The sequence below is a fragment of the Flavobacterium terrisoli genome (assembly GCF_030167905.1).
Lineage (GTDB): Bacteria > Bacteroidota > Bacteroidia > Flavobacteriales > Flavobacteriaceae > Flavobacterium > Flavobacterium terrisoli.
In genome coordinates this window covers 251545-296023 of sequence record NZ_JARGNA010000007.1, presented here as the reverse complement: position 1 = coordinate 296023, position 44479 = coordinate 251545, and the positions used below count along the sequence as shown (strand labels likewise).

At 35.1% G+C, this 44479-nt stretch carries 42 protein-coding genes and 1 pseudogene (1 of these 43 cut by a window edge); 9 read left to right on the top strand and 34 right to left on the bottom strand.

Annotation, left to right across the window (positions count from 1 at the left end; all coding sequences use genetic code 11):
- From P1K33_RS11875 to P1K33_RS11770, 22 genes and pseudogenes are all read right to left on the bottom strand, one after another.
- Positions 1-1513, bottom strand: a 1513-nt coding sequence (locus P1K33_RS11875) for an HAD-IC family P-type ATPase (protein ID WP_284653190.1), incomplete at its 3' end; no start/stop codon positions are given.
- A 79-nt stretch (positions 1514-1592) separates the two neighbouring features.
- Entirely contained in the window at positions 1593-2153 is a 561-nt protein-coding gene (locus P1K33_RS11870; protein ID WP_026726771.1) for a helix-turn-helix domain-containing protein, read from the bottom strand.
- Positions 2154-2163: 10 nt separating this feature from the next.
- Positions 2164-3408 carry a type II restriction enzyme NmeDI-related protein gene (locus P1K33_RS11865; protein WP_026726772.1) on the bottom strand — a complete coding sequence of 415 codons (1245 nt, stop codon included), beginning with the start codon at positions 3406-3408 and terminating at the stop codon, positions 2164-2166.
- 14 nt (positions 3409-3422) lie between these two features.
- A complete protein-coding gene (locus P1K33_RS11860) occupies positions 3423-4670 on the bottom strand; it encodes an efflux RND transporter periplasmic adaptor subunit (RefSeq protein WP_284653189.1) in 1248 nt (415 codons plus the stop codon).
- A 2-nt stretch (positions 4671-4672) separates the two neighbouring features.
- Positions 4673-5920, bottom strand: coding sequence for a heavy metal-binding domain-containing protein (locus tag P1K33_RS11855; RefSeq protein WP_026704795.1), 1248 nt, complete (start codon positions 5918-5920; stop codon positions 4673-4675).
- 2 nt (positions 5921-5922) lie between these two features.
- The gene (locus tag P1K33_RS11850; protein WP_188601431.1) at positions 5923-7176 is read right to left on the bottom strand and encodes a TolC family protein; all 1254 of its coding nucleotides are present in this window, start codon (positions 7174-7176) and stop codon (positions 5923-5925) included.
- Positions 7163-10390 (bottom strand): annotated as a pseudogene (locus tag P1K33_RS11845) (efflux RND transporter permease subunit). Before P1K33_RS11845 ends, P1K33_RS11850 begins: the two are co-directional and overlap by 14 nt.
- Before the next feature lie 95 nt (positions 10391-10485).
- On the bottom strand, positions 10486-10959 hold the full coding sequence (locus P1K33_RS11840; protein WP_284653188.1) for a heme-binding domain-containing protein: 474 nt from the start codon (positions 10957-10959) through the stop codon (positions 10486-10488).
- 1 nt (position 10960) lies between these two features.
- Positions 10961-11674 (bottom strand): DUF3347 domain-containing protein, encoded by a 714-nt coding sequence (locus P1K33_RS11835; protein ID WP_350028976.1) that lies wholly within the window; start codon positions 11672-11674, stop codon positions 10961-10963.
- 35 nt (positions 11675-11709) lie between these two features.
- Positions 11710-12180 carry a hypothetical protein gene (locus P1K33_RS11830; protein WP_284653187.1) on the bottom strand — a complete coding sequence of 157 codons (471 nt, stop codon included), beginning with the start codon at positions 12178-12180 and terminating at the stop codon, positions 11710-11712.
- A gap of 42 nt (positions 12181-12222) precedes the next feature.
- Positions 12223-12879: a class I SAM-dependent methyltransferase gene (locus P1K33_RS11825; RefSeq protein WP_284653186.1), complete on the bottom strand. Its 657-nt coding sequence runs from the start codon at positions 12877-12879 to the stop codon at positions 12223-12225.
- Between the two features lie 7 nt (positions 12880-12886).
- Complete coding sequence (locus tag P1K33_RS11820; protein ID WP_284651629.1) at positions 12887-13696, bottom strand: hypothetical protein; 810 nt, start codon at positions 13694-13696, stop codon at positions 12887-12889.
- Entirely contained in the window at positions 13696-14193 is a 498-nt protein-coding gene (locus P1K33_RS11815; RefSeq protein ID WP_284653185.1) for a heavy-metal-associated domain-containing protein, read from the bottom strand. The genes P1K33_RS11820 and P1K33_RS11815 overlap by 1 nt, the downstream gene beginning before the upstream one ends.
- Before the next feature lie 86 nt (positions 14194-14279).
- Complete coding sequence (locus P1K33_RS11810) at positions 14280-14762, bottom strand: TlpA family protein disulfide reductase (RefSeq protein ID WP_284653184.1); 483 nt, start codon at positions 14760-14762, stop codon at positions 14280-14282.
- A 65-nt stretch (positions 14763-14827) separates the two neighbouring features.
- Positions 14828-15883, bottom strand: a complete 1056-nt coding sequence (locus P1K33_RS11805; protein ID WP_284653183.1) for a YncE family protein — start codon at positions 15881-15883, stop codon at positions 14828-14830.
- Between the two features lie 15 nt (positions 15884-15898).
- The gene (locus tag P1K33_RS11800; protein WP_284653182.1) at positions 15899-16771 is read right to left on the bottom strand and encodes a DUF3347 domain-containing protein; all 873 of its coding nucleotides are present in this window, start codon (positions 16769-16771) and stop codon (positions 15899-15901) included.
- 192 nt (positions 16772-16963) lie between these two features.
- Positions 16964-17341 carry a hypothetical protein gene (locus P1K33_RS11795; RefSeq protein ID WP_284653181.1) on the bottom strand — a complete coding sequence of 126 codons (378 nt, stop codon included), beginning with the start codon at positions 17339-17341 and terminating at the stop codon, positions 16964-16966.
- A 107-nt stretch (positions 17342-17448) separates the two neighbouring features.
- Complete coding sequence (locus P1K33_RS11790; RefSeq protein ID WP_284653180.1) at positions 17449-18087, bottom strand: hypothetical protein; 639 nt, start codon at positions 18085-18087, stop codon at positions 17449-17451.
- An 11-nt stretch (positions 18088-18098) separates the two neighbouring features.
- Positions 18099-18524: an ATP-binding protein gene (locus P1K33_RS11785; RefSeq protein ID WP_284653179.1), complete on the bottom strand. Its 426-nt coding sequence runs from the start codon at positions 18522-18524 to the stop codon at positions 18099-18101.
- A 194-nt stretch (positions 18525-18718) separates the two neighbouring features.
- Entirely contained in the window at positions 18719-19525 is an 807-nt protein-coding gene (locus P1K33_RS11780) for a transcriptional regulator (protein ID WP_284653178.1), read from the bottom strand.
- 7 nt (positions 19526-19532) lie between these two features.
- Entirely contained in the window at positions 19533-19826 is a 294-nt protein-coding gene (locus P1K33_RS11775) for a helix-turn-helix domain-containing protein (protein ID WP_284653177.1), read from the bottom strand.
- 256 nt (positions 19827-20082) lie between these two features.
- Positions 20083-21822, bottom strand: a complete 1740-nt coding sequence (locus P1K33_RS11770; RefSeq protein WP_284653176.1) for an AraC family transcriptional regulator — start codon at positions 21820-21822, stop codon at positions 20083-20085.
- Positions 21823-22188: 366 nt separating this feature from the next.
- Here P1K33_RS11770 and P1K33_RS11765 point away from each other — a divergent pair, with 366 nt between their 5' ends.
- Positions 22189-22908 (top strand): hypothetical protein, encoded by a 720-nt coding sequence (locus tag P1K33_RS11765; RefSeq protein ID WP_284653175.1) that lies wholly within the window; start codon positions 22189-22191, stop codon positions 22906-22908.
- Positions 22909-23016: 108 nt separating this feature from the next.
- On the opposite strand, the gene P1K33_RS11760 is transcribed toward P1K33_RS11765, so the two are convergent.
- A complete protein-coding gene (locus P1K33_RS11760) occupies positions 23017-23862 on the bottom strand; it encodes an RteC domain-containing protein (RefSeq protein ID WP_284653174.1) in 846 nt (281 codons plus the stop codon).
- 234 nt (positions 23863-24096) lie between these two features.
- Between P1K33_RS11760 and P1K33_RS11755 the strand changes: the two genes are divergently transcribed.
- Entirely contained in the window at positions 24097-24351 is a 255-nt protein-coding gene (locus P1K33_RS11755) for a hypothetical protein (protein WP_284653173.1), read from the top strand.
- Between the two features lie 41 nt (positions 24352-24392).
- On the opposite strand, the gene P1K33_RS11750 is transcribed toward P1K33_RS11755, so the two are convergent.
- The 8 genes from P1K33_RS11750 to P1K33_RS11715 all read right to left on the bottom strand — a co-directional run bounded on the left by P1K33_RS11750 (position 24393) and on the right by P1K33_RS11715 (position 30210).
- Positions 24393-25340 (bottom strand): HipA domain-containing protein, encoded by a 948-nt coding sequence (locus tag P1K33_RS11750; RefSeq protein ID WP_284653172.1) that lies wholly within the window; start codon positions 25338-25340, stop codon positions 24393-24395.
- Positions 25333-25665, bottom strand: a complete 333-nt coding sequence (locus P1K33_RS11745; protein ID WP_284653171.1) for a HipA N-terminal domain-containing protein — start codon at positions 25663-25665, stop codon at positions 25333-25335. Before P1K33_RS11745 ends, P1K33_RS11750 begins: the two co-directional genes overlap by 8 nt.
- Positions 25662-25883 (bottom strand): helix-turn-helix domain-containing protein, encoded by a 222-nt coding sequence (locus P1K33_RS11740; protein WP_284653170.1) that lies wholly within the window; start codon positions 25881-25883, stop codon positions 25662-25664. The genes P1K33_RS11745 and P1K33_RS11740 overlap by 4 nt, the downstream gene beginning before the upstream one ends.
- 662 nt (positions 25884-26545) lie before the next feature.
- The gene (locus tag P1K33_RS11735; protein ID WP_284653169.1) at positions 26546-27625 is read right to left on the bottom strand and encodes a nucleotidyltransferase family protein; all 1080 of its coding nucleotides are present in this window, start codon (positions 27623-27625) and stop codon (positions 26546-26548) included.
- An 11-nt stretch (positions 27626-27636) separates the two neighbouring features.
- Positions 27637-28050, bottom strand: a complete 414-nt coding sequence (locus tag P1K33_RS11730; RefSeq protein WP_284653168.1) for a type II CBASS E2 protein — start codon at positions 28048-28050, stop codon at positions 27637-27639.
- On the bottom strand, positions 28040-29179 hold the full coding sequence (locus tag P1K33_RS11725) for a nucleotidyltransferase domain-containing protein (RefSeq protein ID WP_284653167.1): 1140 nt from the start codon (positions 29177-29179) through the stop codon (positions 28040-28042). Before P1K33_RS11725 ends, P1K33_RS11730 begins: the two co-directional genes overlap by 11 nt.
- Positions 29176-29982 (bottom strand): SMODS-associated NUDIX domain-containing protein, encoded by an 807-nt coding sequence (locus P1K33_RS11720; protein WP_284653166.1) that lies wholly within the window; start codon positions 29980-29982, stop codon positions 29176-29178. Before P1K33_RS11720 ends, P1K33_RS11725 begins: the two co-directional genes overlap by 4 nt.
- A 3-nt stretch (positions 29983-29985) precedes the next feature.
- The gene (locus tag P1K33_RS11715) at positions 29986-30210 is read right to left on the bottom strand and encodes a DUF2188 domain-containing protein (RefSeq protein ID WP_284653165.1); all 225 of its coding nucleotides are present in this window, start codon (positions 30208-30210) and stop codon (positions 29986-29988) included.
- A 135-nt stretch (positions 30211-30345) separates the two neighbouring features.
- Here P1K33_RS11715 and P1K33_RS11710 point away from each other — a divergent pair, with 135 nt between their 5' ends.
- The 6 genes from P1K33_RS11710 (at position 30346) to P1K33_RS11685 (ending at position 39157) form a co-directional block, all read left to right on the top strand.
- Positions 30346-30681: a helix-turn-helix domain-containing protein gene (locus tag P1K33_RS11710; protein WP_284653164.1), complete on the top strand. Its 336-nt coding sequence runs from the start codon at positions 30346-30348 to the stop codon at positions 30679-30681.
- An 8-nt stretch (positions 30682-30689) separates the two neighbouring features.
- Positions 30690-31283 carry an ImmA/IrrE family metallo-endopeptidase gene (locus P1K33_RS11705; RefSeq protein WP_284653163.1) on the top strand — a complete coding sequence of 198 codons (594 nt, stop codon included), beginning with the start codon at positions 30690-30692 and terminating at the stop codon, positions 31281-31283.
- 88 nt (positions 31284-31371) lie between these two features.
- Positions 31372-32349, top strand: coding sequence for a hypothetical protein (locus P1K33_RS11700; protein WP_284653162.1), 978 nt, complete (start codon positions 31372-31374; stop codon positions 32347-32349).
- On the top strand, positions 32339-34336 hold the full coding sequence (locus P1K33_RS11695) for a RecQ family ATP-dependent DNA helicase (protein ID WP_284653160.1): 1998 nt from the start codon (positions 32339-32341) through the stop codon (positions 34334-34336). Before P1K33_RS11700 ends, P1K33_RS11695 begins: the two co-directional genes overlap by 11 nt.
- Before the next feature lie 85 nt (positions 34337-34421).
- Positions 34422-36569, top strand: a complete 2148-nt coding sequence (locus tag P1K33_RS11690) for a DNA methyltransferase (RefSeq protein ID WP_284653159.1) — start codon at positions 34422-34424, stop codon at positions 36567-36569.
- Positions 36566-39157, top strand: coding sequence for a DEAD/DEAH box helicase family protein (locus P1K33_RS11685; protein ID WP_284653158.1), 2592 nt, complete (start codon positions 36566-36568; stop codon positions 39155-39157). Before P1K33_RS11690 ends, P1K33_RS11685 begins: the two co-directional genes overlap by 4 nt.
- On the opposite strand, the gene P1K33_RS11680 is transcribed toward P1K33_RS11685, so the two are convergent.
- The 3 genes from P1K33_RS11680 to P1K33_RS11670 all read right to left on the bottom strand — a co-directional run bounded on the left by P1K33_RS11680 (position 39154) and on the right by P1K33_RS11670 (position 40840).
- The gene (locus tag P1K33_RS11680) at positions 39154-39870 is read right to left on the bottom strand and encodes a hypothetical protein (protein ID WP_284653157.1); all 717 of its coding nucleotides are present in this window, start codon (positions 39868-39870) and stop codon (positions 39154-39156) included. The genes P1K33_RS11685 and P1K33_RS11680 overlap by 4 nt on opposite strands.
- A gap of 44 nt (positions 39871-39914) precedes the next feature.
- On the bottom strand, positions 39915-40478 hold the full coding sequence (locus P1K33_RS11675) for a hypothetical protein (RefSeq protein ID WP_284653156.1): 564 nt from the start codon (positions 40476-40478) through the stop codon (positions 39915-39917).
- A 128-nt stretch (positions 40479-40606) separates the two neighbouring features.
- Positions 40607-40840 (bottom strand): helix-turn-helix domain-containing protein, encoded by a 234-nt coding sequence (locus tag P1K33_RS11670; RefSeq protein ID WP_284653155.1) that lies wholly within the window; start codon positions 40838-40840, stop codon positions 40607-40609.
- A 633-nt stretch (positions 40841-41473) separates the two neighbouring features.
- On the opposite strand from P1K33_RS11670, the gene P1K33_RS11665 reads away from it, so the two are divergent.
- Positions 41474-44479, top strand: the 5' portion of a protein-coding gene (locus P1K33_RS11665) for a SusC/RagA family TonB-linked outer membrane protein (protein WP_284653154.1). The gene runs 180 nt beyond the window's last position; only the first 3006 of its 3186 coding nucleotides appear in the window; it begins with the start codon at positions 41474-41476; its stop codon lies off the right edge, out of view.

Sequence of the window (44479 nt, the reverse complement as noted above, 5' to 3'; positions counted from 1 at the left end):
CAACCATTACTGACATGGGAGTTGCCAGACCCAGAGCACAAGGACAGGCTATGATTAATACAGCAATTGCATTTATAAAACCATAGACTAAGGCCGGTTCGGGACCAAATTTTGTCCAAACAAAAAATGTTATTACTGATATGATAACCACAATTGGCACAAAGTACTTGGAGATACTATCTGCTAATTTCTGAATTGGAGCTCGTGAACGACTGGCATCATTTACCATTTGCACGATTTGAGATAGCAAGGTTTCGGAACCTACTTTTTCGGCTATCATCACAAATGATTTGTTTCCGTTTATTGTTCCGGAAATTACGTTATCGCCTTTCTTTTTATCAACCGGTATTGGCTCACCAGTAATCATGGCTTCATCTATACTGCTTTCCCCATCGGTTATTTTACCGTCAACAGGAATTTTATCTCCGGGTTTTACTCTCAATAAATCGCCTTTTTTGATGTCGTGGATTGATATTACTTTATCACCGCCATCAATAACCAAAGTAGCTTCAGTTGGCGCAAGTTTTAATAATTCTTTGATAGCTCCGCTGGTTTGGCTGTGTGCCCTTGCTTCGAGTAATTGTCCTAACAAAACTAAAGTCAGAATAACTGTTGTTGCTTCAAAGTATAATAATACAGTTCCGTGTTCTGTTTTGAATTCACTTGGAAAAATATCCGGAAAAAACATTCCGACTAAACTAAATAAAAATGCCACTCCCGTTCCAATTCCGATGAGTGTGAACATATTCAGATTCCAAGTAATAATTGATTTCCAGGCGCGGACAAAAAATACCCAACAGGCATAAAAAACAACAGGAAGAGATAAAATAAGCTGTACCCAGTTCCATTTGTCCGCATCCATTAGTTGCAATAAAGGATTATTGTGTGCCATTTCAATCATGGCAATGGCGAAAATGGGAACTGTAAACACAACTGCTATTTTCATTTTCTTAACCAAATCTTTATAAGTCCTTTGGTCTCCGCTTTCGCTTGGTTCCATTGGTACTAAATCCATACCGCATATAGGACAGGAACCCGGAGTTTCACTAATTACTTCGGGATGCATTGGACAAGTATATAGTGTCTTGTTTACGGTTAGTTCAGGTGCTTTGACTAGATCCATTCCACACACAGGACAATCGCCCGCTTTGTCATAGACTTTTTCGCCTTCGCAATGCATTGGGCAATAATATTTACCAGCGGCGTTGGTTGGTATAACAGCCTCTTTTTTATAATTATGCTCATGAGTAGAACAACATGACTTTGCAGCGGATTCATTAGTTGTAGTATCTTCTGTAGTTTTATCATTGCTCATTTCTATGGTGTATTTTCCAACAGTCGTCAGTGCTTCCTGCAACTTTGATGTTGGAATGTGTTTGTCCATAGTAATTATGGCCACTGGTGGGCTTAATGAAACTTTTGCTTCAATACCATCAATAGTATTCAATGCTTTCTCGACTTTAGAGCGACAACCATCGCAAGTCATTCCGGTAATGCTGTAAGTATGTATCATTTTTTTATATTATTTTAATACAAATTTCTATCATAACTGCTTTTTGTATTTGCAAAATTTTGGGTTTGATTTGCAAGATTTATAAGTCTTCGATTTGCTTTCGTTTAATGGTTTTTATATTCTTAAAGTGTGTTGGTGAAAAGCCGGTTACTTTTTTGAATTGATTACTTAAATGTGAAACGCTACTATAGTTTAAAGAGTAAGCTATTTGGCTTAGGGATAATTCATCATAGATGATCAACTCTTTTACTTTCTCAATTTTCAGATTAATGAAGTATTTTTCAATTGTTGTGTTTTCTACTTCGGAAAAGAGGTTGCTCAAGGTATTATAGTCTTGGTGTAGCTCTTGGAATAGAAACTCGGATAGATTTGTTTTTAAATGATTGTTTTTATTTTGAACCAAATCAATAATCAATGTTTTAATCTTATCGATAGTTTTGCTTTTCCTATCATCAATCAAATCAAAGCCTACAGCATGAAGCTTTTTTAATAATTCGTTTTTTTGGATTTCCTGAATGTCATTTTTCAATTCAACTTCACCTAAATCAACTGAAACAGGATTGATGCCCATATTTTCAAATACAGATTTTACTACTATCTTGCAGCGGCTGCATACCATATTTTTAATGTGTAGCTTCATCATTGAGTTATTAAATTGTTTTTGCTATTTTATCCATGATCGAATGGTCTGTACCGAATTTGCAAATTGCATCACAATTGGTTCTTAGTTCTGAAAAGAGAATGTATTTAATATTCATTTTTGAATTTTTTATAACAGGTCTATTGAGTTGCTGAATGACATCTTTTTCGCGACTGTCAGGGATTATGATATAAAATACTTCATCACCATCAGAAATACTGAAATAAAGATCTGAAAGACGCAAAATCCCAGAGTAAATACTAGTGCTTTTTTCTACTTCAAATGCTCCGATAATGTTGTCAGTTCCTTTTTCAAACCATAAAACATCTATGAGTTTGATGGTGTTCTGAGTGTCTTTGTCACAAGGTAATTCAGGGAATTTATTTATAGAGATAAAAGAAAAATTTTGTCCGTTGAAAGCTTTGCTTTTATCATTACTTGCCGGTGTAACATCGAATCCTAATGATGCCCCAATTTTCAATAGATGGTATTGCATTTCACTATGCAGATTATCTTCTTTTTTTTCTTCGATAATTTCTTTTTGGCGTTTTACTATGTTTTTTTCGAATTTATGACGCTCTTCTTCACTCAGATAATCATCATTTCCTATTAGCATTTTTTGAGTCCCAATTTCAAAACACAATCCTGCGATTGCACCTAAATCATTGGATAGTTCCGATTTGAATTTTGAATTTGTTTCCAGTAGTGTCTCTCTAATTTTTAAGTATTCACTCCAGCTCCCCAATTTTTTTTTATCCTTGAATAAAAAATTAAAACCATTTACAATTGCCGTGTTGAAAGGAGGAAACCACGTTGGGTGCAAAAAATACAAAATACTGGCAACGGCCGGCCCCAATCCTTTGATGCGTAATTCGTCCAGTTTAACAATTTCTTTAAGTACCTGTTCTTCATTTTTTGCGTTAATACAATTTTCTAAGAATTGGCCAAAAGCAATTTTATTGGTTTGATTTTCATAGATATCAGGAATTCGGAGTTTTGGTTTCCAATAAAAAGGATGTGAAACCCCAACAAATACCTGTTTTTGCTCGGCAATGCAATTCAGTACAAATTCTAAGCTGCTATTTTTAAAATCGTTTGGGAATGATTTGTTTTTGATATCTTCAACAACCTGAATAATTCCGCGGCGGATAGTTCTGAATGCCTTTAACCGTTGGTCATTGTCAACAAACCAAGTATTATAAACACTCTCTGTATCGTTTTTGTATTGCTGTATTATTTGATTAAAATTGTTCATCCTTACTGTTTAAATTACATTTTCATGCCTTCCATCGGGTCGCTGCCTTTGCGGAATTTATATTCGCTATTGATGGCATAGGCTCCTGTTATCACTACTTTTTGACCATTGGCAATTTTTGTTTTGATTTCTATCAGTCCATTGGTTTCAATTCCTGTTTCTACCATTAGATTTTCATAAACTCCCGGTTTTTTTTCTACCCAGATGTAGGATGCGTTTTCTTCTCTAATTACTGCATCGGTAGGAATGTAGATTCCTTTACCGCCGGAAATCATCAATTTTGCAATGGCCTGCATTCCCGGTTTTAAAATTAGATTTTGATTTGGTATTTCAAACCGAATCAAAAGTAAACGGGTTTCCGGGTTTATTTCAGGATTGATAAATGAGATTTTAGCGCTTATTGATTTATCAGGGAAATCGACAAATGTTATTGTAGCAATTTGGCCTATTTTGAGGCTTTTGAAGTAGTTGATATTAACTTGTGTTTCAAGCCAGAGTTTATTCAAATCAGTTACTTTGATGATTGGTTCGCCTTCCATGATATAGCTTCCTTCAGCAGTACTTATTTCTGAAACTGTGCCGCTGACAGTGCTATAAAATGTGGTATATGGGGAAACATCTTTATTACTTTTAATATTCTCAATTTGAGTATTGGACAAACCATAGAATAAGAGTTTTTGTTTGGCGGCATTCATTATATTTTTTGCGTTTTTTCCAAAATTACCGGGCATTTCCAATTGTTTAAAGGCAGTATAATAGTCTTGTTTTGCTATTGCAATATCCTCACTGTATAATTGAAAGACAGGCTGGTTTTTGGATAGGTAATCACCAGTGGATTTGAAATATAATTTTTCAATTCTACCCATTGCTTTTGAAGAAAAGGTTTTAGATTTTTCTTGATTGAATGTTAAAACACCTGTGTAGTTTTGTTCTAAATTGTTTTGTGTTTGTCCTATAACTTGAGTTGTGATATTACCAAGTTGAATTTGTTGTTTACTTAAACTTATTTGGTTAACCTCACTATCATCCTGTTTTATGGGTGTTAACTCCATGTGGCAAATAGGACACTTGCCGGGTTTATCTTCTTTTACTTGAGGATCCATAGAACATGTATAAAAAGTAGTTTCTTTATTTTTATCATGTTGAGAGTGGTCTTCTTTTTTATTCTCATGCTGAGAATGGTCTTCTTTTTTAGAAGAATTACAAGCTGTAAATATTAGGGAAAGCAATAAAAAGATGCCTATTTGATTTAAATTTTTCATACTTACTCCGTTTTAATAAAGCTTTCGCTATCGATTAAATATTGTGCATTTTTTGCAATAGTATCACTAACAGAAATACCTTTAATGATTTGAATATAACCGTTCAGTTCAAACCCTGTTTTTACCGGTGTTGCTTTAAAACCATTGTGAGATTTAACAAAAACAATTTTTTTATTACCTGTACTTACCAATGCGTTTTTTTGTATCCAAAGACCGCTAATTGACCGTGTTTTTATAATACCTTGCAATCTCAAACCTATCGGCAATTTGAGTGTATTGTTGTTTAAATAAACCCTAATTCTATTGGTTTTGTCGGTAGCATTAAATTGTGTTTCAATAAAATTTATTTTCGCTTCTATTGATTCTTCAGCATTGAGTTCAGAAGTTATTTTAATGGCTTGATTGACTTCAATAAAACTGCTGCTTTCCTGAGTAATGTTGAATACTCCCCAAACTTTATCAGTATTTACTAATTTAAACACAACTTCTCCTTTTTTGACATAGTTTCCTTCTTTTAACTCAAGTTTTTCAGTACTGTTATTCATACTTTGCATTGCAGAATTTGATGGAGTAACCATTGTTTCTGACCCTATGACAATTCCATTAGAAGGACTGTAAATGGCTATTTTAGGATTGGCTTTTTTTGAATTAGCTAAAGCACTTATTTGATTTTGAGTCATACCGTAAAGCAACAACTTTTGTTTTGATGCCTCAATAATTGAGCTGTTATCAATATCATTTGAAAGTAAATAAATAAAGTTTTCTTGCTCAGTTAAAAGTTCAGGGCTATATAAATCAAATAATTTTTGTCCTTTATTAATTCGTTGGTATTTAAAATTCACATATATTTTTTCAATTCGGCCACTTATTTTTGCTGCAATATTTACCGCTGAATTTGGGTCATAAGCGACAGTGCCAGGAAGATTGATTTCACCACTTAAAGTTGAATCTATTGCTGTTATAGTTTGAAATTTACCCACTACAAAGTTATCTGTTGGCTTGATGACATTTTCAATATTATAATCTTCAATAGCATGATTGTCAATTACTTTTTTTACTAAAGTCATTCCGCAAATAGGGCAGTTTCCAGGTTTATCTCTAATAATTTGCGGATGCATTGAACAGGTATAGACAACGTTTTGATGAGAGCTTGCGTCATGTACTTCAGGTTTTATGACATAGAAATAAATAGCAGAACCGATTATTGCTATTATACCTAGAATCAAACCATATTTTATATACTTATTCATAGTTACTTAATTTCGAGTTGTTTTTCGATTTCGACCTGAGTGTTTAGTATGGACTGCAATTTGTCGAGAGCGTCCATTTGGGCCATGTTCAAAGCTTCCCATGCGTCTAAGACAATGAACAAATCACCAGTGTTATTTTGCCAAGCCAAAACGGCGGTATCATAATTTTTGCGCAATGAAGGGATGATGCTTTTTTCGGAGATATTGTATTGTTTATTGAGGTTAGAAAGCTCTGTATTCATGCCCGAAATCATTCCAACTGTTTCATTTAAAATCATTTGTTTTTGCCAATTGAGACTTTCATTTTTAATTTGAAAGCTACTGATATTGGCTTTGTTCATTTTTGTTGACCAAGGCATGGGGATAGTCATCATGCCCATTAGTGAGAATTGCTGTGGCTGTTGTCCAAAAGCAAACATGTGGTCATATTTAACTCCAAATTCGGGTAGAAATTTTGATTTTTCTGCATCAATTTTCAGTTGGTTTACTTCCATGGTTCTTTTGATGGCATTTATATCACTTCTGTTTTTGGAAATTGATGAGGTGTCCAATAGTTGTGAATTGTATTCCTTTAGTTCGAATGCTTCTTCAATTTCAAACACCATATTTTTATCTCTTGACATTAGAGTGTTGAGCATAATTCTTTTTTGTGAAATATCATTCTGAAGCATTATAATCATACTTTCTAACTCATTATATTGAGATTTTGCTTTATAATAAGTGGGGAGTTTATCCATATTGTACTGGTATCTTATTTCCATGCTTTTTATCATGTAGTTTAAGAGTAGTAAATTATCATTGGCTACTTTGACTTTTTTATTTAGTACAAGCCATTGATAATAATTTGTCTTGGCTATGGCATAAAGCTGATTTAGAGTGTAATTTTTGTTTTCTTTTTCAACAGACGACATGGCGCTCATGTACTTGTATTCAGCATTTTGCTTTTTGGCATTGGGAATCATTTGTGAGACTCCAATCATATAACTGCCCATGCCAGGACTCATATCATCTGCTTTCCACATTTTGGTATTGTAGGGCGTCATAAAAAAACCGGTTTCTACTTGAGGTGCCATCCAGCTTTTAGCCCCTTTTGCAGCAGCATCCATACTTTGGATATCGGCATCATACATTTTTAGCTGCGGATTATCGGTTTTGATTGTGCTCAAGATATTATCCAGTGAAACAATCTGTGCATTAGCAATTGTAAAGCTTAAAATCAAAAAGCTTATAACGATATAATATTTATTCTTTAACATCTATAAGTTCTATTTTGCCTTTAGTTTTTAATTCGTGAAGTTTCACCATTTCAAAAACAATAGGAGTTACTAATAATACGTAAATTGTAGAAGTAATTGTCCCACCAATAAGCGGAACTGTGATAGGTAGCATCACATCGGCACCAGTCCCCGTTGCCCAAAGTATTGGAATAAGACCAAACAAAGAAACCGAAACCGTCATTAATTTTGGTCTCAATCTTTTGGCTGAACCATCGACGATATATTGTTTCAAGATGTCTTCAGTAATGGTTTGTGAACTGTTCCCATATTTTTCGACCATTTTGTTCATCGATTCATTCAAGTAAATAGTCATCAACATTGCTGTTTCAATGGCCATTCCGAAGAGGGCAATAAAACCAACTGCAACTGCAACAGATAAATTAATTCCATAAAAGTAGACCATAAAAACACCACCAATTAAAGCAAAAGGTACTGTTATCATAGTAATTAGAGATTCTTTCATGGAGTGGTAAGTAAAATATAAAATAAGGAAGATAATTATCACCACAATTGGTAGTATGATGCTTAGCGTTTTATTGGCTCTCAACTGATTTTCCCACTGGCCACTCCATTCAATGTAATATCCTTTTGGCATTTTAGACATCATTGAATTTAATTTTTTCTGAGCTTCTTTCACAGTACTACCTAAATCTCGATCACGTACATTAAACAGCACACTTCCCCGAAGCATGGCATTTTCGCTATTTATCATAGGCGGCCCATCGCTTATTTTTACCTCTGCAATGGTTTCTAAAGGAATTGGGCCATATTGCATCGTTTGGACTTGCAATTTTTTCAGTGCATCAATACTGTTTCTATATTCTTGTGCATATCTTGCATTTACAGAGAAGCGTTGTCGTCCTTCAATTGTAGTTGTCAGTTTCATTCCTCCGATAGCTGCTTCAACAACTGCATTAATATCGTCAATTGAAAGGCCGTATCGTCCCAACATTTCCCTTTTGGCTTCAATATCGATGTATCTTCCGCCGGTAATTGGCTCTGCATATAAATCTTTTACACCCGAAGTACCTTCGAGTGCTTTTTTGATTTTTTGAGATAGTGCATTAATAGTATCTAAACTTTCTCCGTAAACCTTAATCCCAACATCGGTTCGGATACCGGTAGAAAGCATGTTAATTCTGTTAATGATAGGTTGTGTAAAGCCGTTGGTTACTCCCGGAATTTGAAGTTTATTATTTATTTCGGTTATAATATCATTTTTTGTTTTGCCTTCTCTCCATTCACTTTGAGGTTTTAATAAAATGATGGTTTCAATCATGCTGATAGGGCTATTATCTGTAGCTGTATTGGCTCTACCGGCTTTCCCTAATACGTGGTCTACTTCGGGAATTGATTTTATCAGCTTATCCTGAACCTGCAATATTCTTTTTACTTCTGAGTTAGAAACATCGGGCAAAGTAACCGGCATGAAAAGTACAGAACCTTCATCCAACGGTGGCATAAACTCTGAACCTAAGCGAGTAAACATCACTAAACCAATTAGTAAAGCGACTATATTAATTCCTAAAACCATTTTTCTCCATTTCAGACAAAAAACTAAAATTGGAGTATATATACTTTCTAGTTTTTTATTGATTGGGTTTTTATTCTCAGGGCGAAGTTTGCCTTTTAATAAAAAGCTTATAAGCACCGGTGTGAGTGTAATGGCTAAAAATGCATCAACAATAAGAATGAATGATTTAGTCCAAGCCAAAGGGCTAAACAACTTTCCTTCCATACCTGTGAGTAAAAAAACCGGTAGAAAAGAAGCAATTACGATTAGTGTTGAGTAAAAAACACCCGGACCTACTAACTTTGATGACTTTTCAATTAGTTGAAGTTTTTCATCAGAGGATAAAGGGTCATGTTCCTTTTTAAATAAATTTTTAATTTTTTCTATCATAATACCAACTTACTTGTTATCAATCATTTCTTCCTGTTTCTCTGAGATTGTCCTATAGGCGTTTTCAACCATTACAATACCATCATCCACAACAACTCCAATAGCCAGTGCAATACCGGTTAATGACATAATGTTAGAAGAAATACCAAAAGCCTCAAGCAGTATAAAACCAATTGCAACTGATATAGGAAGTTGAATTAAGATTATAAGTGCACTTCTCCAATGGAATAGAAAAATTAAGATAACGATTGAAACTGCTATCATTTCTTCTATCAGGGTTCCTTTGACAGATTCAATAGCTTTTTCGATTAACTCGCTTCTGTCATATGAAGTTTTAAATTTCACTCCTTCAGGCAATCCTTTCTCAACCTCTTTCATTTTTGCTTTGACCGCTTTGATGACTTCATCGGCATTTTCGCCATAACGCATTACTACAATGCCGCCCACAACTTCACCGGTTCCGTTTTGGTCAAAAATACCAAGGCGTAAGTCTCCGCCCATTTGTACAGAGCCAATATCTTTTATCTTGACAGGGATAGAATTGTAATTTTTTATTGAAATATCCTCTACATCCTTACGGTTCTTTATGTAACCCAAACCTCTGATGATATATGACATATTACTCATTTCAAACTTTCGGCCACCAACATCATTGTTATTCGCTTTCACAGCATCCATTACTTCCATCATGCTGACGTTATAATACTGCATTTTTAGTGGGTCTAAAACCAATTGATATTGTTTTTCAAAACCTCCGAATGAAGCGACTTCTGCAACACCGGGAACGGTTTGCAGGGCAAATTTTACATACCAATCCTGTAAGGCTCGTTGTTCCCCAAGATCCATCCCGTTAGCTTCCAAATGATACCAAAAAATGTGACCAACTCCGGTACCATCGGGTCCTAAAGATGGCACTACATTTTGTGGTAATAAACGTTGCGCATAGTTTAGTCTTTCTAATACCCGTGTTCTTGCCCAATAAACATCAACATCATCTTCGAAAATTATGTAGACAAAACTCATCCCAAACATAGAGGCTCCGCGAATGTTTTTGACTTTAGGGATTCCTTGCAAGTTTGATACTAAAGGGTAAGTTACCTGAGCTTCTATAACCTGTGGGCTTCGACCCATCCACTCCGTAAAAACAATGACTTGATTTTCGGATAAATCAGGGATGGCATCTATAGGATTTTGTTTCACGCTATAGATTCCCCATGCAAATAAACAAGCCGAAACAAGTAGCACAATTGCTCTGTTTCTGAGTGAGAATGTAATTAGTTTTTCTACCATTTTTTTGTCTTTTTTCTTCCTTTTAAATAAAATTAATCAATTGAGTTCTTTTACATTATGATATATATCACATATTCAAAATATAGGAGAGTCACTTAATTTTCCGACAAACTGTTGTTTTCATTTATTGAATTAATCCAGGTAATTATTTCTTGTTTTTGTACCTCATTAAGTATTGCATCGTGATGTAATAACGTGTAGGAACTTAAAGGCATATCACCCGATTTAATTTGTTTACTCATTGCTTCTAACTTGCTTTGTTGCTTTCGATTAGAATAACTGCCAAACTCATTAAAATTTAACTCTTTCTTTCCATCACTAATATGTGCTTCTACAAACATTCTGGCTGGTTGAACGTAATCATACCATAAATACTCAGTATTATTACTGTGGCAATCATAGCAAGATGTCTGGATTAGTTTTGAAATATTGTTTGGCGCATTGGTTATAATAAGAAAATCATTTGTATAATCCTGCCCTGGATTTTGATTCAGGGCAGGCTGATAGAATTGTATTGCTATCAATACCAAAAAAAGTGCAATGCCTACTTTTTTTAATTTCCTTTTCATTTTATAAGGTTTTTTTCAAACTACCACAAGTGAGCATTTGGGAACCATAGAAAGGGTTTTTGATTTCTTTGGTTTCACTAATCCAAATAGCACCTTTACCTTCGTTATACATAGGACAATAATCCTGATACAATTTTCGGTTCGTTCCAAACATTTTAATTAAATCATTTATGTCTTTACTAAGTATTGCAAAATGTTCACGTTGATGATCGATTTTTCCTGAATTGTCACCAATATGCTCAGCATGTTCCTTAGCATCGCCAGCAATGTCTGTATATTCCTTTTTCTGGGCAGCCGTTAAACCGGATGCGTCAGCGGAATTGAACGTTTTATACAATTCTTTACCTGCGGTGGCAGCACCGTTTGCATCATCTTTGGTGAGTGCATTCTTGATTTTTAGATAGTTTGCAATGATTTCGTCGGTAGAGAATGCAGATGTTGCATTTGCTGCAGTTTCATCAGCTGTGGGTTGAGCCGCATCATCATGGGTGCTATCATGGGCCGGCTGACCTTGTGCAACCGGCTCTGTTAATTCCATACCACATTTGGAGCATTTTTCTCCTTTTTTTCCTGTTACTTCCGGATGCATTGGGCAGGCAAATAATTGACTTGTACTCTCGGTACCTTCTGTTGCATTTGTTTCTGTTTCTTTAGCTTTGTTGTTACAAGAAACCATTGTCATTGCTAAAATAGCTGTTAAAAAAAGTGTTTTCATGATGTAATGTTTTTTAGTTATTATTAAATAATTTTTCATTTGTAGCTATGTTCAGTACCTTGTTCGTGGTAATGTTTAGTTATTTCTTTAGGAAAATGTTTAAGTTTTCTTTCTTTAGAAAACATAGTAGAGATTGATTTTCCTTTGACTTTAAAAGTTAAATAAATATCAGTATAGGCATATGCATTTATTTCATTTACAATAAAAGTATCCTTATCTACATTTGTCAATTCTACTTTTTTTGATTTCCCGTCGGCAAATATTAGTGTAGTTGTTCCTGTTATTTCAGAATTGCTGATTGGTGTCAATTTTTCATCATAAAAGAAAAAATATACTTTGTTATCCCTTATTAAAGTTTCGACATGATAACTTTTTACTTTTTTGATAATTCCATTATGAGGGCCATTAGAGTTGTTTCCGTTTTGTGCGAATAAATTCATGATTGGCATTATTGCAATTAATAGTGCAATAAGTATTTGGTTGCTTCTTTTTTCAGTTTTATTCATTATTCAATTTTTTAGAGTTAATTTTAAGAAATTGATTGAAGCTTAGCTTAATTTTTTATAAGCTTTGTAATATGAATAAGTTCCTATTGATGTATTAATAAAATCAATTTCACTTATCTCTTTAAATCCTGCATCAGAAATGTATTTTGTCAACAATCCGTTTACATTGTCAGTGGTAGTTTTGAAACCGTCTAGTAATTGAACTACGTAAAAGGAGAACCGCATCCATTTTGTTTTTGCTTTACCCCAATCTCCAATGATTAATTCTCCATTAGGCTTTAGTATCCTATTAATCTCCAGCAAGCACTTTAATTTTATAATCCTATCTAACTGATGAAAAACAAGAGAACTATAAACCTTGTCAAATGAGTTGTCTTCAAATGGTAACTTATCTCCATCATACAAAAAAAGTGGCGTTTCAATTCCTGCCTTATTTAATTTGTATTCAGCAATTGTCTTAATCTTGGGGTCGATGTCAATTCCTTGAATGTTACAATCAGGAAAGCGCTGTTTTAGAATAATGATGTTTTGTGCGGTTCCAAAACCAAACTCTAGTATTTTCTCATTCTTTTGAGGATTGACAAAATCTACTAGCTTATTTCTGAATTTTTTCTCAGGCATAGTTAATTTGATTGCTAAATCGTAATAATCACTCAAAAAATCATAACCTAATGCCGGAATAAATTTTGTTGTACTCATGGTGCTTTTATTTTGTTAAATCGAAAAAAGTATAGTACAGATTGAAATAAAATCCATTCGGTGCTGAACGTACCATTGAACTAATTAGTTCTTGGCGGTATGCTAAATCTAATCGCGCCTGACTATTGAAAATAAATTGTATTGCCGGCACAACGTCTAGATATGACTTCCCATTTTCATTGATAGTTTGCCCAACAAATTCCACCATTAGATTAATATTAGTTTGTTTGAAACTGGTATATTTTTTTGGATACATCAGTTTACCAAATGATAAAGTGTAGTTTGTAGCATTGTCGCCCATATTATCGGGAAACGGATAATCGGGTTTGTTGTCGAAGGCTTTTTCAAAACTTACAGATGAACTTATTGCCAGTTTTTTAATCAACTTAGTGGCTACAAATCCACCTTCGAAGCCTGTGTTGTGTCCTAAGATTTCTATTTGTTCCTGGTGAATGTCAGCATTATTGAAACTATATCTTCCAAATGCTGCCATCCGGAAGTGACTGTTCAAATCATCGGAGGAATAAAAACGATACTTTGTATAAAAACTGCCTCCCTCAGTAACGAGGTTATTACTACGGTTACTTATAAAGGCAGAAGCCCGGAACATGATGTTCTTGTTAAGTCCATAAGTTACTTCGGGCATGAAATGGTAATTATAGCCTGATTTCATTTCCTCTTTGAAAAGCGACTGCATCACATTAACTGCCAAAGAATTTGCCGGAACATTACTGGCCGGATCAGTTACCACGAATAACTCCTGACTAGTAATGTTTTGGCTGCTTATTGCAATTAAAAATAAAATAATCTTTCTCATTAATTCAGAATTTTAATGTGGAAATCATCTTCATTGTTTGAAGCATACGTTTCAACATTCTTGTATGATTTGGATAATTTTTTGAATTCCTTTTCAGTCACATAGCCTTTATCAACTACTTGAAATTGTATTTCACTCAAGTTATTTGGTTTGTCATTAACCAAAATATAAGGGGTTTGAGTTATAGTTTCCGGTTTTGCTGTTATCACTAATGTGCCGATAAAAAAACCTGCTTTTTCAACTTTTTCCTTAAATACTTTTGGGCTTAATGTATTGCCTTCAGTCAGCGTTACCGTAAACGTATTGGTGTTTAAATCGGTTTCTACATTAACTACTTCGGGCAATGTTTTTAGCTGTTTGTTTATGGCATTCGAACACATAGAACAAGTTAAACCCGTAGCCCTGATTTCGGCTTTTACTATTTGGGCGTTACTCTTTATTGAGAACATCAAAACGATTGATGCTACAATTACACGCACTTTATTTATTTTATTCATCTGTATTTAATATTTGTTTTTTAATTGAAGATAGAACGCCTACTAAATCTTCTTTATATCTAAATAATGTTAATAGGCGTTTCATTTTAATCTTTTATTAATTTTATTATTTCTTCTTCTGTTGGATTCTTCGCTATTAGAACACCTTCGCGGTTAAAAAGGTATTTGGACGGTAATTCATCTACTCCGAAAACTAAGGCGGCATTAGCATCAAATCCTTTAGGGTCTATCAATTGAGTGAATTTGATTTTATCTTTTTCAATTGCTTTGAGCCATTTGTTTGCATCAATGTCGATTGATATTCCAATTATTTCCATTTTATCCGGACTAACCTCATTGTGTAGTTTGACTAATTTTTTATTACCTAACCGGCAAGGCGCACACCAAGATGCCCAAAAATCGACAAGCACGTATTTTCCTTTAAAAGATGAGGTGTTTACATCGCTGTTGCTATTACTTTTTAGTGTAATTGATGGTATTGTATCACCTACTTTAATCTGTGCATTCATCGAAAGCGCGACCAATATTAATAGTGCTGTAAAGTATTTTACTTGATTTTTGAATAACATATTAGTACAATTATTTTTTATAAAACTAAGTCCTATGCCAACATAAGACTTAGTCTATTAAAGTGTTACATTTTTATAACAATCCCATTTGGCTTTCTTCCAACATTGATTGTTTTTGTTACTGAATGATTAGTGGTATTTACAACAGAAACTGTATTAGCAGTTTGATTGGTTACATAAGCAGTATTACCATCTGTTGTGAATGCAATTGCATGTGCACCGGCACCAGTATTAAATGAGCTTCCGTGCATCCACATATTCATTCCTGTATCCCAAGTCCAATAATGCACTTTTCCAGCCATTGGATCGGAAACCCATAATTCATTTTTAGGACCATTATATGATGCTATTCCCGGCATGAAGCCCAAAGTAATTGTTTCATCAACAGAGTTTGTAGCTACATCAATTACAGAAATAGTTTGTCCGTCTTCATTGTCAACATACATTTTACCATTGCTTCCTGTCCAGGCACCAACAGGATTATCTCCAACGGCAATAGTTGTAATTATCGCTTTTGTTGCCGTGTTTATCACTGTTATGCTATCATCATCACCATTTGCCACATAGGCTTTTGTACCATCTGAAGAAAATGTTAGTTCAGCAGCCATCATTCCGACATCGATTGTATTCAATAAGGCATTAGTTGTAGCATCATATACCAAGACTTTACTATTCATTTCATCCATTTGAGGTACCCAAATTTCATTTCCGTTGGGAGAGTAGATAGTATTGTGATTCATTAAGGGCAGGTTGATGTTTTTTACAATCGAACCATTCATAGCATCAATTACTAACAATTTTCCTGTCATACCTGATGTCATTAATCCCGAATGACCTGCACTCAAATCCATTCCCGGAACACCAATAGCTAGATGATCTTGGTGTGATGAAATGTGATGTGGCCACATAATCATATCTGAACCACTTCCCATTAATTCTATAGTTCCGGTTACTTCATTAGTACTTAACTTGACTACTGAAACGGAACCATCTTCTCCGTTTACAATGTATGCCGCAGGATAATCGACATTTAATGCCATATCCATATTGTCGTCGTTGTTATTACAAGAGGTTAAAAATAGTGCTCCAATGAATGAAGCTATCATTGATAAATTTTTCATATTTATTTTTTTAGGTTATTTAATAGTTTCTACTGTTTTTCCACAGTTTAACATCATTGACCCATAATATGGGTTTTTTACCGCGTTTTCTTTGCTCAACCAATTAGCCCCTTTACCATCGTTATACATTGGGCAGAATTGAAAGTAAACCGGTACTTCGTATTTTGTTGCCTTAATTAATGCGTATATGTCTTTTGATAATGTGGTAAAATGATCACGTTGGTGTTTTACATCTTTTGTATCAGCAATGTGTTCTGCATCTTCTTTTATTGGATTTAAAACCTTCATCCAAACCATGTGCACCTCCATATCAAGCTTGTCCATTTTGACATTATTTACAGCTGTTAAAAGTTCTTTTGAAGTTGCAGCTACTTTGGTTCCATCAGAAGTTATCAAAGCATCTTTCAATAAAAAATAATTATCAAATACAGCTTTTAATTGATTTTCATTTTGAATTACATTAGTAGTTGTTTCAGAATGGTTTCCATGATTGGAATGGTCATCGGTATTAGCAGTAGTTATGTTTTCTTTTTTTACAGGAACTTTTGCTACTCTATCGTATTGACAACATCCGTGAAGGCTATTGTAAACCTCATCAGGAGCTAGAAATTTATCGCTATCATAACCTGCTAACGCAATTCTTTTAAGTATTTCATCCTGATTTGTTAGACTAGCATCATAAGTTAATGTTGCCATTTGGGTTTCCTGGTTCCAATCGACTTTAGCAATTTTTTTAATACTTCCTGCTTTTTCGATTTTAGTTTCACACATTCCACAGTTACCATAGACTTTAACTGTTTCTATTTTTTCATTTTTTATTTGTGCGTTGATAGAAGTTGATAGCAACATTAGAGCTGCTACCATTATTTTTATAAATGAGCTTTTCATTTTTAAATAATGTTAGTAATCAAAGTGTTTTACCTTGATTGATTGATAAAATAAATTTGAATAAATAACAGTTGCGAAAGAAATAGAAATGCAAACCAAATAATGGTATAGCAAAATGTATTCTAAAACTGTTGTAAATTGGATAGCAAAACGCTATGAATTTGACACACTTATGGCTGTCAAAAATTGTATTTAGCTTATTTTAGGGATTAGCCAAATAGAATAAAAACCATCTGAGATTGATGGTGTTGCATATAAAAATTTAACTTTTCCTATTGAAGAATAGTTAAACATGTTAGCTTTAAAATTGATTTCTGATAAAAAACTTACTGAAGAAGGAGGGCAAGTTGAAGTACACCCACATTTTGAATGACCACAATTACCACCGCAACCCTTATTGTCTTTGTCTTTTGAATCGTCGTTAGCACAACAACTCTTTTTTTCTTTTTTGGCAGAAGATGCTTCTTTTTTACAAGCGTGTTTTTCTTTACCACTACCACAAGCAACAGCCTCATTAGGCATAAGGAATATGCCTAATAAAACTAAAAATATAAAGTGGTATCTTCTCATTTGAAAAATTATCAGCACAAATGTATCTAAATTTAATCAAATTATAATTAAAAATTTGTTAAAGCTTTGTGATTTCGTCAAGACTTTAAAATTAATATGACCCAATGTTATTTATTGGCGTTTATATCATCCAAATAATACTGCAAATCATAAAGGTAAATTAATTCATCATCTTCCTGCTCAGGTAATTGAGCCAGCTGGACGAAGTTGATATTTTCTGCCATTGATTTTTCGCCGAGCAAATCCTGAAGCATAATGTGGATTAAAGTTGGTAAATTTTTATTGTGTGAATAGATAGTGAAATTTTTCAGGTAAACAATCATATCTATTTTTTTAACGCCGTCATATTCAAAAGGGATAAATTTAAGTTCACTTGCTTTTAGGGTTAGATCCTGAAAAATGTATGGTTCGTCTATACCGGCTTCCATATCTTCAATATCCTGCCGTGGCTGGATAAGTGCGGTAAATTTCCAATCCCATAACCTTGGGGCCGTTTTTTCGAGCTCAATCGCCATATATAAAAGTTCCTGTTTTCCTGTGGCCGATATTATCAACTGCGTCTTTTTTTTCTTCGCTTTAGGAAATACAATTATATACTCAAGACCAGGAAAATAGAATTGTAAATGCCAATTCAGCCAAAACATATAATGTTTTTGTTCTTTATAGTCCAACCCCATAAGGTTTTTTAATTTGTTCTTGTGTTGGAGAAACCATTTCCAAAAATGGGTTGTTGCTTTATTACTCATAATTTTAAAATTTAGCGTTTGTCTTTAGTGTTATTATCGTAGGCTATTAGGTTGAAAAGTTCTCGCATCCGGCTTCTTACCCGGTTACCATACTGTGCTTCAATTTCGGACGCAGAAAGGTTTGTGGTAATGTGGGTTTGTATTCGACGGCTGATGTAGAGGTCATATCTACTCAATAGTATTTCGGCCATTACATTGCATTCGTTGCCATAGTATTTCAGATTATTTTCCAGTCCCAAATCATCGAAGCAATAAATTTTCGGGTCGAGCTGTTCTAATTTACCGCGACTGTATCTATGTATTACTTCATAACCATCCTTTATAAATTCAAAGCTGACGTCACGACATGGTTTGACGATGAATTTATATTCAACCGGGGTTAAGAACTTCATCAGGTTCATAAGTGATGTTTTACCACAACCTACAGGACCAGACATTAGTATTCCCTTGTTGAGGTTTATTCCCAGCTGAAAGCATGCCTGCTCGTCTTTTAGAAAATAGGCGATGAGTTTGTAGACTATCGGATGATCTTCTTCTATAATTTTGAAATGATTGCCATATAGTTCTTGGCCTTTTTTTTCTAGCCAATTGATTATTTCCGGATATGAGCGTTCTGTATTCATATTTGAGGTTAAAGAGGTTCCGCATAGTTTTTATTGCCAGAGATCAGGTGGTTCTGACTTGACCTCGTGCTGAATTTTTCAGCGTTGAGCATCCAGTTACTGGCTGCGGCCTGCCAGTCGGCCATAGGTGTTTTGCCTCCCACAAGCCAACCGATGCTTTTGAAATAATTGTAGAATTTGTTGGCTTCGAGTTCCGGAAAACTATGCTCCTGAAAATAGTTAAGGACATCCTTTAATTCCGGAATTACCTTTTCTTTTTGCCCGGAACTTTTTTCTTTTGGATTATCGTCCTGATTTATAAAACTGAATTTGACATCTTCTATTTTTTTTTTGGACTCGCCCAAGTTTACACTGTTTGAATTGTTTAAATCGTTTGTATTGTTTGTATTGTTTATATAAGGTACTACGACTTGTTCATTAACTAGTTTAGGGCTTGTTTCACTACTTGTCTGCAACTTGTCTACAACTTGTTTATCGACAGGTTTAAAATTTGAACTAGCATTTTTTGGTAAGGGCTTTAGATCATCGGAAAAATTGAATAAAAAAACGTGACTGCCTTTGAATGGATTATATGAAGGTTCATATTTAATGTAGCCCTGAGTGTGTAATGCTTTTAAGCATTTGTGATAAGTGGCTTTTGAGCTAATCTTACTAATTCTCATTATTTCATCACGGGAAATACTTATCGGATTCTTAAACCGGTTGTAATTCCAAAATTGAAACAATGACATGTATAGGCTTACATGTGTTGGATTCAATTGCCTGTCATTGGCGACTTTGTCAAAAAAGCCTGTGAGGTGTTTGATGTAATTCATTATTGAATTACTTTGAGTTGAATAATGTCCTTTCAGAGCTTACTTTGTTCTCGTCGAGAATTTTATCTATGTCCTTTTGGGCATAATAAATGATACCACCAATTTTTGTGTAGGATAATGTTTTGTTGATTCTTAATGTTTGGAGTGTTCCGGGAGAAATGTTTAAAAGCTTCCTGACTTCACCAGATTTAAGCCATTGCTTTGTTTGTTGTGCATTCCCTTTGAGTAATTCTTTTATATCTGAAAGCAGGAGTGAGCGAAATTCATTTAAATCTTCGCGGGTAATAACTTCGATTGCCATAACGGATGTTTTAGATTGTTATATTTTACCGATTAACACCCAAAATAACCTTAGTAAATTGGCCTTTTTCCCATTCTTCTTCAAAATAAAAATAAAACGTAGCCATGCTATGCTTGATTTTTCTTTATTGAATAAAGAAAAAAAGCCTCAATTTCTTTAAGGCAATTTTGAACATTAACCGGTAACGCAAAATTGTGGGGATTGATTTAATTTAAATCACAAGTCAATCACAAGTTGTGAAAGAAAAAAACACAATTTATTGGGAATAGTCTGCGGCTATTGACTTTTTTAATTTGTAAATAAAGTAGGTTGGTGTAATACCTGTTCGGACTTTGAATGCCCGAGTGAAGTTTTGGGTGGAACCAAAACCGGCTTCTTCACCTAATGCTTTGTTGGTGTAGTTTCTATATTTGCTTTCCTTTTTGAGGATTTCAATAATGTAATCCGTTTTTAAATCGGTTATGTAGTCAATAGTGCCTTTTCCGCGATGTTTAGCAATAACCTTGGTCACGTATTTTGTATTGGTATTTAGCAATGAAGCCATTTTTACCAACGTCATGTCTTTTTCTAAATACTTTTTGTTCAGCTCTAACTTCTCCAATCTTTTTAAAATACCGGCTTCAATATCGGGGCTTATTTCCTGAGTTGTTTGTTTATTGTTGCTTTCCGGAATTATCTGCTCAATTGCTTTCTGATTTGTAGCCACATCCAATACTATTTTCTCGTTTGTTTCATCAAGAATTCTTGGTTGGGTAGTATCGCGTTTCATTACTTCTTCAAACAGTCTTTTATTTTTGAAATGCCTGTATGCTAAATAGAGGATAATAAGCGCCATTAAAGTAATGATACCAAAACCGATGATTGTTCTGAATGTCATTGCATTTTCGATTTCCTGTTTTGATTTTAATAACTCTTTTGTATCATATTCCTTGACGATTTTTCGCAGCAGGTATTTGTAATTCTGGCCAAGTACGTGATCAACCCTCAACAGCTGATTGATGTAATATAATTGCGATTTAGTGTCACCTTTGTTTTTATAGTAATCTATAAGTATTTCATAGCTTTCACGTAAATCGGGACGAATGTATTTTTCCTTTTCAAATATGGCATCTACTTTTTTTAAATAGGATACTGCTTTCTGCTGCTGTTTAAGTTCCCAATACGATTTACCAATATAAAAGTATGCAACCGATTCATTTGCGAAATCCTTCAAGTTAGTAACACCCGGCAGTGCAGAAGTCAGCTTTTGAATTGCAACGGTATAGTTCCTTTTGCCACATTGATTAACACCTTCTGAATGGTCAAAATAGAATTCCATACCGGTATCTTCTAATTTTTTGCCCTCGTCAATACCCATTTGATTTGTGAGAGTACACCATTCATAATTTCCAATGCGATTATAGCACAATCCCAAGCAATGTATAGAGTTGAGGTATGCGCGGTCGTTCTCTTCCTTAAAATAATCGATGCATTCCCTAAAGAGTGAAATTGCTTCATCATAAAATCCTAAGTAATATTTTACTTGTGCTATACCATATTTGATTTTATAAATAAGATATTGATTGGTTGTCTGTGAAATATACTTATCAGCTATCAGGTAATTATCCAGGGCTTTTATCTGCTCCTTACAATCGTATTGAACAATTCCTTTGGTCATATACGCAGATCCAATCAATTCGATGTCCTTAGTTTGCTTAGCAGCAGCTACCATACTATCCGCATATAAAAGACGAAACTTCTTCTCGGCACTTAGAATTAATGCCTTATAGGCTAATGCCAATTGAGAATAGTTCTCTTTTTCTGTTTTGGCTTTCTGTAACCAAGCCTGCGCATATATTTTTGATTTAAACGGGTTATTCAGATTTGAGCTGAATCCATTGCTCAAATATTCGAAATCTTTGGACGTAAGTGTGTCACTACTCCTGATTGGCAGCTGTGCAACTGCACAATATGATATTAGCAATACTACTGAAAGTAAGTTTCTTTTTTGAATCATTTAATGGACTGGAAAAATCGCTAATTAAAAATTGCGATGGTGGCAAATTGCGAATAAATGTAAAAAAATAATCTAACAAAGCGTATTCAAAACAGCAATTTTCTTGGGAATATACTGACCACATTATAAGTCGCTGAAAGGTTGTTGTTTAATTAAAAAATAGGTGTGTGTCATTCGGGAATGACACTATTTTATATTCCCGAATGGTGCAACAGTTGGCTTGTGGGGCTCTAAGCACCCCATTAGTTTTGCCCTTGAATTCAAATGGATTTGTTATGAGCAAAGCCAAAAAACACTGTTCAAATTACCCCGGGCGAAATGAACTGATGAAAAAAAGTAATCAGTAACATTTAAACATTAACAACCATGAAAAAAATATATTCATGCCTACTTATCTTGACTTTTTTTACTTCCTGTACCAATGATTCAAGTACACATCAGGAAATTGATACAAACGCTAATGCAAACAGGGCCATCAATGAGCTATTGCCCTTAAATAATGCTAATCCTTATGATGCTGTTGGGCAGCTTCATGATGATCTATTTGAAACGTATTATGCCAATGAGAACCTTCCGGGTGATATTTCCGGAATTATCAATAGGGTTGAATCTATCGCAAATTCAAATAGCGTCTTTGCTGCTATGAAGGATGCCAATTACCAGGCAGTTTCCCAACAACGTGTCCAATATATTACAGAGCACGTAGCTACCAGTGTTGCTGATGTAATCTCGAATAGTTCTATGACGACTGCTGCCAAATTGAGTCTGACTGATTTTGTTAATTCCCTCATTGTTCTTTTTCCAACTGAACTTAATGGGGATGTTCTAAGTGATTTTGTAATAAAATATGAGAATGCAGTAATTGCCAATCCAATATTTACAACCAATGATAAAAGAATCATGTTAATTACCACTTCAATTGCGCGACACTCTACTTATATGGCACGAAAGAAACCCAAGAAGAATACTGACCCCGACTGGATAATATTTGTCGGTAATATTATTGCCGCAACAGAAGGTTCAGAAGATGGTTCTGCTAAAGCAGTAACAATGGCACTTGTTACTGGAATAGTACAGAATAAATAGGAAATTTATAGAGCAAGGTATAAGTGATGCTGAGAAATACCACCTTGTCTTAGCAAAGCTTAGCCACCCCTCTTAAATTGAGAGGGGGCTTTATTTTTTTTAAAACTATTAATTTTCATCGGCATCATCCATCCGAAGTATCAGCTTTTCTTTTAGTGTATTTAGGAATTTTGTCCTTTCGGATTTTCTTGCGCGAATTTCAAGAAATGTGCGGTTGAATTGTCCTAAATCGACATCAAAAGCGGATTCAAAAAAAGAGGTTACTTCTTTTAGTTCTGAAGCGCCGTTATTGAAAACACCCTCGGTGTGCAAGGCATATATCAATTCGACTAATGCTACTTTTGAACCGGTCCATTTTTGTTTTTTGCGAAAAGGTATAGCTGCCGTGTTTGGGAATTCTTTATTTTCTAATTTTGAAATCTCTGTTTCCAAATAGATTTTTATGGTATCGTTTGCCAAGATCCTTGCCACTTTATAATCGTGTGAAGTTGAAAACCGATGGTCTGCCTGAAAGTAAAAGCTATCGAGTGTGTGCCGGAGGTCGTGTTTGCCACGAATGAAATATTTATGGTCAAGGTTCCGGTTCCCGGTGCGGTAGTATCTGTAAAAATCTAAGTTTTCGGTGAAATAGGTTTCCAGTTTTGTTAACTCGGCATTGTAGTATTTGCGGATTGCTTTTTTGGAACCAAACGGTTTGTTGGTTTCTATATTATAGATGTCGTTGTAATAAATGAGTTTAGCTGCAAACTGTGGTTTTATATTCCGGAAAAAATCAATCTCTTCCGATTTGTTTTCGAACTGGTGGTTTAGAAACGTTGTTTTTAATTTTTCTAAAACTGTAATTAGTTTCTTTATCGCTTGCTCAGCATATTGGATTGGTTGTTCCGTTTCGGAATGGATGAATTTTAAATGATGCTCTAATTCAGATAGTAAGGGTTCAGAAAACAATTTCATTTGCGCCTTTTTTTGGATTTGATTAACTTCGTTCAGTTCGGTCATCGTTGGGCACGATGTACCTCGTGTGAGGCAAATCTATTGGAGTGAACTATTGGTTGCAAATGGTGTGGTGTTGGATTCCCGAATTGAATACAAGAATTCCCGAATTGAATAGCTCCTTTTTCTAGTTATGCGGTGATTAGATTTCATATTCACCGCAAAAATGCGGCGATAAATTTATAATCTTTAAAAATGTATAGTATTCTTCCTTCTGTCTCATTAATGGCCGTGTTTATTTTTCTTTTTTTTAGAGAAGTGAAACTAGACCATAAACGATATCTTGAAGCTGAACGATTAGCGGATGAGCATATACTTAGAGAAGTTGAGCGGTTTTTGAAAGAGCAGCATGATTATGAGAGTCAAAATACAGTGGCTGAAACAGAAAAGTTTTATGATGGAAAATTGTCAAGTAAACGAAGCAAAATACTTGACAAATATTATAATTAAACTTTGGCAAAAAAATGATTTTTGCCAAAGCTTAATTTAGTTTATTTGTTGAAAAGTGAAGTATATCTTTCCTCCAATAACATTCTATATTTTTCTTTGTATTCTGATGACAGGAAGGAGTTGTTTATCCATTCTAAGGCAATGGGTTTGTTTTTGAGGAATCGTTTTGCCATTCCGTTTAGCTGTTTGTCGTTTAGCCCTAATTTTTTACCTAATCGTTCAAAGTGTTCCCATTTTATTTTTTTCTTTTTGCCTTCGAGTGTCAGCGCTAATTCTTCTGTATCGTCGGGGTTTACTATGGCCACATTTAATAGGTCATACGCCGGTGCCAAGGACCAGGTATTACCCGAATTGATCATGGAAAAGTTTTTGAGGTGCATGTCGTTATTGCCTGTAAGGAAACTAAAAATTGCCAATTCCAAGAAGTACAATGTGTCTAATAAGGTGTTGCTTGAATGTTCTTCAAGGGCTTTCCCTACTTTTTCCATTGAGCTTTTGTATTTCTCCACGGCTTCGGTAATCTGAAACATATCGAGCATGTGGATTTTTTCTCCGGCTGCCGTGCGGTCAATGCGTTTTGTGATATAGGCCAGTTCTCCTGATTTTAACCTTATTAGACTTGACATTACGGTATTTATGCCAAAAGCTTCTGCCATGCGCATTGTTAAGTGTTCGTTTTCGGGCATTTCAGGATAATTCTCGGAAGGCGGTTTGAAGATATAGTTTCCGCCTAATGCGCCAACGACAGTCAACCGTCCTTTGTTGCCGTCCTGCATAGTAGTGCTAACCAACGATAAGGATAGTTTTGGCTGTACACCGGGAACGGCTACGCTACGCTCGACCACATTCTTTGCCAATTCTGCCATTTGTTTTAAAGTGTGTTCAAAAACAGGAGGCTGTTTGGTGCCAAAAAATGCCAGACTGCAGTGCTCGTGAAAATCATTTTCGTTTTCACTCAAAGGCTTGTAGCAATATAAACACTTATTCATTTTCTGTGAGTATTGGTTGTACACTTACGGCTCCGATGCAATTTTGACAACATGCCAATAACAGCCCCATACGGTCGTTTTGGTTGATTTTCCAGTTCTTGGAAGCGATGTCTAACAGCCAGCCCTCGGGAATTAAACCTTCGAAGAAAGCAAACAAACGTTTATCAGTATATGGTTTGTTACTTACCGGCATATCAAACGTTAAGAACTGATTAGGAAAGTTCTGTGCGTAATTATTGTCGTATTGGAAAATATATTCGCCTTCGTCAGTTTCTGTGAGGGTACCCGCCAATAGTTCTTTATAATAGATGGCTGCCTGTCTCATTCGGTTTCATTTTTAGATAACTCTCTTGTGTTGACCGGTGCTAAGGTATGCCCAAACATTTTGAGTACCTGATTGGCTTTTTCGAGATTTAGGTTTTCTTTGCCCTGTTCTATTTTTCGGATTACCGTAAGGGCTACACCAGCACGTTCGGCGAATGCCTCCTGTGTGAGATTTACTTCATTTCTTTTTTCCTTTACAAAAGTTGCTAGTGTTTTCATGGGTTCGCTTTGCTATTATTTTATATGCTTTTGCATATAATTATAATACAAATATATAAAATTATATGTAATTGCATATAGTTTTATATGAAATAGCGATTTTATATGTAATTGCATATAGTTTTATATAGAAATAACGTTTTTATATGCGATTGCATATAGAGGAAGACTTGACTTTGTCGAAAAAAAAGACTAACTTTACAGCACTTTATTAAAGTAATAAAGTGCACGCGCGATAGCACGGTTCTACTGAACCGTGCTATCAGTTTTTCATAGTGGATTGTCGTAGAGGTGAACTTTGTAATACCTGTGTATTTCTTTTATAAAGGCATTTGGAAGCCTTTGAATCCTATTCTTAATACTTTTAATTGAGTTGCTTATTATTGCGTTGATTGAATAATCAATACAAAAAATGGCAGCGAAGCTAATTATGCACGGTAACAATTTTTTCAATTTAAAACCAGAAAGTATCCAATTGATAATAGACACCCAAAAATATATAACTGTGGCGATTCTGAGAATCAAAAACAGGAAAATAACACTTAGAATTACCATCACTTCAAATTTGATATCGGTTATTGCAATGTGAAGAGGCTGGGCAGAAATGAAATTCTGTAAGACCGGTAAAAAAAACATGAAGACTGTGAGTAGTTTTTTGTTCACTAGCAATGAAATATTTCTTTAATGTAATGTGGATTGGATTTTATTCTTGATAGATCATTTGTTATACTATTCAAAATGAATTGCTTGTTAGAATAATCAATATTATTTAGAAGATTGTGATTGGAATTCGCATAATCTAAAACTCTATTGTTTGATAATTTGCAGGCTATATACTCCATACATTTTTTTAAATTTTCAGTAAGTGAAAAATCCCTGCCAAAATTATTTACAGATAGTGCTTCGATGCTTAATTGCTCTATGAGTAAATTATTTAAATCTAAATTGTTTCGATCTCTATACGATTTTAAAACCTTAATCACTTCTCTAACCTTTGGCCTATTTATGAGTAGGTTTTTCTGGATATCAATATTTGTTTTAAAAGTCTTTCCCTTCTGCCAGAAATAAGAGGGACGTACATATAAGTTTAAATTTTGATCTTCTTGGTAGTTTCCGATTTCTTTTCCATACACTACATCTACTTTATGAATGCCTTCAGTACCCTGAAAAGTTAGACTTGTAGCTCTTGTTCGTTTTGTGACAATTGCTTCTTCTTCAAATAATTCTTCGATTTTGCCATGTATCTGACTTGATAAATTTGACATATTTCCAAAATTATGTTCTTTTTTTATCGGTAAAACTATATCGGAATCGAAGGTTCCAGCAATAGCAGTCTTTTTAGGCAAAGATCCAACACTTTCAGGATAAGTAACGAGTTGGCCTGCAAATTCATCATACAACACGGCTTTAACTTCTTTAGTTATTGACTTTAATTCCTGCAATTTCGCAGGATTTGAATTCGCACTTTCCTCTACTAATATATCTTTAAGGAAAGCATCACTTGAAAATGGCTTTTTACTTTCTTCCTGAAAATTTCGTTTATAAATTTCGTTTCCGGCAAATCCTCCTGCAATTCCAAAAAGAGTCATTTTTTTAATAGTTTGTACTCCATTAAAGTTTTGCCAAGTCATCTTTTGTCCACTTTTCTTAAGTCGTTCCTTTTGTTGAAAATAATCAAGTATGCCGACGATACTTGCAGTGACTACAACCCCCGTAAATATATATTTATCTTGTTTTCTCATAATTATTCATTTTATTCAGGGTGCTCACCGCCGCCTTTCCATTCTCCAGTTGTATGCCATATCTCATAGTAATACAGCCATAAATAGGTCCACGGAATAATTGTAGCACTAATGTAATTCTTTCTTGTAAATTCTGCATACTTTGGCATATATAAACACAATGTTTCCTGTGAATACATGTGTGGTATTTTTTTATCTATACCATTCAATATCAAGACAGGGCTAAGAACCCTAACCTGAATAGGCTTTAATAAGTGGAACTTAATTTCAACTGTATATTTTTCGCTTCTGGGTGTTGGCTGAATAATTCCAACTGCCTTGAGTTGAAAAGCGTCAAAAGTGACCTTCCATGTTGTGTACTTTGCCCTTATTGCATTTACCTGCTGGACTATAGTTTTATCCCTATTCAAATTTTTAATCTTCATGACTTCCAAAAAATGTGTTCGATTTTATCGGAGCGATAACAGGCGCGATTAATGAACTGATTGTTTCCGTTTTTTTACCAATACCTAATTGATTGGAATTCCTTGCCTTATCAATAACGTCAGCTTGTGAAGTTTGTGCCTTTAAATACAAATCATCGCCAAATAAATCTTTAAGAATCCTTGCTTCGGTAATAATTCCGCTTTCCTTCTTAAGCTCCTGCCATTGGAAATACAGATGCTCACAGAATGCCTTAAACGCCTGATAGTACCTCGGTTCGTTTTCCCACTTATCTGTAAAATCTTCTTCAGAATTTACCGGATTTAAAACTTTGAGCCTTTCTGTATGATAAAGAGTGTGCTGCCTAATTTTATTGACAATGTTCTCTACTGTCAAGAATATGCTTTCCTCGCCATTATAATACAATCCAGCAATTGTTGTCAATATGATGCTTGATGTCTTGAACTCGTCGTCATCCTGAAAGTAAATATCGCGATACCTTTTAATTAATTGAACTCCACGTTGCAGCGGCTTTTTGTTTTCATAATCGTTTGATGGTAAATTTTCTGCTCGAAGGGCTTTCTCAAGAAGACTTACTTTGATGGTTGCCGCTTTGTTAAGAAACCATTTGCCGTATCCACGCGGATTGGTACTTACCCAAGAACCCAATAGTCGATCTGGAACGCGAAGTTTGTCTTCGTCCCATTCATTTTCCTGTATGCCTGGTAGAATATCCATGTGGAAATCTCCGGCATAGTTTAAGCGGATGCAACGGTTTTTCAATTCCATTTTTTCGTTGTAAACAGAATGTTCCGATAGCCTCCGTTTTAATTCGGCGTAGATTTTTTCAGGGGTGTGGTTACTCCACTGCGCTTTTATGTGTAGTGCGATATCTAAATCAAATTCATCCTGACCTATTGGCTTTACAGTGGTTCTGATGCGAACAGAGCCATGTGGATATAGTTCGTACTTAAAGGGCTTGAAAAACAGTTCGTCTGCTTCAATCCATTTTTTTATAGCTTCATAATGCTGAATCATTAAATCGTAACGTGTTTTATCCAGTTGTAATGATTCAGCCATCCTATCCAGTAGGTCATCTAACTGCACGTATTTGTCTTGAAATGGTATCATTTTGGTAATATTTTAAATGTATGTGGTAAAATTCTAACTCCGTTAACGGTTGCACCTTTTTTAATTTCTTCTGGGGTAACAAAGGCAATCTCAGGATTGGAGCTTAAAGCTTTTATTGCCTGCTTTTGCGCATCTGTTTCTAATCGTAGCTCAAATATATCTGCGTGTCTAAATTGATCAATCGGGTAATCATTATTTTTTAGGACTCCTTCGTGATGCTCACAGATGTAAGCATACTTAATATGCCTAAAATGTTCTGCCGGTAACAATCCCGGTTCAATCAGTTCCTCAAAAAACTCACGCCATGGGTCAATTTCACGATTTTTCCTGCTGTTAAACCATTTAAAAAATTCAATCAGGTTTTTACGTTTGTTTATTACAATCCGTAAATCGTTTTCAGTTGCATTATCACGAGGGACCTGATTGCATGGCACTATTCCAAGCTTGTCGAAATTCTCCCGATTTTCTTCCTTGAAATATTTGTAGGCGCCGCCGACAGGCTGAAAGCCGGTAAAGTCCTTTTTATGTCTTTTTATCAGCATGTATTTTCCATTATTTTCAATCCTGAAGAGGTAAGCTACTGTAACCCGAACCTGGGTATTTGGCTTCCATATTTTTGTAACCAGAAGTTTCCATCTCTTCTTGTTTTCATAAATAAATACAACCAAATCGATCAGGCTCGCTATGACTAGCCCCAATGCAATTTTAAAGACCGTACTTTGTAGATCGCCCGTTAAAAGAACGGCACAGGATATCAGTCCTATAGCGCCAATAACGAAATTTATTTTACCTTTAGCACTCATTGTTTATCCTCTTGGTGGAAAGTTGTCTTTGCCATAAGTATTGCGCTCTCTGATTTTCCCGTTTCGACTGTGAATAAGCATTTCTGATCCCTGATTAATTGCAATTCTTCTTGCTATTTTGATAGCTTGTGACTGGGTTCGAACGACGCGTGTAAGCTTTCCGTTTCCTGCTCCTCTAATGCCCCAAGCTTTGCCTTTTGGCACAACGTGTTGATTTTTTTTGCTCATGATGTGATTTTTTTGTAAATTAGTGATACATTTGTTTCATATATAAGACAAATAGTTGTTCTGTTGCACAAATATAAATAGAAATTTTATATGTTGCACTAATGAAACACTGTTTAATACATAAAACTTATCAACATGCATACAACACTTAATACAGACCTACTTGCAGGAATGTTAAAGAGTAAAAGGGCTGGTAAAGGTTTAAGAGCAATTGCAGGTGAAATTGGTAATGTTAGCGCCGCAACATTATCGAGAATCGAGCAAGGAAAAATACCAGATGTCGATACGTTTATAAGTATCTGCAATTGGCTGAAGGTTCCGACTGACACTTTTATTCTAGGAGAGACCGCCAACAATGCCATATCCAATAAAGACCACGTTTTAGCCCATCTTAGGGCCGAAAAAGAATTGAGCCAAGATACTGTCAATATGCTTATCAGAATGATTGATATGGCTTACGAAACTAAATAGCAAATTACTTGGCTACATCGACTACACTAAAAAGAGGATTTAAGGCAAAGGCTGAACGTATCGCGACCGAATACCGCGAGAAGCTTGGCATTCACCCGTGTGCGCCATTATGTGCATTTGCCTTAGCAAAATTTTTAGATATAAAAGTCCATGATGCAACTCATTTCCTTTCCGGATTAGATGATGTCAATCGATTATCAGGGCTAGACGGGAGTGATTGTGGTTGGAGTGCCTTGACCATGAAAGACAAAGACGGTAAGCGATTAATTATCCATAATCCTTTTCATACTCCTGCCCGGCAACAGAGTAATATTATGCATGAAATAGCCCATATTTTATGTGAACACAAGAAAAAACCACTTCCGGAAGGAGTTAATTTACCATTTGGCATGAGAGATTTTGACAAGGAACAAGAAGATGAAGCAATTTATCTTGGAGCAACACTACAACTCTCCCGACCTTGTTTGCTATGGGCAAGAAAAACTAAAATGACTAATGCGGAAATTGCTAATTACTACAACGCGAGCGCTGAAATGGTTAATTTTAGAATAGCATCTACAGGTGTAAACAAACAGTATTTTCCACAGAAGCAAAGATTCTAGTTGCTTATATTGGAATAAAGAATGATATAACTGAAGTATATTTTATACTTTAGTAGTGCAATTCTGTTTCTAACCAAAAACCAAAACCATGTTTTACCCACACGTGATAGAAGATATATGCTTCGATCAAGATCATATTGACTTCGTTTGGAATGAAATGCAGGCCAATATCCGAATCTATTTTAAAAAATTCATAGATACTGAAGCTGGCCATACTGCGCCTGACAGCGAACTTGAAAAGCTAGCAGAAAAATTTGGAGCAACCCATAAGCCTAAAAGTAAACCGAAAGATTCAAAGAAAATCCTGGAAAGGCTTTTGCAGGAAGCTGTAGCTGCCTTTGAAAGTGACCGACAGAAATACAGTGATGTTTTGAATCTTGATGCACTTGACGAATATAGTTCAGATGTGAGTTCATTTAAAAACACCATCCTGCGCAACCAAATACCGATAATAACTAAAACACTCAATAATACAACTGCCAAAGAGTTGGATAAATTTAGATCGGCATTTGGAATGTCGCAGCCCGGAGAACTTTTTAATGTTACTTCAAACATCACCAACCTTGCCAATGAATTGCACACCGATTGGTACAGTACTAAAATTTTCGAAAGTATTGACCATTACGATAGACTAGGCTACCATGCCTTTGACAGCGAAGACTACACTGTATATGGCGCTATTGGTGGCGGAATTAAAAGCCATTTTATTTACAAGCTTTTTCCTGAAATGTTTCCCAACAGAAGTCGTGAAGCGGTTTGGGCACTTTATTACCTAACCGACAAGAAAAATTTTAACTGTAAGGAGGATTCTGAGTTTTTGATGATTAACGCTGATGAAGGAACGACACAGCAAAATTACTTTTATCCTTATGGATTGTTTGCTTTTTATGCACTCCGCATCTTTAATCTTATCAAAAAATTATACGCTGAACATGGCGTTACTATACCTGAAGAATATCGATTTGTACCCGTTGATCAATTTTTATCTTTTGTTTCCAGGTCGCATCAAACGGAAATAGATTACCTGAAACAAAAATCTAAAATTTCGCACCAGTATGAGCACTAAAGCAACAGCTGCATTTGAGGAGTATTTTCCATCAATGGCCGAAAAATTTGAATTGAAACCGCTTCAGGAGAAAGTTATCAATAACATCGTTAACGGCACCTCGACATTAACAATTATGCCAACCGGCGGTGGTAAATCACTAATTTACTGGGTAGCTGCCAAAGCCCTGGAAGGAACCTGCATGGTTATATCGCCATTGATTGCCCTGATAGATGAGCAAGCGGAAAAACTTAGAAACGAAGGCTGCGAGGTATTGGTAATACATGGCGGGATTAAAGCCGCGCAACAAGTGAAGACACTAACGAAATTTGCCAACGGTGATTATGTTCCGGATTTTATTTTTGCAAGTCCGGAAAGAATGGCAACCGATGGGTTATTTGAATACTGCATCACTAAGCAAAGAGCTAGAATTAAACTATTTGTAATTGATGAAGTGCATTGCATCAGTCAATGGGGATTTGATTTCAGACCTTTTTATAAACACATCCCGCAATTTTTAGACAACGTATTTGAGTCCAATTGGCCAATTATACTTGGATTAACCGCAACCATTAACCCAAAGGAGCTTTCGGATATTACTGGTGACTTTAAAATAGCGAACAATGCAATTGTAAAAGATGATGTCCTGTTGCGCCTTGACATTGATCTAAAGGTTGAAAAGATATCAGATGAAGAAGATAAGCGCGAACGATTGTGGCAACTACTTGATGAACACCGGGACGATAAAGTACTTGTTTACCTGTACAGAAAATATAGAAGAGGCGGCGTTGAAGAATTATGCGATACTGCAAATGCTATAGGCTACAATGCCATTTCTTTTCACGGTGATTTAACCAGTGCCAAAAGGCAGGAAATAATCAGTGATTTTAAAACAGGAAGCAAGAACATTGTATTTGCTACCAACGCTTTTGGAATGGGTATTGATTTACCGGATATTAGGGTGGTTATCCATTATATGCTACCCGAGTCAATTGAACAATATTATCAAGAAATTGGTAGGGCCGGGCGTGATAAGAAAGGCGCTACTGCTTACATTTTATATTCTAACAAAAACATTAAAGTCAGAAAAGAACAATTTATTGACAAAGCTTTCCCGAAAGGAAATACCATAGTGGAACTTTATAAAACGGCTACAAATAATGAAAGTGGTAAAAAAACGCTTCAATACTTTTCTGAGGAAGAACTGCAGTCTGCCCTTCCATATTTTATAAACTGTGGAGCGATTACCATTGCCGGAAAAGGATTTACCAGCTTAAAGGTATTCAAATCAAACACTAATCCAGAATTACAGGAAGTTTTAAATATTTCGAAGACCGGTTTGGTGGGCCATATCCTTAAGAAAACTCATTATTCCAATTTATCATGTATTGAGTTTTTTAATATCACATACAGCGCAATTGTTACTAGAAGTGCACAACTCTCAAAGAACCTGGATAAATGCCTCATTCTGGATGCCGCAGTGAGCGAGCTCACACCCGAACAACTAGCACTGATAGAGATCGAAACAGAAGAAAAGAGAATCTATAAACATAACTTGCTTGATTATCTCGTGTACTTGTTGGAGAATTTTGAAAGTTCTGTGGCACTGCACCAGGAAATAGGAAGATACCTAGGGGTAAAAAAGCACTTACTGGATAAAATCCATCAAACCGAAAATGATATTTGGGTACGTTCAAAATCTGAACTTGTAATTGCCAATATACTTTACCGTTCAGGAATGGATTTTACTTATGAAGAAAAGTTGTATTATAATGACCGGCAATGGAAAGAACCGGATTTTACTATTAGACATAATGGACAGACATGGTACTGGGAACATTTGGGATTATTAGGAGATGAAAAATATAACGAAGACTGGCAAAACAAAAAGCAGATTTATAAAGATATGGGTATCATGGAACAAGTAGTGACTACCAAGGAAAGTTCAATCTTAAGTTTGCAGGCAAACAGCATTATCCAAAAAATTATTGAGAGTAAACACGACTAATTTTGTTGTTTCGACAATGTAGAAAGACAAGCAAAGTTTTGTAGTATAAAAAATAAGGTTATATTATTGCATCAAATTATAATTTATGAGTCTACTGACTAAATATGAAGCTGAAGATATTATTCAAAAATTGACAAATGGTGAGCCATTACCAAGTGACTACAAGTATAAACTTTTTCCCATACAACATAAAGAATACGAGTTGATTTACGGGGGTAAAATGCGACGCGAGGATATCTTAGCGAATGAAGATGGGGTGTTTCCTTTACCAATTCAAATAGAAAAAGTATATAGTGACTCCAGAACGGAATGGCCTGGCGGCTGGAGAAATATTATTGCATTTGGTGATAATTTGCAGTTTCTAAAAACATTAAACGAAAATATCGATCCTTTAATTAAGAATAAGGTTAAAGGAAAAGTAAAACTTATCTATATCGATCCACCATTTGCAACTGAAGGAGATTTTAAAAGTAACCAAGGTCAAAAGGCCTATACTGACAAAACAAAAGGTGCTGATTTTATAGAATTTCTTCGTAGGAGATTGATAGTTGCAAAAGAACTTCTTGCTTCTGATGGATGCTTATGTGTTCATTTGGATTTCCGTTATAAGCACCATATCAAAATTGTTTTGGATGAAATATTTGGGGAAAATAATTTTAAGAATGAGATAATCGCTAATCGAACCAAGAAAAATGTAAAAGAGCGAATTAAGGTCAAGAAATTAAATGAAGAATTTGACACAATTCTCATGTATTCAAAGTCCGACGATTTTAAAATCCTTCCCCCCACAAGATTGGATTTCAAGGCAGACCGTTGGCATGGTTTTGACGCTTCCGGTTATAGAAATGGAATGGATTATGACCTTTTTGGTCATGTACCTACCAAAAATAACCATTGGCGGTGGACATTCGATAAAACTCAAGAAGCTATTGAAAATTATTCAAAATGGTTAAATGAATTTAGTGATAAGGAAGATTTGGGAGAATACTATCGTCGAAATTTAGAATTAGGTAAAGAATTACAGTTTGTAAGGGCTAAGCCTACTTCTGGGAAGCCGGAGTATTTTATACCAGCCTCAGAAAGTAGTCTATGTAATAATATGTGGAATGATTTGACCGTATCTAGTTTCGAAAACAATTATCCGACGGAGAAAAATGAAAAATTGTTAAAGAGAATAATTGAAGCTATTACTGATGAAGGTGATTTAGTGCTCGATTTTTTTGGTGGTTCAGGAACTACTGCAGCATCCGCCGAAAAATTAAATAGAAAGTGGATAACATGTGACATTGGAAAATTAGCTTTTTACACTATACAGCGTAGATTATTAACAATTCAGAACAGTAAGTCACTTCAGTTACCTAATAAATTACATGAAAAGCCTGCTAAAAGTTTTATTTCTGTAAATACTGGCCAATATGATTTGGCAAAAGTCTTCGAATTACAGCAACGTGAATATTGTGAATTTGTTATGAAGCTTTTCGAAGTTAATGCAAAGAAGAAAACTATAAATGGAATTCAAGTTGACGGAGAAAGAAAGGACGGTTATAATGTAATTATATGGCCTTTTTGGAAGTTTAGGGATAGTATAGTTGATGAAGATTATTTAAATGAGTTGTACAGTCATTTAGGAACAAAGGCAGGTAAACGAATTTATCTCGTTGCACCTGCAAATTTCATTGGTTTTTTAAGCGACTACCATGTTGTTAGTGATGTTAGGTTTTATTTTTTAAAGGTACCTTACCAAGTTATCAAAGAATTACATAAAGTAGAGTTTAAAAAGTTTAGACAACCACAAAGCAAAAACAATATTAATGATTTAGATAATGCTGTAGGATTCCATTTTATCAGACAACCAGAAGTAAAGTCAGATATTTTAGTTGAAGAAAATGAGCTTAGTATCACTATCAATAGTTTTCACTCAAACTTTAGTGAAGAAGATACAAATACTGAGATGGATAATTTTGAAAGTCTTTCTATGGTTTTAATTGATAATAATTTTAATGGATCAGAATTTATTATGAAACAATACTTTTTTGTCCATGATTTATTGCCAAAAAAGAAGAAAAAGAAAGATGAAACTGAAACAACTGAAAATATCAGGGGACAACTAAAAGAGTTAAATCAAATTGTTTTACCAAAAATCCCTAAAGTATCGTGTGGAAATTATATTATGATTGTTTACGTTGATATCTATGGAAATGAATTTAAAGAAGTTTTTAAAACGGAAGTATGATTCAAGAAATCAAAACATATAATACAGCAGATTTAGTCTTAAAGGTTTCTCATGATTATGATCCAACAATTCTTAAGCTGAATAATTGGTCTAAATTTCTCGATAATCTATGTGGTGATAGAGAATATCAAAAACTTGCAATTAAAAATGCTGTTATTTATTTGGCATCGAAAAGATACAATTCAATTAATGACCTAGTCATCGACAATTGGAAAAATCCAAAAATGCATGAATTAAAAACTCGATATAATTCCATAGAAGAATATTCTTCAAATTTACAATTACCACATAAACTATCTGCTTCAATTGACTTAGCTACCGGAACTGGAAAAAGTTATGTGATGTATGGTGTAGCCCAAATAATGCTTGGTCTAGGACTTGTGGAAAGAGTGCTGGTATTATGCCCATCGTTAACAATTGAGTCTGGACTTATAAAGAAATTTGAAACATTAGCATCAGATGCCACCCTTTTAGAAGCTCTGCCAGAAGAAAGCATATTTCGTAATCCATCAATCAAAGCAGGTGATGTCACAATTCAAAATGGAGATATTTGCATTGAAAATATTCATGCAATTTATGATAAGACAGGGTCTTCAATTAAAGATAGTTTTTTATTTACTGGAAATAACACATTAGTTTTAAATGACGAAAGCCATCACATATACAATGCAACTGAAACTAAGGATAACCAAAACCTAAAGCGATGGAAAGAGTTTTTGCTAAAGCCTGAATATAACTTTCACTACATAATTGGTTTTACCGGAACTGCTTATATAAAGGACAATTATTTCAATGATGTCATTTATAGATATTCCCTCAGAGAAGCGGTAAATGATAAAATGGTAAAAATGGTTGATTATGTAAGTAAAAATGATGATGCGGAAATTGATATCAAATTTCAAGAGATATACGATAATCATATTGCTAATAAGTCCACTTATAGAAAGGTCAAACCTCTTACTATTTTAATCGCAAAAGATATTCTTAATGCAAAACGACTAGCTACAGATTTTAAAGAGTATTTAGAGGATAAACATGATATGTCACCAGAAGAGTGTGAGGAAAAAGTACTTCTAGTTACTTCTGCAAAGGAACATAAACTTAATGTTAGAAAGCTGGACTATGTGGATGATAAAGAAAATGCAATAGAATGGATAGTTTCAGTATCAATGTTGACTGAAGGCTGGGATGTCAAAAACGTATTTCAAATAGTACCATGGGAGGATCGTGCTTTTAATTCAAAATTGCTTATATCACAAGTATTAGGTAGAGGACTTAGAATTCCACCAGAGTATCAATCACCTCAGCCAAAAGTCAGAGTTTATAATCATGATTCCTGGAGTAAAAATATAAGAGGATTAGTTGACGAAATTTTGGAGATTGAAATGCGTTTAACTTCTTCGCCTTGCTCACTAGGAGAACGTTCAAAATTTCATTTTAATGTTTATCAAATCAATTATGAGAAAGAGGCTATTCAGAAAGAATCAAATAAAACTCATCAAGAATTTGATTATACGAAAGGATATATAGAGCTTCAATCACAGATTGAAGAGACAGAAAAGGAAACTGAATATACTAATTTGTCAGGAGAAGTGAGGTCTAAGAACACCTTGATTACTTATAATACATATACAGTAGATTGGATTGTGAATAAAATACATGATGAACTTAAAATAAGAGAATGGGAGGGCGTAATTTTAAAGCTGCCAGCGGGAAGTTATTCTAAAGAAAACTTACCTCCAAAATCTGTCTTAAATGAGGTCATAAGAAATTCAATGACTAAAGTTGGGATATTAGGGGATCGATTGATCGAAAAAAACATGTTAAAGATTCTTAGTAGTTTCAACACATTACTTAGGAAGTCAGGCAAAACAACTGTTTATGAAAGAAAAGTAAAAGTACCTTTTCAAATAAATACGAGTAATATTTCGAGAGAAACGATTGCTGTTGGTAATCTTCGCCATAATTCAACAGTATTTCATTCTAATGATTTTATGAATGATTTAAAAAGTGATGCAGCTGATATTCTAAATGCCGTTATAGAAGATGAAACCTTTCCAAAGAGTTCTTCAAAAAGCATAAGCTCTTATTTATTTAAAACTCCTTTGGATGTAGTATTTACCAAAGCTGAACCGGAAAGGAGATTTGTAGAAAAACTATGTAAACTTGAAAATTCCGAAAAAATAGAAGCCTGGTTGAAATCTAAAGATTCGGGTTTTTACTCAATAGAGTATTCAATGACTAGTGTGGCAGGAAAGCACTCTAAGAATTTACATTTTAATCCAGATTTCCTTATAAAGCTTCCTACCGACGACGATGGAATTACCAACTATGTTATTGTAGAAATAAAAGCTGATTCTGATCTAAGTCTCGAAAATAAAGCTAAATTGAAATATGGAAGATTACATTTTGAGACCTTAAATAAGGAATTGAAAACTTTGAATATAAAGGAGAAATACCATTTTCATTTTATTAGCCCAAATTCATACGATGTATTCTTTGATTATCTTAGGGATAACAGACTTGTTACAGCATTTACCAGTGACCTTGAATTAAAGTTAGATGCGGGAGATTATGCGGATATCTAAGTTTGGATTGTATAACCTCGTTTTGAAATATCCTCCAAAACTTGAGAAACATCCAAAGCATCTTTTAATTTGATGACTTTATAAGTACTTTTTACTGGAACAAGTGCATCCATTGGAGTTAAAGCATCATTGTAACCAATATCTAGCATCATCTTCCAAGTAGACCCACCAATTAAATAGAATTTAATTAAAGGAGCGTTTAACAATTTGTCCTTGTCAACATCGAAAAGTACACACAGGTAAAAGTCCTTTTGAACTTCACCAGGTTTAATTGTATTTGAATAAGGTCCTAAGTTCTTGAAATTATAGGTATTGTTGCAAAGCGCAAATTGGACACCGTTTCTCACATAAGAAGAACGTATTTCGAGTTTCTCGCCATTTGTTAGCCTTAAATCAATTTGTGCGGCGATATCAGTTAAGTTCGTATAGCTTGCAATATTGCCAAATTTGGAATTAATATATTGAAGCCAAGCTTCTTCAGATAAAACTCCCATAATGGCATCATTTGCCTTTCTACCTGCATGACGACTTAAACTTGAATCATTAGCTGCGCCAGAATTAACCAAATTTGCTAATTCGTTTGCTTTCTTTAAAAGTACCTGAAACTCCTCGGATTTAGTTTCGATTTCGCACTCCACAATTTTATAAGTCCTTGAAATATTGCGGCCATCTGCAGGTTGCTGACAATTTATTGTAATGTTGGATAGTTTCATTGGTTTATGTTTTTAAGAGGTTGGTTATTAAGTGTTATTAAATATTAATTTTGCTTTGGCCTAGAAATACCTTCTGATATTATTTGCAAACCGTCGTAATAGAACAAATGCCCCACAACATTATTTGCATCTAAGCAATAAGAAATAGTAAGACCAAAAAGATAGCTATAGTTATCGTCACTTATAAATCCCTTTACTTTTAGAATATCATCTTCTGTAATCTGGTCTTTCTTTGCTTCGACAACCAAATAATGCTGGATTGGAACTTCAGTGTTCATTCTCGAGTGAAGGATTATATCGGGCCTTGCTACAACTATTTGTTGCCCAATATTCAACTGCTTTGGGTTTTCATAAAATCTATTGTATTCGATATCAGCGAATAAAAATGGCAACGTACCAGAAGCATTCATTTCTAAATAATAAGCAAGCCTATGGTTAATAGTTACCTCATGCAATTTTCTGTTTAAAATGGCAACATTTTCATCCAAATGCACATCGATTTGCTCATTATGATTAAAAATTGAACTGTCACGTTTAATTAGCTCATCAATGCTTTTTGTTAATATAAGTTTTATAAACTCTAATTCCTGATCTGTTGGTTTCCTCATTTTTTATAATTATTAAGACAATAACTATTTTTCAAAATATTTACTATTTTGAATTTTTAAGTAGGTACCTGAGGCATTTAGAATGACTAGATTATCATGGGTTGATAATCATTTTGTGTGGTATTTGGTTATAGGTCAATCAACTTAAAAAAGTCTGCAAGTTTTAAATTTCTTGCATCACAAATCTTTTGCAGAGTTTCTACGGGAATTCGGTATGTTTTACTTCCCTTAATTTTCCTAATTGTACTTTCCTCTACATTATGAGCATTAGCAAAAGCAGTTTGTGACTTCCCTTCTTTTATCCAAGGATTCAACCAAACTTTAGTGATATAACTACATATTTTGCTATTTGCGTCTGTCATAATAACAAAGAAAAAGTTTACATTATAAATAATCACGGTCGAACGACCGTATTTAAATTATTTTGTTATATTTGCTATCGATTACATAAATTTGCGATACTTCTAATAAAATATTTGAAGCATTCGCTTTGAATCTCGTTTTCAAAAACTGGTAATTTTTAAACGCGCGAGATGATAAGTAAGATGCTCACGTCCTATGGCGTGGGCTCACTTATTCGTGCGTCAGGTATACCAGTACCTTGAAAGCGTTTAAGCTGAGTTCCGCGCCTTTTTATTTGTGCTACTCTCCACTTGATTCATCATTATTTATACAACTACTTGTACAGCCTGCGTGTGAGGTTTTAGTTGAGTTTTTTAAGTTGGGTTAGTTGCTATGCCCGGCGCAGGCTTTTTTCTAGATTCCCGCCTTCGCGGGAATGACAAGAATAGAACATAGACCCTTCGATCCTTCGACTCCGCTTAGGACAGGCTCGCTCAGGGTGACAAATTATTAATTAACACATTTAAGCCTATGGTATAACAAACTAAACCAAACTTCAAACACAAAAAAAAAGGCCCTCTAACTCTTCTTGGCGGTTGAACAGAGGACCTAAAGCAAACAAAACTAATGTTTCATTTAACCAAACCAATATTATGAATAAAAATTCATTATTCAAGGTGAAGGACGTGATTTGGTATTCATTTGCCGACGAGCGTATGTGCGCTCCGCGTTATAGTCGGCGAATGCCGGAGAAGACCACTTCATTTCTTCATAACTTAATTTTTCAGGCATTTTTAATATGGATGTATCTTTTTTGCCTAGCCTGTTTTGCCCATAAATCTAGTTTTGGCGACGCCCAGTTCGTCCCGAAGTATCGGGACTCGGGTCAGTCTCAGTTTTCAGTCTCAGAAAGCAGTGAACTAAAATCAAACCTACTATTACAACAAATTTCAGGAAAAGTAACTGATTCAAACGGCATACTTGTTGGCGTGACAGTTACTCTAAAAGGAAAGTCCATCAGTACTATAACTGATGAAAAAGGGCAATATAGTATCGCTGCCGTCGAAGGCGATGTACTTGTCTTTAGTTACATCGGCTATGCAGCAGTAGCAGTCACAGTTGACAGTCGCAGTGTGATTGATGTTACTATGACTGAAGATGCTACAACCTTGAAAGAAGTAACGGTGAATGCCGGTTACTATACCGTAAAAGACAAGGAACGTACCGGAAGTATTTCGAAAATTACATCTAAAGACATTGAAAAACAACCAGTAACCAATGTGTTAGCCGCTATGCAAGGACGCATGGCCGGAGTTAATATAACGCAAGCGACCGGTGTGCCGGGTGGTGGATTTGCCATACAGATACGAGGACTGAACAGTTTGCGAAATACAGGCAATGACCCGTTGTATATTATTGACGGTGTACCGTACTCTTCTGAATCGATAGGATCGTTTTCGACATCGAGTCTTTTAGGAGGTCTGACAAGTCCGTTAAATAGTATTAATCCCGATAACATAGAGAGTGTTGAGGTATTGAAAGATGCCGATGCCACGGCTATTTATGGTTCGCGAGGTTCTAACGGTGTGGTATTAATCACTACCAAAAAAGGGAAAACCGGTAAAACGAAATTTACCGCTAATTACTCTAAAGGTGCCGGACGGGTAACGCGGTTTATGGATTTGATGAATACGGAACAATATCTCGCTATGCGCAGGGAAGCGTATGCGAATGACGGGATTACTACTTACCCAGCAAATGCGTATGACCTTAATGGTGCCTGGGATCAAAACCGATACACTGACTGGCAAAAGGAACTGACCGGTGGAACGGCTGAATATACTAACGTGAACGCAACCGTAACCGGAGGTAACAACAGTACACAGTTTTTAATGAGTGGGAATTTTGCCAAACAAACGACGGTATTTCCGGGAGACTTTAGGTATAAAAAAGGCAATATCCATTTGACCGCGAACCACGAATCTGAAAACAAAAAGTTCCAGATTTCATTTTCGGGTGGGTATACTGTACAGGACAATAATCAGCCGTATCTTGACCTTACGAGAGACTCAAGGTTACTGGCACCGAATGCACCGGCTTTGTATGATGCCAATGGAAATCTTAATTGGCAGAATAATACTTTTAATAATCCGCTCAGACACTTAAACGGAAAGTACAGTGCGCTGACTTATGATTTGCTTGCCAACTCTGTAATATCATATAACGTGTTACCGAATTTAGAGTTAAAGTCTGCTTTTGGGTTTACAGATTTGCGACATGAAGAAAGCAGTACGGCACCTTCGACCATTTATAACCCTGCGCTGGGCATAGGTACTGATAATTCGATTTTATTTCTCAATAATTCAGGTCGTCAATCATGGATTGTAGAACCACAGGCCAATTGGAGCAAAACCTACGGAAAGGCAACTGTTTCATTGCTTGCCGGTGGTACTTTTCAAAATAAGACAGGAAACCAAATTGTACATCAGGCATTGGGATTCCCGAGTAACAGTCTTATCTATAACCTAGCGGCTGCCAGTAATGTTACCATAACTCAAAATGATGAATCGGTTTATAAGTATCAGGCCTTTTTTGGCCGAGCCAATTTAAACTGGGATGATAAATACATCATTAACCTTACCGGACGACGTGATGGTTCGAGCCGTTTTGGACCAGGCAAGCAATTTGCTACGTTTGGAGCTGTTGGAGCTGCGTGGTTGTTTACAAACGAAAAAGTACTTAAGGATAACAAAATTATAAGTTTCGGGAAACTACGTGCGAGTTATGGTACGACCGGGAATGACCAGATTGGTGACTATCAATTTCTTGATACCTATACCACGACCGGCGTAGCTTATGATGGCATTGTTGGACTTGAACCAAGTCGTTTGTTTAATCCTGCTTTTGGATGGGAGACTAACAAGAAACTTGAAGTTGCCTTGGAAACCGGATTTCTTAAAGACCGGATATTTTTAACTGCTGGGTGGTACTCTAACCGTTCTTCAAATCAGCTGGTGGGGATTCCGCTTCCGGGAACGACAGGATTTACTTCGGTACAAGCCAACCTGAATGCTACTGTGGAAAACAGAGGGTTGGAATTCACCTTGCGTACTGTTAATTTTCAGAATAAGGACTTTACATGGTCAACGAACTTCAATATCTCATCTTCCAAGAATGAACTTGTATCGTTTCCCGGATTGGAAGCGTCAACATACCGCAATCAATTTGTGATTGGCCAATCTATCAATATTGTGAAAGTGTTTCATTTTACCGGTGTGGATCCTACAACAGGTATTTATCAGTTTGAGGATGTAAATGGTGATGGCTACATAAGTGAGCCGGAAGATAAACAAACAGTGAAAGATTTGAATCCGAAATTCTTTGGCGGGCTACAGAACCAATTGAAGTATAAGCAGTTTCAGCTTGACTTTCTTTTTCAGTTTGTAAAGCAGGAAAACTACAATGCCAATAAAACTTTTAATATGGCAGGTACGCGAAGCAATCAATTGGCCTCGACAGTTGATCACTGGCAAAATGCGGGTGATGTGTCACCATACCAAATGTATTCGGCAACAAACTTTACAGCAGATGAAGCCCACTATAACTACACAGAAAGCGATGCCAGCATAAGTGATGCCTCATACATACGGCTCAAAAAC

Bases quoted from the DNA above. Each gene is read 5' to 3' on its own strand.
- P1K33_RS11865 (WP_026726772.1), bottom strand. From the start codon at position 3,408: ATGAACAATTTTAATCAAATAATACAGCAATACAAAAACGATACAGAG.
- P1K33_RS11775 (WP_284653177.1), bottom strand. From the start codon at position 19,826: ATGGCAATCGAAGTTATTACCCGCGAAGATTTAAATGAATTTCGCTCA.
- P1K33_RS11815 (WP_284653185.1), bottom strand. From the start codon at position 14,193: ATGAATAAAATAAATAAAGTGCGTGTAATTGTAGCATCAATCGTTTTG.
- P1K33_RS11675 (WP_284653156.1), bottom strand. From the start codon at position 40,478: ATGAGGAAACCAACAGATCAGGAATTAGAGTTTATAAAACTTATATTA.
- P1K33_RS11755 (WP_284653173.1), top strand. From the start codon at position 24,097: ATGTATAGTATTCTTCCTTCTGTCTCATTAATGGCCGTGTTTATTTTT.
- P1K33_RS11745 (WP_284653171.1), bottom strand. From the start codon at position 25,665: ATGAGACAGGCAGCCATCTATTATAAAGAACTATTGGCGGGTACCCTC.
- P1K33_RS11825 (WP_284653186.1), bottom strand. From the start codon at position 12,879: ATGAGTACAACAAAATTTATTCCGGCATTAGGTTATGATTTTTTGAGT.
- P1K33_RS11765 (WP_284653175.1), top strand. From the start codon at position 22,189: ATGAAAAAAATATATTCATGCCTACTTATCTTGACTTTTTTTACTTCC.
- P1K33_RS11840 (WP_284653188.1), bottom strand. From the start codon at position 10,959: ATGAAAAGGAAATTAAAAAAAGTAGGCATTGCACTTTTTTTGGTATTG.
- P1K33_RS11790 (WP_284653180.1), bottom strand. From the start codon at position 18,087: ATGAGTAATAAAGCAACAACCCATTTTTGGAAATGGTTTCTCCAACAC.
- P1K33_RS11730 (WP_284653168.1), bottom strand. From the start codon at position 28,050: ATGAAGATTAAAAATTTGAATAGGGATAAAACTATAGTCCAGCAGGTA.
- P1K33_RS11735 (WP_284653169.1), bottom strand. From the start codon at position 27,625: ATGAGAAAACAAGATAAATATATATTTACGGGGGTTGTAGTCACTGCA.
- P1K33_RS11870 (WP_026726771.1), bottom strand. From the start codon at position 2,153: ATGAAGCTACACATTAAAAATATGGTATGCAGCCGCTGCAAGATAGTA.
- P1K33_RS11860 (WP_284653189.1), bottom strand. From the start codon at position 4,670: ATGAAAAATTTAAATCAAATAGGCATCTTTTTATTGCTTTCCCTAATA.
- P1K33_RS11785 (WP_284653179.1), bottom strand. From the start codon at position 18,524: ATGTCTGGTCCTGTAGGTTGTGGTAAAACATCACTTATGAACCTGATG.
- P1K33_RS11680 (WP_284653157.1), bottom strand. From the start codon at position 39,870: ATGAAACTATCCAACATTACAATAAATTGTCAGCAACCTGCAGATGGC.
- P1K33_RS11740 (WP_284653170.1), bottom strand. From the start codon at position 25,883: ATGAAAACACTAGCAACTTTTGTAAAGGAAAAAAGAAATGAAGTAAAT.
- P1K33_RS11710 (WP_284653164.1), top strand. From the start codon at position 30,346: ATGCATACAACACTTAATACAGACCTACTTGCAGGAATGTTAAAGAGT.
- P1K33_RS11770 (WP_284653176.1), bottom strand. From the start codon at position 21,822: ATGATTCAAAAAAGAAACTTACTTTCAGTAGTATTGCTAATATCATAT.
- P1K33_RS11725 (WP_284653167.1), bottom strand. From the start codon at position 29,179: ATGATACCATTTCAAGACAAATACGTGCAGTTAGATGACCTACTGGAT.
- P1K33_RS11795 (WP_284653181.1), bottom strand. From the start codon at position 17,341: ATGAGAAGATACCACTTTATATTTTTAGTTTTATTAGGCATATTCCTT.
- P1K33_RS11810 (WP_284653184.1), bottom strand. From the start codon at position 14,762: ATGTTATTCAAAAATCAAGTAAAATACTTTACAGCACTATTAATATTG.
- P1K33_RS11695 (WP_284653160.1), top strand. From the start codon at position 32,339: ATGAGCACTAAAGCAACAGCTGCATTTGAGGAGTATTTTCCATCAATG.
- P1K33_RS11715 (WP_284653165.1), bottom strand. From the start codon at position 30,210: ATGAGCAAAAAAAATCAACACGTTGTGCCAAAAGGCAAAGCTTGGGGC.
- P1K33_RS11820 (WP_284651629.1), bottom strand. From the start codon at position 13,696: ATGAGAAAGATTATTTTATTTTTAATTGCAATAAGCAGCCAAAACATT.
- P1K33_RS11690 (WP_284653159.1), top strand. From the start codon at position 34,422: ATGAGTCTACTGACTAAATATGAAGCTGAAGATATTATTCAAAAATTG.
- P1K33_RS11720 (WP_284653166.1), bottom strand. From the start codon at position 29,982: ATGAGTGCTAAAGGTAAAATAAATTTCGTTATTGGCGCTATAGGACTG.
- P1K33_RS11850 (WP_188601431.1), bottom strand. From the start codon at position 7,176: ATGTTAAAGAATAAATATTATATCGTTATAAGCTTTTTGATTTTAAGC.
- P1K33_RS11750 (WP_284653172.1), bottom strand. From the start codon at position 25,340: ATGAATAAGTGTTTATATTGCTACAAGCCTTTGAGTGAAAACGAAAAT.
- P1K33_RS11855 (WP_026704795.1), bottom strand. From the start codon at position 5,920: ATGAATAAGTATATAAAATATGGTTTGATTCTAGGTATAATAGCAATA.
- P1K33_RS11700 (WP_284653162.1), top strand. From the start codon at position 31,372: ATGTTTTACCCACACGTGATAGAAGATATATGCTTCGATCAAGATCAT.
- P1K33_RS11800 (WP_284653182.1), bottom strand. From the start codon at position 16,771: ATGAAAAGCTCATTTATAAAAATAATGGTAGCAGCTCTAATGTTGCTA.
- P1K33_RS11670 (WP_284653155.1), bottom strand. From the start codon at position 40,840: ATGACAGACGCAAATAGCAAAATATGTAGTTATATCACTAAAGTTTGG.
- P1K33_RS11830 (WP_284653187.1), bottom strand. From the start codon at position 12,180: ATGAATAAAACTGAAAAAAGAAGCAACCAAATACTTATTGCACTATTA.
- P1K33_RS11685 (WP_284653158.1), top strand. From the start codon at position 36,566: ATGATTCAAGAAATCAAAACATATAATACAGCAGATTTAGTCTTAAAG.
- P1K33_RS11760 (WP_284653174.1), bottom strand. From the start codon at position 23,862: ATGAAATTGTTTTCTGAACCCTTACTATCTGAATTAGAGCATCATTTA.
- P1K33_RS11780 (WP_284653178.1), bottom strand. From the start codon at position 19,525: ATGAATTACATCAAACACCTCACAGGCTTTTTTGACAAAGTCGCCAAT.
- P1K33_RS11835 (WP_350028976.1), bottom strand. From the start codon at position 11,674: ATGAAAACACTTTTTTTAACAGCTATTTTAGCAATGACAATGGTTTCT.
- P1K33_RS11805 (WP_284653183.1), bottom strand. From the start codon at position 15,883: ATGAAAAATTTATCAATGATAGCTTCATTCATTGGAGCACTATTTTTA.